Annotated in this window: 56 protein-coding genes, 4 tRNA genes and 1 rRNA gene (1 of these 61 running past the window's edge); 15 read left to right on the top strand and 46 right to left on the bottom strand. The window is 40.4% G+C overall.

Going from position 1 to position 57671, the window contains the following annotated elements; genetic code table 11:
- Window positions 1-980: the 5' portion of a GntP family permease gene (locus tag EV282_RS00305; RefSeq protein ID WP_130292761.1), read on the bottom strand. It extends 307 nt beyond the left edge of the window; only the first 980 of its 1287 coding nucleotides appear in the window; the start codon lies at window positions 978-980; its stop codon lies beyond the left edge, outside the window.
- Between the two features lie 165 nt (window positions 981-1145).
- Here EV282_RS00305 and EV282_RS00300 point away from each other — a divergent pair, with 165 nt between their 5' ends.
- A complete protein-coding gene (locus EV282_RS00300; protein WP_130292759.1) occupies window positions 1146-2027 on the top strand; it encodes a LysR family transcriptional regulator in 882 nt (293 codons plus the stop codon).
- Window positions 2028-2238: 211 nt separating this feature from the next.
- On the opposite strand, the gene EV282_RS00295 is transcribed toward EV282_RS00300, so the two are convergent.
- On the bottom strand, window positions 2239-2580 hold the full coding sequence (locus EV282_RS00295; RefSeq protein WP_130292757.1) for a zinc ribbon domain-containing protein YjdM: 342 nt from the start codon (window positions 2578-2580) through the stop codon (window positions 2239-2241).
- Window positions 2581-2619: 39 nt separating this feature from the next.
- Window positions 2620-3339, bottom strand: coding sequence for a sulfite exporter TauE/SafE family protein (locus EV282_RS00290; protein WP_130292755.1), 720 nt, complete (start codon window positions 3337-3339; stop codon window positions 2620-2622).
- Window positions 3340-3434: 95 nt separating this feature from the next.
- Here EV282_RS00290 and EV282_RS00285 point away from each other — a divergent pair, with 95 nt between their 5' ends.
- Window positions 3435-4343 carry a Gfo/Idh/MocA family protein gene (locus EV282_RS00285; RefSeq protein ID WP_130292754.1) on the top strand — a complete coding sequence of 303 codons (909 nt, stop codon included), beginning with the start codon at window positions 3435-3437 and terminating at the stop codon, window positions 4341-4343.
- 42 nt (window positions 4344-4385) lie between these two features.
- Here the strand turns inward: EV282_RS00285 and EV282_RS00280 are convergent, their stop codons facing one another.
- Together EV282_RS00280 and EV282_RS00275 are read right to left on the bottom strand one after the other, a co-directional pair.
- Window positions 4386-4976 (bottom strand): prolyl hydroxylase family protein, encoded by a 591-nt coding sequence (locus tag EV282_RS00280; RefSeq protein WP_130292752.1) that lies wholly within the window; start codon window positions 4974-4976, stop codon window positions 4386-4388.
- Window positions 4977-5162: 186 nt separating this feature from the next.
- Window positions 5163-5708 (bottom strand): histidine phosphatase family protein, encoded by a 546-nt coding sequence (locus EV282_RS00275; RefSeq protein ID WP_130292750.1) that lies wholly within the window; start codon window positions 5706-5708, stop codon window positions 5163-5165.
- A gap of 270 nt (window positions 5709-5978) precedes the next feature.
- Between EV282_RS00275 and EV282_RS00270 the strand changes: the two genes are divergently transcribed.
- A complete protein-coding gene (locus tag EV282_RS00270; RefSeq protein ID WP_130292748.1) occupies window positions 5979-7910 on the top strand; it encodes a DUF2075 domain-containing protein in 1932 nt (643 codons plus the stop codon).
- A 43-nt stretch (window positions 7911-7953) separates the two neighbouring features.
- The gene (locus EV282_RS00265; RefSeq protein ID WP_130292746.1) at window positions 7954-8265 is read left to right on the top strand and encodes a nucleotide pyrophosphohydrolase; all 312 of its coding nucleotides are present in this window, start codon (window positions 7954-7956) and stop codon (window positions 8263-8265) included.
- Window positions 8266-8439: 174 nt separating this feature from the next.
- On the opposite strand, the gene EV282_RS00260 is transcribed toward EV282_RS00265, so the two are convergent.
- The 16 genes from EV282_RS00260 to EV282_RS00185 all read right to left on the bottom strand — a co-directional run bounded on the left by EV282_RS00260 (window position 8440) and on the right by EV282_RS00185 (window position 21832).
- Window positions 8440-8994 (bottom strand): DUF488 family protein, encoded by a 555-nt coding sequence (locus EV282_RS00260; RefSeq protein WP_130292744.1) that lies wholly within the window; start codon window positions 8992-8994, stop codon window positions 8440-8442.
- 140 nt (window positions 8995-9134) lie between these two features.
- Window positions 9135-9614, bottom strand: coding sequence for a 23S rRNA (pseudouridine(1915)-N(3))-methyltransferase RlmH (rlmH, locus tag EV282_RS00255; RefSeq protein ID WP_130292742.1), 480 nt, complete (start codon window positions 9612-9614; stop codon window positions 9135-9137).
- Window positions 9615-9695: 81 nt separating this feature from the next.
- The gene (locus EV282_RS00250) at window positions 9696-9860 is read right to left on the bottom strand and encodes a CxxH/CxxC protein (protein WP_130292740.1); all 165 of its coding nucleotides are present in this window, start codon (window positions 9858-9860) and stop codon (window positions 9696-9698) included.
- 154 nt (window positions 9861-10014) lie between these two features.
- Window positions 10015-11214, bottom strand: coding sequence for a S1C family serine protease (locus EV282_RS00245; RefSeq protein WP_130292738.1), 1200 nt, complete (start codon window positions 11212-11214; stop codon window positions 10015-10017).
- 157 nt (window positions 11215-11371) lie between these two features.
- A complete protein-coding gene (locus tag EV282_RS00240; protein WP_130292736.1) occupies window positions 11372-12169 on the bottom strand; it encodes an MBL fold metallo-hydrolase in 798 nt (265 codons plus the stop codon).
- A 16-nt stretch (window positions 12170-12185) separates the two neighbouring features.
- Window positions 12186-13031 (bottom strand): two-component system regulatory protein YycI, encoded by an 846-nt coding sequence (locus EV282_RS00235; protein WP_130292734.1) that lies wholly within the window; start codon window positions 13029-13031, stop codon window positions 12186-12188.
- A complete protein-coding gene (locus EV282_RS00230; protein WP_130292732.1) occupies window positions 13032-14435 on the bottom strand; it encodes a YycH family regulatory protein in 1404 nt (467 codons plus the stop codon). It lies immediately after the preceding gene.
- The gene (gene walK / locus EV282_RS00225; RefSeq protein ID WP_130292730.1) at window positions 14432-16267 is read right to left on the bottom strand and encodes a cell wall metabolism sensor histidine kinase WalK; all 1836 of its coding nucleotides are present in this window, start codon (window positions 16265-16267) and stop codon (window positions 14432-14434) included. The genes EV282_RS00230 and walK overlap by 4 nt, the downstream gene beginning before the upstream one ends.
- A 5-nt stretch (window positions 16268-16272) precedes the next feature.
- Window positions 16273-16977, bottom strand: a complete 705-nt coding sequence (gene yycF / locus EV282_RS00220) for a response regulator YycF (RefSeq protein WP_077360970.1) — start codon at window positions 16975-16977, stop codon at window positions 16273-16275.
- 197 nt (window positions 16978-17174) lie between these two features.
- Window positions 17175-18626: a peptidoglycan DD-metalloendopeptidase family protein gene (locus EV282_RS00215; RefSeq protein WP_130292727.1), complete on the bottom strand. Its 1452-nt coding sequence runs from the start codon at window positions 18624-18626 to the stop codon at window positions 17175-17177.
- A gap of 240 nt (window positions 18627-18866) precedes the next feature.
- Window positions 18867-19442 (bottom strand): glycerol-3-phosphate acyltransferase, encoded by a 576-nt coding sequence (locus EV282_RS00210; RefSeq protein ID WP_165389304.1) that lies wholly within the window; start codon window positions 19440-19442, stop codon window positions 18867-18869.
- Window positions 19443-19629: 187 nt separating this feature from the next.
- Window positions 19630-19705 (bottom strand) — tRNA-Phe (locus EV282_RS00205).
- A 45-nt stretch (window positions 19706-19750) separates the two neighbouring features.
- A tRNA-Asp gene (locus EV282_RS00200) sits at window positions 19751-19826 on the bottom strand.
- 31 nt (window positions 19827-19857) lie between these two features.
- Window positions 19858-19932, bottom strand: a tRNA-Glu gene (locus tag EV282_RS00195).
- Window positions 19933-19947: 15 nt separating this feature from the next.
- Window positions 19948-20023, bottom strand: a tRNA-Lys gene (locus EV282_RS00190).
- 522 nt (window positions 20024-20545) lie between these two features.
- Window positions 20546-21832 carry an adenylosuccinate synthase gene (locus EV282_RS00185; RefSeq protein ID WP_066244244.1) on the bottom strand — a complete coding sequence of 429 codons (1287 nt, stop codon included), beginning with the start codon at window positions 21830-21832 and terminating at the stop codon, window positions 20546-20548.
- A gap of 218 nt (window positions 21833-22050) precedes the next feature.
- Here EV282_RS00185 and EV282_RS00180 point away from each other — a divergent pair, with 218 nt between their 5' ends.
- Window positions 22051-22455 (top strand): UPF0158 family protein, encoded by a 405-nt coding sequence (locus EV282_RS00180; protein ID WP_130292723.1) that lies wholly within the window; start codon window positions 22051-22053, stop codon window positions 22453-22455.
- A 16-nt stretch (window positions 22456-22471) separates the two neighbouring features.
- Here the strand turns inward: EV282_RS00180 and dnaB are convergent, their stop codons facing one another.
- The 12 genes from dnaB to EV282_RS00120 form a co-directional block, all read right to left on the bottom strand.
- On the bottom strand, window positions 22472-23836 hold the full coding sequence (dnaB, locus tag EV282_RS00175) for a replicative DNA helicase (RefSeq protein ID WP_130292721.1): 1365 nt from the start codon (window positions 23834-23836) through the stop codon (window positions 22472-22474).
- A 347-nt stretch (window positions 23837-24183) separates the two neighbouring features.
- Window positions 24184-24627 carry a 50S ribosomal protein L9 gene (rplI, locus tag EV282_RS00170; protein ID WP_066294393.1) on the bottom strand — a complete coding sequence of 148 codons (444 nt, stop codon included), beginning with the start codon at window positions 24625-24627 and terminating at the stop codon, window positions 24184-24186.
- A complete protein-coding gene (locus EV282_RS00165) occupies window positions 24624-26597 on the bottom strand; it encodes a DHH family phosphoesterase (RefSeq protein ID WP_130292719.1) in 1974 nt (657 codons plus the stop codon). The genes rplI and EV282_RS00165 overlap by 4 nt, the downstream gene beginning before the upstream one ends.
- Window positions 26598-26608: 11 nt before the next feature.
- Entirely contained in the window at window positions 26609-27553 is a 945-nt protein-coding gene (locus EV282_RS00160) for a YybS family protein (protein WP_130292717.1), read from the bottom strand.
- Window positions 27554-27935: 382 nt separating this feature from the next.
- The gene (locus EV282_RS00155; protein WP_130292715.1) at window positions 27936-28346 is read right to left on the bottom strand and encodes a VOC family protein; all 411 of its coding nucleotides are present in this window, start codon (window positions 28344-28346) and stop codon (window positions 27936-27938) included.
- A gap of 68 nt (window positions 28347-28414) precedes the next feature.
- The gene (locus EV282_RS00150; protein ID WP_130292713.1) at window positions 28415-29107 is read right to left on the bottom strand and encodes an RNA polymerase sigma factor; all 693 of its coding nucleotides are present in this window, start codon (window positions 29105-29107) and stop codon (window positions 28415-28417) included.
- 126 nt (window positions 29108-29233) lie between these two features.
- Window positions 29234-29467, bottom strand: coding sequence for a 30S ribosomal protein S18 (rpsR, locus tag EV282_RS00145; RefSeq protein ID WP_066294401.1), 234 nt, complete (start codon window positions 29465-29467; stop codon window positions 29234-29236).
- 63 nt (window positions 29468-29530) lie between these two features.
- Window positions 29531-30076 carry a single-stranded DNA-binding protein gene (gene ssb, locus EV282_RS00140; RefSeq protein ID WP_066294403.1) on the bottom strand — a complete coding sequence of 182 codons (546 nt, stop codon included), beginning with the start codon at window positions 30074-30076 and terminating at the stop codon, window positions 29531-29533.
- Between the two features lie 21 nt (window positions 30077-30097).
- The gene (gene rpsF, locus EV282_RS00135) at window positions 30098-30388 is read right to left on the bottom strand and encodes a 30S ribosomal protein S6 (RefSeq protein WP_066294406.1); all 291 of its coding nucleotides are present in this window, start codon (window positions 30386-30388) and stop codon (window positions 30098-30100) included.
- 381 nt (window positions 30389-30769) lie between these two features.
- Window positions 30770-31867, bottom strand: a complete 1098-nt coding sequence (ychF, locus tag EV282_RS00130) for a redox-regulated ATPase YchF (protein WP_130292711.1) — start codon at window positions 31865-31867, stop codon at window positions 30770-30772.
- A 197-nt stretch (window positions 31868-32064) separates the two neighbouring features.
- On the bottom strand, window positions 32065-32262 hold the full coding sequence (locus EV282_RS00125; RefSeq protein ID WP_077360990.1) for a DUF951 domain-containing protein: 198 nt from the start codon (window positions 32260-32262) through the stop codon (window positions 32065-32067).
- 2 nt (window positions 32263-32264) lie between these two features.
- Entirely contained in the window at window positions 32265-33161 is an 897-nt protein-coding gene (locus tag EV282_RS00120; RefSeq protein WP_226536827.1) for a mechanosensitive ion channel family protein, read from the bottom strand.
- 225 nt (window positions 33162-33386) lie between these two features.
- On the opposite strand from EV282_RS00120, the gene yyaC reads away from it, so the two are divergent.
- Window positions 33387-34019: a spore protease YyaC gene (gene yyaC / locus EV282_RS00115; RefSeq protein ID WP_130292707.1), complete on the top strand. Its 633-nt coding sequence runs from the start codon at window positions 33387-33389 to the stop codon at window positions 34017-34019.
- A gap of 42 nt (window positions 34020-34061) precedes the next feature.
- Here the strand turns inward: yyaC and EV282_RS00110 are convergent, their stop codons facing one another.
- From EV282_RS00110 to rpmH, 13 genes are all read right to left on the bottom strand, one after another.
- Window positions 34062-34796 carry a DUF554 domain-containing protein gene (locus EV282_RS00110; RefSeq protein ID WP_130292705.1) on the bottom strand — a complete coding sequence of 245 codons (735 nt, stop codon included), beginning with the start codon at window positions 34794-34796 and terminating at the stop codon, window positions 34062-34064.
- 12 nt (window positions 34797-34808) lie between these two features.
- Complete coding sequence (locus EV282_RS00105; RefSeq protein WP_130292703.1) at window positions 34809-35960, bottom strand: aminotransferase class V-fold PLP-dependent enzyme; 1152 nt, start codon at window positions 35958-35960, stop codon at window positions 34809-34811.
- Between the two features lie 83 nt (window positions 35961-36043).
- Window positions 36044-36874, bottom strand: coding sequence for a ParB/RepB/Spo0J family partition protein (locus tag EV282_RS00100; RefSeq protein ID WP_130292701.1), 831 nt, complete (start codon window positions 36872-36874; stop codon window positions 36044-36046).
- Window positions 36855-37628, bottom strand: a complete 774-nt coding sequence (locus EV282_RS00095; RefSeq protein ID WP_130292699.1) for a ParA family protein — start codon at window positions 37626-37628, stop codon at window positions 36855-36857. Before EV282_RS00095 ends, EV282_RS00100 begins: the two co-directional genes overlap by 20 nt.
- Window positions 37629-38065: 437 nt before the next feature.
- Entirely contained in the window at window positions 38066-38929 is an 864-nt protein-coding gene (gene noc / locus EV282_RS00090; protein ID WP_130292697.1) for a nucleoid occlusion protein, read from the bottom strand.
- 129 nt (window positions 38930-39058) lie between these two features.
- Complete coding sequence (gene rsmG / locus EV282_RS00085) at window positions 39059-39775, bottom strand: 16S rRNA (guanine(527)-N(7))-methyltransferase RsmG (RefSeq protein WP_130292695.1); 717 nt, start codon at window positions 39773-39775, stop codon at window positions 39059-39061.
- Window positions 39776-39941: 166 nt separating this feature from the next.
- Complete coding sequence (mnmG, locus tag EV282_RS00080; protein ID WP_130292693.1) at window positions 39942-41828, bottom strand: tRNA uridine-5-carboxymethylaminomethyl(34) synthesis enzyme MnmG; 1887 nt, start codon at window positions 41826-41828, stop codon at window positions 39942-39944.
- Between the two features lie 21 nt (window positions 41829-41849).
- Entirely contained in the window at window positions 41850-43226 is a 1377-nt protein-coding gene (gene mnmE, locus EV282_RS00075; RefSeq protein WP_130292691.1) for a tRNA uridine-5-carboxymethylaminomethyl(34) synthesis GTPase MnmE, read from the bottom strand.
- A 183-nt stretch (window positions 43227-43409) separates the two neighbouring features.
- The gene (jag, locus tag EV282_RS00070; protein WP_130292690.1) at window positions 43410-44042 is read right to left on the bottom strand and encodes an RNA-binding cell elongation regulator Jag/EloR; all 633 of its coding nucleotides are present in this window, start codon (window positions 44040-44042) and stop codon (window positions 43410-43412) included.
- Window positions 44039-44836 carry a YidC family membrane integrase SpoIIIJ gene (gene spoIIIJ / locus EV282_RS00065; protein WP_207224272.1) on the bottom strand — a complete coding sequence of 266 codons (798 nt, stop codon included), beginning with the start codon at window positions 44834-44836 and terminating at the stop codon, window positions 44039-44041. The genes jag and spoIIIJ overlap by 4 nt, the downstream gene beginning before the upstream one ends.
- 14 nt (window positions 44837-44850) lie before the next feature.
- Entirely contained in the window at window positions 44851-45078 is a 228-nt protein-coding gene (gene yidD, locus EV282_RS00060) for a membrane protein insertion efficiency factor YidD (RefSeq protein ID WP_077361018.1), read from the bottom strand.
- 3 nt (window positions 45079-45081) lie between these two features.
- Entirely contained in the window at window positions 45082-45429 is a 348-nt protein-coding gene (gene rnpA, locus EV282_RS00055; RefSeq protein ID WP_130292686.1) for a ribonuclease P protein component, read from the bottom strand.
- A gap of 187 nt (window positions 45430-45616) precedes the next feature.
- Complete coding sequence (gene rpmH, locus EV282_RS00050; RefSeq protein WP_007201576.1) at window positions 45617-45751, bottom strand: 50S ribosomal protein L34; 135 nt, start codon at window positions 45749-45751, stop codon at window positions 45617-45619.
- An 858-nt stretch (window positions 45752-46609) separates the two neighbouring features.
- Between rpmH and dnaA the strand changes: the two genes are divergently transcribed.
- From dnaA to EV282_RS00005, 9 genes are all read left to right on the top strand, one after another.
- The gene (gene dnaA / locus EV282_RS00045) at window positions 46610-47965 is read left to right on the top strand and encodes a chromosomal replication initiator protein DnaA (RefSeq protein WP_130292684.1); all 1356 of its coding nucleotides are present in this window, start codon (window positions 46610-46612) and stop codon (window positions 47963-47965) included.
- 171 nt (window positions 47966-48136) lie between these two features.
- Entirely contained in the window at window positions 48137-49279 is a 1143-nt protein-coding gene (dnaN, locus tag EV282_RS00040; RefSeq protein ID WP_130292682.1) for a DNA polymerase III subunit beta, read from the top strand.
- A gap of 308 nt (window positions 49280-49587) precedes the next feature.
- Window positions 49588-49803: a S4 domain-containing protein YaaA gene (yaaA, locus tag EV282_RS00035; RefSeq protein ID WP_077361026.1), complete on the top strand. Its 216-nt coding sequence runs from the start codon at window positions 49588-49590 to the stop codon at window positions 49801-49803.
- Window positions 49804-49814: 11 nt separating this feature from the next.
- Window positions 49815-50936 (top strand): DNA replication/repair protein RecF, encoded by a 1122-nt coding sequence (gene recF, locus EV282_RS00030; RefSeq protein WP_130292680.1) that lies wholly within the window; start codon window positions 49815-49817, stop codon window positions 50934-50936.
- A 10-nt stretch (window positions 50937-50946) separates the two neighbouring features.
- A complete protein-coding gene (remB, locus tag EV282_RS00025) occupies window positions 50947-51216 on the top strand; it encodes an extracellular matrix regulator RemB (protein ID WP_066294449.1) in 270 nt (89 codons plus the stop codon).
- 32 nt (window positions 51217-51248) lie between these two features.
- On the top strand, window positions 51249-53195 hold the full coding sequence (gene gyrB, locus EV282_RS00020; protein ID WP_130292678.1) for a DNA topoisomerase (ATP-hydrolyzing) subunit B: 1947 nt from the start codon (window positions 51249-51251) through the stop codon (window positions 53193-53195).
- 143 nt (window positions 53196-53338) lie between these two features.
- Window positions 53339-55882, top strand: coding sequence for a DNA gyrase subunit A (gene gyrA / locus EV282_RS00015; protein WP_130292676.1), 2544 nt, complete (start codon window positions 53339-53341; stop codon window positions 55880-55882).
- An 89-nt stretch (window positions 55883-55971) separates the two neighbouring features.
- Window positions 55972-57075 carry an HD-GYP domain-containing protein gene (locus EV282_RS00010; RefSeq protein WP_130292674.1) on the top strand — a complete coding sequence of 368 codons (1104 nt, stop codon included), beginning with the start codon at window positions 55972-55974 and terminating at the stop codon, window positions 57073-57075.
- Between the two features lie 275 nt (window positions 57076-57350).
- A 16S ribosomal RNA gene (locus EV282_RS00005) occupies window positions 57351-57671 on the top strand; the annotation flags it as partial.

Here is a 57671-nt window from a genome sequence, read left to right as displayed (position 1 = left end):
ACAAGGGATTCTGACACGAGCGGGTTGCTTGAGATACCTAGTAGCATGTCTGTGATGCGATCAAAATCAGGAACGCTCGTTACTACTGCACCAAATCCAACCGCTGCACTTGTGTTGATAATGGCCATTACTGACCCTTTTGCTCCTTCATTCATAGATGGAATGAAAGTTTTATATTGCCTTAAACTAATAAGTAATATCGCTAGAATCCCTGCTAATAATGATGGGATTGGAGCTATTTTTAAGAAGTTAAGTAAAATAACAACGACTAATAAAGGGATTAAAGAAAGAATCCAATTTGGAAGATTCTCTTCGTTTTCTTCTTCTTTTTCCTTCGATTTATCAGGTTCTGTATACTTTATACCAGCTGCCGTCATTCGTTTCTCTCTGAATTTCAGCCATAGGTAACCGCCTACTGCCATGATCAGCGTTGCCACGATACCGATGATAGTACCCGCCATAGGCGTTGTTTTAAACGTATTCATCGGGATTAAATTCTGAATCTGAGGCGTTCCTGGTACAGCTGTCATCGTAAATGTGAAAGCACCGAGAACAATCGTTGGAGCGATCAGTGTTCTGGAGATATCTGCTTTCTTAAATAGAGCAAGGGCTATCGGGTAAATCGCGAAAACGACTACGAATAAACTTACACCGCCATATGTCAAAACAGCCGATGCGACCAAAACTCCTAAAATGGCACGCTTTTCCCCTATAAACTTTGTAAACTGAATGGCAACTGATTTTGCAGCACCGGTGTCTTCCATCAGTTTTCCAAGTACAGCTCCTAATAAAAAGATCGGAAACCATTGCTTCGCAAAATTCACAAAGCCTGTCATATACGTGTTTGTATATGCATTCATTAGGTCTAATCCGCTCATTAAAGCGACAATACCTGCGACGATTGGAGCAACCCAAATGATTGACCATCCGAGGTAGGCAAAGAACATAAGCAGGGCAAGCCCTATTATGATACTTATCAAAATCTTTCCTCCTTTTGTATATGAAAAGAGTGCGCTTTCATCATTTGGCACTTCTTTTAAAATGGATTCATTGCACGAAGGACATTTTACTCTTGTGTATTTAATTAGTAAAATGAATTATAACTATAGATAATATGCACAAAAGTTATAGATCGGAGTTACAGAATGGATATACGCCAGCTCACATATTTCTATGAAGTTGCAAAATACAGAAGCTTCACCAAGGCTTCTGCCGTTTTGCATATATCACAGCCAAGCCTAAGCAAAATGGTTAAGAACCTAGAAGACGAACTTGAGATGGAACTAATAGACCGTTCCTCCAGACAGATCGAACTAACAGAAGCCGGTGAGATAGTCTTTGAACAAAGCAAGATGATCTTGGAGAATCTCGATAACCTTTCATCGAGCCTCTACGACCTGATGAACTTAAAAAAAGGAAAAATCACCATCGGAATACCGCCGCTAATCGGTTTCTTATTTTTCCCAAAAATCATTAAGAAATTCAAAACACTCTATCCGGACATACAGATCAGAATGGTCGAACACGGTGCGAATAAAGTGCAGCAAGAAGTGAGTGATGGTCTGCTGGATCTCGCTGTGGTTGTCTTGCCAATAAATAAAGAGAAATATGAAATCGTCTCATTCTTGACAGAGCGGCTGATGCTTTTCGTTCATGCCTCTCATCCTTTTTCCAAACGAAAAAGCATCGAAATGAAAGAGCTGCAGAATGAATCTTTTATTTTGTTTAAAGAAGGATTTACTTTGCATGACAGAGTCATTCAGGAGTGTTTAAACGCAGGCTTCCGGCCGAAAGTTGCCTATGAAAGCTCTCAGTGGGATTTTATAAGCGGTATGATCGGAGAAAATTTAGGAGTATCGATCTTTCCAGAGTCTATTGCGAAAAAGGTGGATCAGGATAAAGTGAAGGCGATCCCAATAACGAATCCATCTCTTCCATATGAGCTTGGAATTATTAAAAAGAAAGACAAATATGCAACATACGCGACAAAAGAGTTAATTAAAATGCTGCGTGAATTCAGTGAATAGAAGATTATGATCATTTTTTATGGGGATGCATCAACCAGAGGCGGAAAAGTACTATTTACAGGCGAAAAGTTAGATTGTATCGGCGAAAAAATATCGAATACAGGAAAAAACAGCGGTGGATGCGGCGAACGTGTAATATTTATAAGAAAACGTACCGTAAAATTTAAAAAATGACTCAAAGTTTTCCTTTGAGTCATTCCCTCTTTACTTTTTAGACCTTTTTAACAAATTCAGACTTTAACTTCATAGCTCCAAACCCATCAATTTTGCAATCAATATCATGATCGCCATCAACCAAACGAATACCTTTGACTTTCGTACCGATTTTTATGACAGATGACGTTCCTTTAACTTTCAGGTCTTTAATTACAGTGATGGTGTCTCCATCATTTAGTTCATTTCCATTTGAGTCTCTTATAATTTTTTTATCATCTGTGCCCTCAAACTCATTATCGAGCGACCACTCATGTGCACATTCTGGACAGACCAACAGGCTGCCATCTTCGTATGTATATTCAGAATTACATTTAGGACAATTCGGCAAGCTAGACATTTTTTCTCCTCCATTCGGTACATCGATTTTACCATAGCCTTATTTCATGATACTTTCAATTAACAAGTAACCACCTGTAAACAACAATATGATATACGTAAATATACGAAATATTCTTTGGCTCACCCTTTTAAATAAACGTTGTCCCACATACAAGCCTATTAAAACAAGCGGCAGAGCGTATAAACTAGAAATCCAGACAGTTCTATTTGTTCCAGCAAAAATTGTTTGAGTCACTATACTTATGGAATAGATAAATAAATAGAAGGCAAGCGTTGTTCCTCGTAATTTTTCTTTTTGCGTATCCGTACCTGAAAAATACAACAGCAATGGCGGTCCTGGCATTCCTATACTGGTTGTTAGAGAGCCTGAAAATACACCTGCTGCCAGGTCATTTTTATTATTCTGTTTAACCCGTAAATTTAGCATGAGCAAAAGGGTTAGTGCTAAGATGATCATACTGATTCCTATTTTTAATCTCGTTATGTCTGCCAACAAAAAGATATAAATCCCAATCGGCAGACCAAAAAGACTTCCAGCTATCAACCGTTTTAATATAGCAAAGTCTATATCTTTTTTAATTTTTGTTATTAAAGCTAACGATATAAACAAAGACAAAATCAAATTTATTTGTACAGCTTCCATCGGTTCAAAAATTAGCAGTAGAAATGGAGTAGCTAGAATCGAAAATCCAAACCCTGTGCTTGTTTGCAGGATAGAAGCAGTCAGTATGATTAGAAAATATAATGAAAATTCCAAACTTGCACCAACTTTAATAAGATAGAATCGACTTGTATAAAAGCTATTACTATTGTATCAAATGAAAATAATACTTCCTAAAATGGGGTGACATCATGAAGATTGGTATCATTGGATTAGGCGACATCGCAAAGAAAGCCTACTTGCCTGTGCTTTCTGAAAAAGCTGGCCTGGAACTTGTGCTTTGTACAAGAAATGAAGACACCTTAAACCAATTATCAAGAAAGTACAGAATACAGGAAAAAGTTAATACCGTTGACGAACTGGTAAGCAAGAATATTGATGCAGCATTTATCAGTACCGCTACAGAGGCACATTTTGAAATAGCAGAAAAACTACTAAAGAGCGGGATACATGTGTACATAGATAAACCAATATCCTTACATTTTCAAGAAACAGAAAGAATCGAACAACTCGCAAAAAAGACAGGTAAAATAGCCATGGTAGGCTTCAACAGAAGATTTATTCCAAGAGTAAGAGAACTAAAGGAACACGGTAAAGCCAGCCTGATTATCATGCAAAAAAATCGATTTTCTTCACCTGATTATCCTAGAAGATTTATTGTAGAGGATTTTATTCATGTGGTGGATACACTTAGGTTTTTGATGGATACACCAGTTAAGGATGTAAAAGTGGAGTTTCTTAAAGATGGAAAAATGCTGAATCAATTAGTTATACAGCTAATTGGCGACGGCTGTATAGCTATAGGCGTCATGAACAGAAATGGCGGAGTTACCGAAGAAATTATCGAATATAGTACTGGCCAGCATAAATATGTAGTCAACAGCCTTGTGGAAACGACTCATTTTCATGATAAAGAGATCAGCATATCTAAATTTGGAGACTGGGAGCCCACTCTGTATAAACGCGGATTCAACCAGATCACAGATCATTTTATAGATTGTGTAAAAAACGACAGGATTCCTGAGCCATCCATCCAAGATTCATTAATTACGCATGAAATATGCGAAAGAATCGTAAAATTTATAGATTCAAAACTATAAAAATAAAAGCCAGAGAGCTTCTTTCTGGCTTTTATCATTCGGTTAACTTCTAGGCTTTTCTCTAAACCATAAGGTGGCTATCCATTTTTCTCCCGCTCTTAAAGGATGTGAACCATGCAGTGAAAGTGGGTGTGGCTGGTTTGTATTTTTATAGCAATCCTCAAATACAAGCAAATTCCCTTGTGAAGGAGCTACCTCAAAATTAAGGGAAGGGAAAAAAGTTTCTCCTCCTGCACCTCGTACAGTATTTAAGTAAAGTAGTGCGGTTAAAATGCGCTGTCCCCCATTTTCCAAATATTTTCTTCCTAATGGAGTAGATGGACTAAACGTATCTAGATGGGCATCAAACCTCCCGCCAACCTGATACCTAACAATTTGTAACTGTTCGGCATGACTAAGCGGCTGCCCAGCTATAGATGCTATGCGATTTGTTATCAGTTGTACATGTTCATTCAAACTATGCGGCAGCCAAGCTGTATCCGACTTTCGTGTATTGGTTCCACCTACTACAGTAGATGGCTGCAGATTTGCTTTAGCGAGATCCATCATGATTTGACACTCTTCCTGACTTAAAACATTGTCATAACTCGCTATAAAAGGACTTTTACTGTAAACAATCGAAGGTTCCTTCATTACATCACCTTATTTATCATTTACAACTATCCTATGAACAGCTTTTTGTGGCTGTGAACCTAATTTATCAATAAAAAGCTTCCTCGGACAAATGAAAAAGAACAGCTCTTCGCTGTTCTCTGTTCTTAAACTATCGTGATAAACGGGTATTATAATACAACTTATATATATTTTTTATAAACTTTTTTAACTATCTACTGAACTCCAATCTGCTATAGACAATTGGCTAACTACTTTATAACCGTTTCCTTGTCCATCTGGTTTTATTATGACTGTTCCCATATTAGAAATATGACCTAAGCCAATCTCATTTGGAAAGCCGTGAGCAACAATAACTGTATTTCTTCCCCTTTCAGGTATTGTTTCCAACACGGACCTAAAATGGCTTAGGATCCTTTGTCTTTCAAAACTCGGTAAATTTCCACTTAACTTATAAATCTCTATCCAAAAAGGATCAACTTGAACATTAACGCTTCCAAAAGCTAACTGTGCTGTTTCGATGGTCCTACAAAAAGGACTCGCGGAAACAGGGTATTCAATTGGTATTTGCAGGTATCGAAGAATTTCCCCATAGTATTTAGCCTGTCTGCGTCCCTTTTCAGAAAGATTTCTTTGGGTTAAACAATTTTTAAAGTTTAAATAGGGTGAATCTCTTCCAACGGTCGCTTCTCCATGCCTTGTATAGAATATAAATCCTCCTTGTTTAAGGGAATTAAGTAATGCTCTATTCAAAGCAATTTCTCCTCCCATGTGAAAATCCTATTTATGCTAATGTATGACATTTCACATGGGTTATTAACCAATTAAAAAACAAACATGAATCAAAACCTTTCCTGTTTGTTATTGCTGATGCACAAGGTGCTATATTCGAATTAATAGAGAACGGGAAAACAGATTTTCTTGTCAAAAATCAAGTTTACATTATTTTGAATTCGTTCCTACAGCTGCTTACAATAAATGCTAGAATATATTTATTAGACTCCCCAAAGAGGTGACAGCGACTTGATTATTTACGAAGCGACAAAAACTGAATTTATTTCTGATGTTACGAACGAGCTACTCGTAGAACGTCTTTACGAGTCATATCAAAATAAAATAGGTAGGACTACTAAAAGTGAAATCAACTCATGGGAAAATTCACTCCATCGCATGTCTAATGTTATGCAGGATAACGGGATTCCTGATGATACATCTGTCGCAATAGAGTTTAAGATTCCAAATACATCTAAACGAGTAGATTTCTTAGTGGCTGGTCACGATGGTATCCAAGATCATGTTGTAATTGTTGAATTAAAGCAATGGTCCGAGGTTGAAAAGGTAACAACCAAAGATGCACTCGTGTCTACCTATCTTGGTGGGAGTAAGCGGACTGTGACACATCCTTCTTATCAGGCATGGTCATATGCTGCTTTAATTCAAGATTTTAACCAGAACGTGCAAGATATGGATATTGTGTTGAAACCATGTGCCTATCTACATAATTACCGAAAGACAGAAGATGATCCGTTAATGGATCCCCACTATTCTGCTCATTTGGCTAAAGCACCTGTGTTTGCAAAAGGTGAGATACAGAGATTAAGAGATTTTATTAAGAAGTACGTGCGTTACGGAGATCGTAACCAATTGATTTATCAGATAGAGCGCGGCAAAATCCGACCATCTAAGGCATTACAAGATTCTCTTGCAAGCTTGTTGAAAGGAAATCAGGAATTTGTGCTTATTGATGAACAAAAGGTTTTTTATGAAGATGCTTATCATTTAGCACTCGAGAGTATTAAAAATAACCAAAAGAGAGTAATGGTAATTGAGGGTGGACCTGGGACTGGTAAATCCGTAATGGCTGTAAACCTTCTTGTAAATCTTATTAATCAGGGTTTAACGGCGCTTTATGTATCAAAAAACTCAGCTCCTCGTAATGTTTATGCTTCTAAACTGAAAGGAACGATCAAGAAAACACAAATTGACAACTTATTTAAAGGGTCCGGCAGCTTTTATGAATCTGAAAAGAATGAATTTGACGTACTTATAATTGATGAAGCACACCGATTGAATGAAAAGTCAGGAATTTACAATAATTTAGGCGAAAATCAAATAAAGGAATTAATTCACTCTTCTAAATTCACGATTTTCTTTATCGATGAAAATCAAAGAGTTACCTTAAAAGACATTGGAAGTATGGACTTAATTAAAACGTATGCAGAAGAGTTAGATGCCGAACTGATTCAGGGCAAACTCATTTCACAATTTCGCTGCGATGGATCTGATGCATATATTGCTTGGTTGGATGACGTACTTCAAATCAGGGAAACTGCGAATTCTAACGACCGTGGCGTAGATTATGACTTCAGAGTATATGATGATCCCAGTGCTATGCTGAAGGAAATTGAAGAATTGAATAAGAAAAATAACAAGTCACGTATTCTTGCTGGCTACTGCTGGGAATGGCCCAAAAATGGCCGGACTAATACCCTCCATAAAGACATCGAAATAACCCAGCACAATTTTAGTATTAGCTGGAACCTGTCTGACAGCATCTGGGCAATTGAACAGGATTCTGTCTCTGAAGCAGGGTGCATTCATACTTCCCAAGGACTTGAATTTGATTATGTTGGTGTTATCATAGGACCAGACCTTGGTCTTAAGGATGATATGGTGATTACAGACTATACGAAACGTGCTAAAACTGATCAGTCTCTCAAAGGAATCAAAACAATGGCAAAAATAAACCCAGAAAAAGCTCATGCTATTGCGGACCAAATTATTAGGAATACTTACAGAACGCTTATGACTAGAGGACAGAAGGGATGCTTTATCTTCTGTACGGACCCAGAATTAAATGAGTATTTCAGAGAACGGCTAAAAAAATCTGTAGTTTATGATGATATGTCACCAAGACAAGTATATGTGGCTGCGGAAGACCAAAGGAAGTATTAAAGATTTTTCTTAGAAAAAGACAATTCTACAAAGGATGAGCAATTTGAATGAAATCAAGGAACTAATGAACTCAATCAATGAATTTAGAGAAGCTAGAGGATGGGGACAGTATCACAACCCAAAAGACCTTGCCATTTCACTTTCGATTGAAGCTGCTGAACTACTAGAAGATTTTCAGTGGAAAAGCAGTGAAGAAGCTGTAGACCAAAACATTGAAAACATTAAAGAAGAAATCGCTGATGTATTCATATACGGACTTATGCTCTGTAATGAATTAGATTTGGATGTTGAGACAATTATTAAAGATAAGATTAAAAAGAATGGGTTGAAGTACCCCATTACCAATAAATCGTAAAGGTAGATTGGACTTTTAGAAAAATAGAAAAGTACATCTTCTCTTTATGCATAAAGGAAGCACGAGACTCGTTCTCGTGCTTTTCTTAAACAATTTTCAGTTAAAGTAAGAATTTAATTAATTCCTATTCAAAGTTTCAAGAGACAGCGGGTAGGCACCTGTGCTTCTCATTTTTTATTTTGATAGTTTCGGATACACAACGGTCCCATCTTCTTCAATGATTGGCATGGCTCCCCACTTCCCCAATTCATGAGGCACTATCCTAGGGTTTCCCTTGGCATCAGGTATGAGATGGTTCACATCCCATCCATTTGCCTGCAGACAGTTGCTGATGAGAAGACGGTGGCACCTTGCCGGATGATGTTCTGAACACATATAGACGAGATTCCCTTCTTGGGCCTGTTCCTTGAGCAGGTCCAAAGCATCCTTAAAATCATCGGTCAGTGTATAATCCGCATAGTTTTGAAATGAGCGATTATTCCATCCTTCGTTTAATTTCTCGCCTACCTGTCCCGACATTTTCCTTCTCCCGCCAAGACCGGAAAAATGGTGATACTGAATCCCCGCTTCTTCCAGCCACTGTTCCATGTCTTCTTTTTTAAAGTGTGAACTCCTGCGACTTGCAGGAAATGCTCGAACATCTGCCACAAAGCTAATTTCAGCTGCTCCCAACAACTTCAAAAATTGTTCTTTCGAATGGTTATAATGTCCAATCGTATAGACTTTCATAATCATCTCCCTAACTAAAACGGTCAGTAACATAAATTACCCGTATTAGAGCAAAATGAACCAAATGAACAGTACTTATAGTGGGTACAGGGCGCCAATTTTCAGATCGACTTACATATATTTATTAATTCCTTAGCCATCTACTTGTGATAAGGCTCATTCCGATTAATGCGAAAAGCCCTATAGATCTGCTCAACTAAAACAAGCTTCATAAGCTGGTGCGGATAAGTAATTTTCCCGAAAGAAATCTTCTCATTAGCCCGCTTCATTACAGCTTCACTGAGTCCTAGAGAACCTCCAATAACAAATGCCACTTTGCTCTTCCCATAAGTCGCCAGCTTATCTAAGTTTTCAGCAAGATCTTCTGATGAAATCGCTTTTCCCTCAATGGCCATTGCGATGACATGAACATCTTGTCCGATTTTTGCTAGAATCCGTTCACCTTCTGCATTTTTCACCATGATCATTTCCTGGTCACTTAACGTTTCAGGTGCTTTTTCATCAGGAACCTCTATGATATCTATTTTTGCGTAAGGTCCGAGCCTTTTTAAGTATTCGTCTATACCTTGTTTCAAGTACTTTTCTTTTAGCTTCCCTACGGAAACAATTGATATATTCACTTGTTGAAAACTCCTTTTCGAAATAAGTTATCCCCAGAACTTATCCACATATGCACAATTAAGCCCATATATTGTAGGCGTTCATATGTTCGATACTTTATATACACCTGGTTCATTGCAGTATTCACATGTTGTTGATAACTCATCTTTTCCTGTTAGTAACTCTACAACCGGTGCTGTTTCAAACTCATCCACAATGATGTCAATCGCAAGCTCAGCATGCTCTTTGCAGCATATAATCTTCATTTTACAATTCTCCTTACTTATCCACAATTCTCTATCTTACACTACCGAATTCTTCGTCTTCTGTAAACGACATACATGCAAAAAAGTTGTCCACATATAGCGTTTTGTATATAAAATAAAAACAGGAGGTTGATCGCCCCCTGCTCTTACCATTTTATGTTTGTTTACCCAATTCAACTTTGGCTGTTTTCTTTTTACCATCTCGATAGAATACGACTTCGACTTCCTCACCGATCTTCGTCTTCGTATATAAAAATTTGCGAAGAGCGATAGGATCTTTAATTTTTTCTCCGCCCATCTCAACGATAACATCCATTTCCTTAATCCCCGCTCGTGCAGCTGGAGAGGTTGGCGTTATTTCCATTACCACGATCCCGTCTTTTACACTATTAGGAATCTTCAATGTCTGTTCACGCTGATAAGAATTTACCTGTGATAGGGGAATGATGTTAACCCCTAGGAAAGGTCTTCGTACTTCTCCATACTTTTCAAGATCTTCAATGATCGGTTTTGCTACATCGGATGGAATTGCAAAGCCTATCCCTTCGACTTCCTGTTGAGCGATTTTAGAAGAGTTGATTCCGATAACCTGCCCCGCAATGTTGATCAAAGCTCCACCGCTGTTTCCGGGGTTAATCGCTGCATCAGTCTGAATAACTTCTGCCTGCCAATCTGGGTTGCCATCTTGGTCAATATCTACAGGAATGGAGCGGTCCGCACTGGAAACAATCCCTTGCGTTACAGAGCCAGGAAAATTCCCGAGAGGGTTCCCGATCGCAATCGCAGGCTCTCCACGTTTTAAGTCACCAGAAACACCGAACTCTGCAACATCTTTCACTTTGCTGCCATCAATTTCAACCACAGCAAGGTCCATTAAAGGATCTGTACCGCGAAGTGTACCCTTTAGCTTTGTTCCGTTGCTTAATGTGATCTCGATCTGACTCGCATCTGCTACAACGTGATCGTTCGTAACAACGTAGGCTTTACCGCCTTCTTTTTTATAAATAACGCCTGATCCTGTTCCTGCTGGCTGCTGGCTCCAGAAATCGGTTTGCTGGATATTGATTACTTCCACTACAGCGTCAGAAGCTTTATCGACTGCTTCTGTAACGTTGGTAGCTAAATCAACATCAATCCTTCGTTCTTCTGCTTTTTCATCAGCACCTAAACCGTTTTCTTCCCCATTCGAAGGATACAGGTTATCCGGAAGCAAACCTGCGCCCCCTAGTGCTGGTACTGTAAATAATACAAGCAAACCGCCCAGAATCGCTCCTAGCAAAGCTGGTAGAAACTTACCTCCGCGGTTTCCTTTTTGTCGAGATGAGGATTCATGATCTCCATCATAATAACCCATGTAAGTCATCACCGTTCCTTTCAACAATGAAGTGTTCGAATTCATAACCCATTATAAGTAATAAGTCCTTAAATTATGGACATTTTGGGTTATTTTTCATAATTTCCCACACTTATTGTTATTTCCTGAAACGGTTTACTTTAAACAAGTAAGTTATTTAAACGACTGCCAGCTTTGTTGGCTGACTGGCATCCGTATCGTGTAAAATGACTTGATCCCCAGTCAAAATATCATGGGTTTTCAGTGTTTGTTCAACCGCAAGTCTAGCGATGTCTTTCATATTGTTATCTTTACTTAGATGGGCTAAATAGATATGCTTAGTCCCGTCGCCGATCACATCAGCAAGAGCATGTCCGCAATCTTCGTTCGAGATATGTCCATGGTCTCCTAGAATACGGCGCTTGATGTTCCATGGGTATCTCCCCATCATCAGCATATTGATATCATGGTTGGATTCAATAACAAGCGAATGACTGTCGCGGATGATGCCTTTCATACGGTCGCTCACATAGCCTGTATCAGTCATCAGAGCGAGTTTCCTGCCATTATGGTGAAACACATAGAACATCGGCTCTGCAGCGTCATGAGAAACGCCAAATGACTCTACCTCAAGGTCATTAAACGTTTTGACCGTTTCCATCTCAAACTCAAACTTCTGTTCCGTGTTTACTTCTCCAATCAATCCGTCCATCGCGTTCCACGTATTTTTATTTGCATAGATCGGAAGCTTAAACCTCCGGGCAAGTACACCCAGCCCTTTTATATGGTCGCTGTGTTCATGAGTGACTAAGATTCCGTCGATATCTCCCACTTCTCCACAAGCGGCTTTTTCAAAAAGAATCTGTATCTGCTTAGCACTTAGTCCAGCATCAACAAGCAATCTTGTTTTCTCTGTTTCTACGTAAATCGCATTCCCCGAGCTCCCGCTAGCGAGAACACTGAATTTTAAACTCATAACCGCATGTTCCTTTCTACTCCTCTTTTTCAGATAAAACTTGAATGGAACTGTCAGTTGCATTGACTAAATATTGTCCGTGCTCTGTTTCAATCAGCCAGGTCGGTGCATAAACCTGAAGATCCCCTACACCTACAAGACTGTAATATCCTAGTTTAATATCTTTGATTTTATGTCCTTTTTTCAGGTTGTTCGTATCTAATAAACGTCCTAATGCTTTTTTAGGAGTAATGATTTCTTGAAAGGCACCCTGACGCATAATAAGTAGATACGTTTGGGTAAATTGTGTTAGGTTTCCATTATCATCGAGTTTGAATTTAATCATTCCATTAGGTGCTTCATAATCCAGTTTTGAACTATTTGGAATTACAAAATTAGCAGTATTATAAAAGATCGGCTTTTCTAAGTAAACCTGATTAAACCAGATGATATTTTCTTCCTTATCCCATTCATAATACCTGTAATCTTTGCCGCGGGTAACATTCTCTTCTATAAATTTTTCTAAATCAGCGATAAGATCTTTTGTATCCTTTTCAGGGAGATCAATAGGTTCTTTCAGCTTATAGTGAAGAGTGATATCAGTGCTCGTATCCTCATCAAGTGAGATGTTTTTTGAACTTAGCTTTTGTTCTTCTTCTGTAAATTTATAGCGCTGGGCACTGATTAAGGTCTGTTCATCTTTGTATTTTGGAATTTTATCCTGATAAGAAATTTTATTGATCGCTAACCTTTCTTCTAAAGGCTGTTCTGATAGATAAGCAATATTGTTTATATCGTTCTTTTGATAGAGCTGGTATCCCAAAAACAAGTTTAAGACAAGAAAGGTAAGGATAAAAATGCTTTTTGTTTTCTTCCAATCCAATTAAAACCCTTCCTCTCCGTCTTCTTTAAATAATAGCTCCCAGCCTTTTATGTCATATTTGATAAACCACTGCGGCTCAAGCATATAGAGATGTGGTTCACGCTTCTTCATCGTATATCCGATACGAATATCTTTAATATAGTTCGTGTTGTAATCAGATTCTTTCAATTTTCTTAACACTGCATCTCCAGATTGTATCGTAATTTCTTCTGTTAACGATGAAGGAATGGACGTCTCGCTCAAATCCAATTGTACTAGGGACCGTTCATACTCCTGTAATTCATTTTCGTACCAAGTTAAACTCATTTGCATTTCTGGATCGAGTACAGGCAAGTTTTCAACAAACAGCCAAAAATCAGTAGAAGAACCAAGATTTGATAAGATATATGGATTTCCCCACCCTGCATGTGTATTGATATATTCGACCGATTGAAAGAGCGGTGAGATCTGGATCGTATCCGGATTAGGCGATCCAGCAAAGTTTGTATAGGCAAAACGATTTTGCAGGATTTTAACGACCATTGCAGCTGTTCCATCGGCATACGTTATTTCATTATCGCCTGTTGCACTCTTTACAGCTTGTGGATCTTTAAAGAGAGCTTTCTTATACATTTCATACGTGTCTTCAGTTGTTGGTCTGGAAATATAGTTGTACCTGTTTAATTTCAGCTTATTTTTCGGGAAGTAGAACCTTTGCTTAATTTCATTCATGCCATTCTCTTCCCGCTCTTCGATATCATAAGAAATATAAGGAACCATGCTTTCGTCCGTAACCATTTCATTCATGTTTTTTATTAATGGAAGCAGATTATTATTAGAAGCTTTAATCTTGTGCATCTTTTTTGTCTCATAGGAGACTAAATAGCCTTCAATGCTTTCTGTAGATGGATTTTGGAAGAGAAAGATCCTGTCTACATCATTTGGTTTGTTTGCAGTAATCTCAGATTCAATTGAAAATACTTCTTTATAGATTTCCTTTGTCATATCTACCGGATAAATGACTTCAATATGCGGGATGTCGTTTAAAAAGTTTTCTTCCGGATCAAATGTACGGTTGTTTTTTGTACCTGTTTCAAATATGAATTTCGTTTCGTTTAATAGGTTGTGAAACTTTTCAACTACCTCATTGGCTTCTGCACCATATAACTTATTTCCACTATGATAGATAACTTGCGTTGGATTGACTACGTCTTTAATTTCCGCAGGATCTTCTACTTCTTGTTTTTTTACCGTTCGCGCATCCTCTAATAATGGATGGCTTGGCTTAAACGTCCAAAGACTCCATGTAAGTACAAGACTTAATAAAATGAGCGCAGTCAGTGTAATCGATTTTATAAACTCATAGTTCTCGCGATAAAGAGTAATTATTTTTCTGGCATGTGTAATCCATTTTAACCAGTTCATCGCTGCCCCTCCTTAACTTTTCTTAAAGGAAGAGTAAAATGTATGGTCGTACCTTGTCCCCATTCACTTTCAGCCCAAATATCCCCGCCATGCGCAAGAACAATTTCTTTTGCAATCGCAAGGCCAAGCCCCGTACCTCCAAGATCTCTGGAACGTGCTCGGTCGACACGGAAAAAGCGGTCGAAAATTTTAGACACATTGTTTTTAGGTATTCCTACACCTTGATCAGAAATACTTACTTTTACTTTTCTTCCTGTGATTGAAACAGCAACGGTTATCGTACCGCCTTCAGGAGAGTATTTCATGGCATTGGAAATAATATTATCCAGCACCTGCGTCATTTTATCGGTATCTAACTGAACAGGTATCACACTGTCGGGAAGGGAGCGGGATAATACAATATTCTCTTTCTCAAGCATCTCAAAACGCTCAATGATGCCATCAAGGAATTCTACTAAATCTATTTCACGGAAATTAAAACGATAGTCTTTGCTGTCCATTTTTGATAATTGAAGCAAGTCTGTAACAAGACGGATCATCCGCTCTGTTTCGTTCTGTGTCACTTCTAAAAAACGCGGTGCGATGTTTTCATCCTGCCATGCACCATCGGCTAATGCTTCCAGATAGCTTCTCATCGTAGTTAAAGGTGTTCTTAATTCATGTGATACGTTAAAAACGAACTCTCTTCGTTCATTATCAATCTGCTCTTGTTCTGTAACATCATGCAATACACAGATCAGACCGTTAATCGGCCCGTCGTCTTTTTGAATCGTTGAAAAGTTAGCGCGCACGACATAATGAAGATCATCTGTACTGAAATCGAGCAGCATGGATTCATATTCGTTATAGAGCTCTTCCCACGTGTAATTTGTATTCAAACGCAATAGTTCCATCAATGATGTACCAAGTGCGTTCTGTCTTGAAATATTCAACATCTCTTCAGCCCGGTCATTCATCAGAATAATCGCTCCATCGCGGTCGGTTGCAATTACTCCATCTGTCATATAAGTTAAGACCGAACGAAGTTTTCTTCTCTCACTCTCTGTAATAGCTGTCGCTTCTTGAAGCTTTTTCGTCAGGTTATTAAACGTCATCGCAAGCTGGCCGATCTCGTCGTCACCATATAGCTGTACTTTACGTGAAAAGTCACCTCTAGCCATAACGAGAGCCTGTTTTCTCATATCTGCCATCGGCCGCGTTATCGTGCGTGCCAAAAAGACACCGAGAAGTCCTGTAATAAGCAGAGCTATTACAGTACCGGTTACTAAAATATTATTAATGCGCTGTATTTGTTTAAAAATACTTTCAATCGATGCTTCTAAATAAATCGCACCAATAGTTGGTCCGTTATTGTCAATTTTGATCGGTTTGGCAAGAACCATAACCCGTTCGCCTTCAGGTGTGAGCATGACCTCGTCATCCACTGTCCCCTCAAGCGCCAGTTTAATCTTTGAATTGAAGCTGACCTGGCCTAGTAATCTAGGATTGCTGCTTGCCAGGACAGTACCTTCTTTATTGAGTACTTGAACTTCTTTCTCTTCAAATTCCTCGTCAATTAACGCTTGAATATCACCTTCAAGCGTTTTTTCAGGTTTGGCACCATCTTCTGTTTTTTGATCTTTGTAGCTCTTTTCGTCCTTCATTTTCTGCTCAATATTAAACTCCAGCAAATTCACTCTGTCATAAAGTGATTTTGTGAAGTTCTGCCGCAGATCATTCTCTAGATTGTTGATAAAATAGACACTGATCACCTGCATCGCTATTAATATGAGCAAAACATAAATCAATACAAATTTCACATGTATTGATTTAAAAAAATTGACTTTATCCATGATGATTACTCCTGGTCAGGATTTCTTAGGTAATACCCCACTCCGCGTCTAGTAATGATCCATAAAGGATGACTCGGATTATCTTCCACTTTTTCACGCAAACGTCTAACCGTAACGTCGACTGTACGGACATCACCGAAGTAATCATAGCCCCAAACGGTCTGCAGCAAATGTTCTCGGGTCATTACTTGTCCGATATGTTTAGCTAAATAATGAAGCAGTTCAAACTCCCGATGTGTCAGTTCGATCGTTTCCCCGCGCTTTGTAACAATATAAGCGTCAGGATGAATCGTAAGAGAACCAATGGTAATTTCGTTGTTCTCATCTACCTCGCGCTCAGACTCCTGCTGATGGCGGCGCAGATTCGCTTTAACGCGTGCGATCAGCTCTCTTGTACTAAATGGCTTCGTCACGTAATCGTCTGCACCCAGCTCAAGTCCAAGGACCTTATCAATTTCCGAATCTTTAGCAGTCAGCATGATGATCGGCATATCATATTTTTTGCGTATCTCACGGCATACTTCCATACCATCTTTCAAGGGAAGCATGATATCGAGCAGAATCATGTCTGGCTTCTCTTTTTCAACCTTTTCCAGCGCATTGATGCCATCGTATGCACACATAACCGTGAAGCCTTCTTTTTCAAGATTAAACTGCAGAATATCTGCAATTGGTTTTTCATCATCCACAACGAGAATTTTCTTATCCATGGGAACGCTCCTTTTTTCGGAAACTCTATTTTAATGAAAGCCTGAATGAATTTTGAATTTTAGTATCGTGTAAAATGCTATATCTCTACTATTTTATCATAAGTGAAACTTTCTCCATAATACCGGGAAAACCTTTAAATTCAAATAAGAAAAACCTCCCAGGAAAAAAATCTTTCCCAGGAGGCATTGCGCTTATTTTACAGATAGTCTTCAGGGTTTTGCAGCACTCCGTTTTTGTATACCTCAAAGTGCAGATGAACACCTGTTGACTGGCCTGTTGTTCCCATAACACCAATCTTAGACCCTTTTTGCACAACATCCCCGGTTGAAACAGAAAGGGAGTTTAAATGTGCATAGACAGTTCTCATCCCATTGTTATGGTTGATGATGATTTTGTTTCCGTAATCTCCATCCCATCCTGCAAACGCAACGGTTCCGTTGTCTGCTGCAAGAATAGAACGGTTTGAAGGGCGGGCAATATCCATTCCTTTATGCTGGCGTCCCCAGCGTGAGCCCATATGACTGGAGATGTAACCTCCAACAGCTGGCCACGAAAGCTGTCCTGTTCCTTTAGAAGGAATTACTTTCGTTCCGATCTTTTGAATCTCTGTTACCGGCGCCTTCACTTGTTCTTGGTTCAAAATATCTTTTTGAAGCGTTTTACCGTTCGTTTTTCTAACGGTATACGTAATATCCTCTAATCCTTTTTGACCTTTTTGAACGGTTTTCGTTTCGCCTTTTTCAAGCGTACTATCATCTTGTTTTTCTATTTTAAAAGGGATCTCATTTTGAGTTCGAGTTGCTTCATATACAAGTACTTGTGTAAAAGGTTTCTTCTCTGTAACCGTTACTTTCTCTCCGATACGGATAACAGGAGCCAATACAAGACGCGGGTTCAACGTAAAAAACTGATCCATTGTAAGGTGATACTTTTCCGTAATGGATTCTACCGTTTCGCCTTCTTGGATGATATGGTCCTTTTTCTGAAGCGTACCTTCCTTAATACGAGAAATTGCTTCATCAACTGAAACCAATTCACTTAAAGAGGTTTGTGCTTTTCTAACTAAAATCGGCGATGAAAAGTCTATATCAATTACTTTACTTTCACCTGGCTGCAGTTCAGGAATTTCAACTTCCTTATCTTCAGCTTTATTTTTTTCAATTGCGTCCAGTTCCTCTTTTGAAACATGTTCCAGCTTCATTTTAAGTAGAATATCTTCTGCTTCTTTCTCACTGGATACATAAGCTACAGTTTGTCCATCTATCACGAGACGGTAAGCTTCTAATGAAACTGACAGCGTTTTCGATAACGCTTCTCTTACAGCTTCATTATCAAACTGTGGTCTGAACATCTTTTCTGGCTTCAGTTCAATAGATTCGTTTAATGTAAAAGCAAAATCTCCTTTTTTGCCTTTTGCATTTTGAATGTATTGTTCGACTGCGCGATCCACGACGCTTTTTTCACGAACTGTACCGATTTTCTTCCCATCTACATAGACATGAAAAACGGTCTTGATTAATTGGTTATCGTCATGATGTGCATATATTACCGATGAATTCATCGTAAAAGTTGTTAGTAATAGGATAACCGCCACAAAAAATGGCATTGTCTTTTTTATAAATCTTTCAGTGGTTTTTCGATTTTGCACCTTTTCGTTCCCCCTAAAGATCCTCTGCTATATCTCAGCTAAGTCTATTGTCCTATGACAAAATTCTCCTTAATCCCTTTTGTATCCTATCATAATGAAATTCCATTTGTCAGAATTTCGCGGATTTTGTAATGCAACTGTAAAAAACCGGATGTTTCAGGAAGGGGGAAATCGGGTAAACAATTTGATTAAAAAAAGAGAGCAATAGTAATTTTCTCCTATTGCTCTCAACTATTTTATTTATTCTCTTAACATGAGCCGATCTTTAATATCATCCTTTTGTACATATACAACTAATAGACTGATTGGAATGAGGATAAGTGTTTCCAGCCATTGCTTTTCTAACAGCCAATAAAAAAACGGAGCAAGTGCAAATGCGAAAAGACCCGCTACTGTAAGACTTCTTTTTATGGAATAGAAAAGCAGGAACGCAGCGCCCACCAGTACGGCAGAAAGCCAATTAAAAACCAGCAATCCTCCTATAAACGAAGCTACTCCTTTTCCCCCTTTAAATCTAAGGAATATTGGATACAGGTGTCCTATAATTACTGCTAAAAACCCTAGCAGCTGAATATGGGATGGAAAACCTAATTCAATCCCTGCCCAAACTACCGCAGCCGCCTTAAGAATGTCACCGGCTAATGTAAGCACGAAACCAGATGGTCCAAGAACACGGCCAGCATTTCTTGCACCTATATTGCCGCTTCCCATCACTCTTAGATCGTGCCCTCTTAATACCTTTGCTACCAGGAATCCTGTCATCAAACCACCGACAAGATAACTTGCGATTAAATACAATACCCATTGGAATTCCATTGAATGATCATCTGCCTTCCTCATCCCAGTTTGATAACACTATATTCGAAGCAATACGTGTCTAACCCTGTTGATAAAAGAAAAAGTCCTGTTTCATATGTATGCTTTTCAAACAAGCTTTAGTATATAAAAAAAGCATGCCTCTAAAGGCATGCCGCATGATTTAGGATATAAAGTAAAAGTAAAATGGTGGCTCGAGACGGAATCGAACCGCCGACACGAGGATTTTCAGTCCTCTGCTCTACCGACTGAGCTATCGAGCCAAAAATAGAAATTTTGGATTCTATTTAATTACTGTGAAAATAAAATGGCGGACCCGACCGGGGTCGAACCGGCGATCTCCTGCGTGACAGGCAGGCATGTTAACCACTACACCACGAGTCCATTTGAAGCTGAAAAATATTTATATAAAAAATGGTGACCCGTACGGGATTCGAACCCGTGTTACCGCCGTGAAAGGGCGGTGTCTTAACCGCTTGACCAACGGGCCACTTTTTGAAAAAAGTGGTGAGCCATGAAGGACTCGAACCTTCGACCCTCTGATTAAAAGTCAGATGCTCTACCGACTGAGCTAATGGCTCTTGCTAATGGTGTCTATCGGTACCCTGTATCTTCCTCTAAAAGTAAGATATGTATGGGTATCCGTCGAGACAACTCGTAGTTCAATCACGTTGTAATGCTCGTGACTGAGCTAATGGCTCTTGCTCAAAAACAAACGATGTCGTTTTTTCACGACAAGTGTTACTTTATCACGATATTGAGGGTTTGACAATATGTTTTTGTTTTATTTTTCATAAAAACTTTTAAGGTTGCTGTTTTTATAAAAAAACAGCTATAGGGAATCACTATTTAATGTCTATTTACCGCATAATGTCGAAAATCGTGTTTATTGAAAATAACGTGTGATTATTGGATTTAACGTGAGAATAAACGGGATTAACGTGCGATTTTCCTATTTATCGTGCGATTAATTTCCAGTGTCCTCTCCACAAGGTCATTATCTAAAATTATCCTTTCCGTATATACATTCACAAAGAAAAATGCCTCTGTTAAACAAAAAAAGAAGCTCCTTGCGAACAAGGAGCCTTCAATAAATAATTTATTTAAGCAAACACGCCTCTAACCATGTTTGTTTGTGCACGGTCAGGTCCAACGGAGAAGATGGAAAGCGGTATACCGGTTACTTGTGAGATGCGTTCTACATAATGACGCGCATTTTCAGGAAGTTCTCCAAGATCTTTTACGCCTGTAATGTCTTCCGTCCAGCCTGGCATTTCTTCGAATACAGGCTCACATTCAGCAAGTACTTTAAGACTAGCAGGGAACTCATAAGTTAGTTCACCTTTGTACTTGTAGGCTACACAGATTTTCAATGTTTCAATACCTGTTAAAACGTCGATTGAGTTTAGAGAAAGGTCTGTAATACCTGATACACGGCGAGCATGACGTACTACAACAGCGTCGAACCAGCCGACACGGCGCGGACGTCCAGTTGTTGTACCGTACTCACGTCCAACTTCACGGATTTGATTTCCGATTTCATCGTGAAGTTCAGTAGGGAATGGACCATCACCGACACGAGTTGTGTATGCTTTTGAAACTCCTACAACATGGTTGATCTTAGATGGACCTACACCAGAACCGATCGTTACTCCACCTGCGATTGGGTTAGAAGATGTAACGAAAGGATATGTTCCTTGGTCGATATCAAGCATTACACCTTGAGCGCCTTCGAAAAGAACGCGGCGGCCGTCATCTAGAGCATCATTTAATACGACAGATGTATCTACAACATACTTTTCGATCTGCTGGCCGTATTCAAAGTACTCGTCCAGGATTTCTTCTTTCGTAAAGCCTTCTGATTCATAAATGCGCTCGAATAAACGGTTCTTTTCAGCCAAGTTGCGCTCTAGCTTTTCTTCAAACACTTCACGGTCTAAAAGGTCAGCGATACGAATTCCGATACGCGCTGCTTTATCCATATAAGCAGGTCCGATGCCTTTTTTCGTTGTCCCGATCTTGTTAGCACCCTTGCTTTCTTCTTCTAGAATATCTTGGCGAAGATGATAAGGAAGGATAACGTGAGCACGGTTTGAAATACGAAGGTTATCTGTACTTACTCCGTGGCTGTGAAGATATGCAAGCTCTTCAAGAACAGCTTTTGGATCAACAACCATACCGTTTCCGATTACACAAATTTTGTCCTTATAAAAGATTCCAGATGGAATTAAGTGAAGCTTATATTTTTTACCTTCAAAAACAATTGTATGCCCAGCGTTGTTTCCGCCTTGATATCTTGCTACTACTTCTGCTTTTTCTGAGAGATAATCGGTAATCTTACCTTTTCCTTCATCTCCCCATTGTGTTCCCACTACGACTACTGATGACATGGTTGCACCTCCATCAAATTAACGACTGGCGATATTATCGCCTAATCTTGAAAACCATGCTTAGTTTAGCAATATCTTTTGCGAAAGTCAACGAAAAACACGAACATTAAATCAATAATTTATATATTTGTTCGTAAAAATTTTACATTCCCATAGTCAAAAGATTAAAAACTCTAACGTATCCTGTAGTATTCACCTTGTTTAGGAGGTATGATTCTTTGTTTATTGAAAAATTAATGGTTGCTTACATGGATAACGCGGCTAACCACATATATTATTTGGATAAAAATGAACAAGTTATTCTTCTTGATGCGATTGAACCAGGAGGATTGCCTAATCTCGAGTTTTTAGATGTTGATGAACCAGAACGTTTTATTGAGATCCCAAAAGTGATGAACGTTGAGTCCTTTAGCTGGATGGTCGAATTTGAAAATCAAAATCAGCATAATGAATTGTTGCATGCACTTAATGAAAATAATCCATTTGAACGTTTTAATGAAACAATCGAGCAACTAAATTTAACGGAAAAATGGCATGCCTTTCAAAAAGAAAAAGTAAAAAGCCGCATCGAAAGTTGGCTTTCCGAAAAACAGATTATAGAATTGGAAAAGCAGCTGGACTAAAATCCAGCTGCTTTCTTTATGCGCCAGGCGGTATGGCACTCTCATCGTGCCGCCTGTCCAGGTTAACGAATTTATTATATTCTTTTACGAATGCTAGCTCTACGGTTCCAGTAGGACCATTACGCTGCTTCGCAATAATGATTTCAATAATGTTCTTGCTCTCGGATTCTTTATCATAATAATCATCACGGTACAGGAAGGCTACGATATCGGCATCCTGCTCAATGGAACCTGATTCACGAATATCAGACATCATCGGACGCTTGTCCTGACGGGATTCAACACCACGGGATAGCTGAGACAATGCGATAACAGGCACTTCCAGCTCACGTGCAAGAGCTTTTAATGAACGGGAGATCTCAGAAACTTCCTGCTGACGGTTCTCACCCGATTTCCCGCTCCCCATAATAAGCTGCAAGTAATCGATAAGAATCATACCTAAGCCTTTTTCCTGCTTTAAGCGGCGGCATTTTGCACGGATGTCATTGATTCTGATCCCCGGCGTATCGTCGATATAGATACCAGCCGCTGAAAGACTTCCCATCGCCATCGTAAGCTTCTGCCAATCCTCCGGAATCAGTGCACCTGTACGCAGACGCTGTGCATCGATATTTCCTTCCGCACAAAGCATACGCATGACAAGCTGCTCAGCACCCATCTCGAGACTAAATATCGCAACGTTTTCTTCCGTTTTAGTAGCAACATTTTGAGCTATGTTCAAGGCAAATGCCGTTTTACCAACGGAAGGACGTGCGGCTACGATAATCAGATCGTTTCTCTGGAAACCAGCTGTCATCCTGTCCAGATCATTAAAGCCTGTCGGAACCCCAGTGATATCCCCTTTACGGTTATGAAGAGCTTCAATGTTGTCATAGGCATGTACTAAAACATCCTTGATCTGAGTAAACGCGCTCGTATTCTTTCGGTTCGCCACCTCTAGAATAGATTTCTCAGCTTCATTCAAGATCGCTTCTACTTCTTCTTCACGGGCATAACTGTTCGCTGTAATGTCAGTAGCAGTTCGAATCAAACGGCGCAGCAGTGACTTCTCTTCTACAATTTTGCTGTAGTACTCAATGTTTGCTGCTGTAGGAGCACTGTCGGCAAGTTCCGTTAAAAAGGATAAACCGCCTACTTCATCCAGCTGATTATTATCGGCAAGCTCAGAAGTTACGGTAATGAGGTCTACCGGTTCACCTTTTGCGTTTAAATCCAGCATGACACGATATATTCTTTGATGTGTCGCTCGGTAAAAATCTTCGGGCAGCAAAATTTCTGAAGCAGTAATCAAAGCTTCCGGCTCCAGAAAGATAGCGCCAAGCACCGCCTGTTCCGCTTCAATATTCTGCGGCGGTATGCGATCAGCAAACAAATCACTCATTCTATTTTCCTCCTCTCCTCATTTTTTATCGTTTTCGTTTACACTGCTGCTATAAGAAGATGTTGATTTCCGCTCCAGGTGCTCCCTTTCCGCGGGGCGTGCGGTGAGCCCCCTAGGCTCATCAAGCCTGCCGTGGTCTCACCTGTCCCGCTGATCCCGCAGGACAAGGAAGGCTTCGGCAGCGTTACATCGCACGAAGAAAATGTGATTTGTCATTTTCGAGGAGTCTCGCACCTTGCGCTCCAATCAAGGTCTAAGAAGCGTACTCAACAAAAAAAGTTAAGCAAGATTCGTTTAGAAAAAAGCTTATTTATAAACACCGAAAAAACCGGGAAAGCCCGGCTTTTTTATTCTTCCGTTACGTGTACCTTCACTGTTCCTGTTACCTGCGAGTGAATCTTGATAGGTACATTCGTGTAGCCTAGTGATTTAATCGGATCAGCAAGCTCGATTTTACGCTTGTCGATTTTAATGCCTTGTTCCTTTAGTCCATCAGCAATCTGTTTGCTTGTGACAGAACCAAATACTCGGCCGCCTTCACCCGTTTTTGTTTTAATCGTGATGGTCATTTCAGCTAGCTTCGCTTTAAGTGCCTCGGCTTCTTCCAGCTGTGCCTGCTGCTTTTTCTCTTCGCTCTTCTGCTGACCTTGAAGTGCTGCCATCGCACCTGCAGTTGCTTCAGAAGCTAAGTTTTTAGGAAAAAGAAAGTTGCGTGCGTACCCCTCAGAAACGTTCTTTACTTCGCCTTTTTTACCTTTGCCTTTTACATCTTGAAGAAAAATTACTTTCATTCCTCTTCTCCCCCTTCGATATACTCATCAATGATCTGCTTTAAATGTCTTTCAGCTTCGTCAATCGTGCTGTTTTCGATCTGGCAGGCGGCATTTGTCAGATGGCCTCCGCCTTCTAATCGTTCCATGATCATCTGCACGTTGATATCCCCAAGTGAGCGTGCACTGATGCTTACCTTGCCATCAATGCGGTTTGAAATAACAAAGGACGCCTGAATACCGTTCATCGATAATAAAATATCAGCGGCCTGTGCGATAACTACCTGATTATAAGCATCCTCATGTGTACTTTTCGCGATAACAATACCTTTTTTATAAACTTCAGCACTCTCGATCAGCTTTGAGCGTCTTGTGTACGTATTTAAATCTTCTTTTAAAAACTTTTGAACAAGAATCGTATCCGCACCGTGCGCCCTTAAATAAGAAGCAGCATCAAACGTACGAGAACCGGTTCTAAGGGTAAAACTCTTCGTATCTACAATAATCCCTGCAAGAAGAGCCGTCGCCTCAAGCATACGCATTTTCAGCCTCTTAGGCTGATATTCTAAAAGCTCTGTTACAAGCTCTGCGGTAGAAGATGCATAAGGCTCCATATAAACGAGTACAGGGTCTTTAATAAACTCTTCACCACGGCGGTGATGGTCGATCACAACAACATGGTCGAGCTTGGTTAAGAGTTTCTCTTCAATAACCATCGATGGCTTGTGTGTATCGACGACAACAAGAAGGGTATCCCTTGAAGCAATCTCTAATGCCTCTTCAGGCGTAATAAAGAACTTCCACACGGATTCGGTTTCTTTGATCTCATCCATAAGTCGCTGAACACCAATATCGATATCTGATTGATCCAGCACAACATAACCGTCTTTTCCGTTGACTTGAGCTACTTTTAAAATACCGATAGCAGACCCGATAGAATCCATATCCGGGTTCTTATGCCCCATGATCATCACCTTATCGCTGTCAGCTACAAGTTCGCTCAGTGCATGTGAGATAACCCTAGCACGTACACGAGTCCGTTTTTCTACAGGATTCGTTTTACCGCCGTAGAAACGCACTTTTCCGTTCGTCTGCTTGATGGCAACCTGGTCGCCTCCGCGTCCGAGAGCAAGATCAAGACTGGATTGGGAAAGCTGGCCGAGTTCAGGCAGCGAAGAAGTTCCGGCTGCGACACCGATACTCAACGTAAGAGAAACATTCTGCTTTGCCGTTGATTCTCTGACTTCATCTAGAACACTAAACTTATTCTTTTCTAATTCATATAAAATGCGCTGGTTAAAAACAGCTAAAAAACGCTCTGAAGACGTTCGTTTAAGGAAGATACCATTGTCGTTCGCCCACGCATTTAGGACAGATGTTACTTTTGAGTTGATCGTCGAACGGAATTGATCGTCCAGCCCTTGTGTGACTTCATCATAGTTATCTAGATAGATAATCGCCATAACCGTTTGTTCTTCATCATATAAACGCTCAAGATCAAGCTGCTCGGTTACGTCAAAAAAGTACAGAAGCCGGTCTTCCTTCTTAAAATTCACTTGGAATTTATGTGTATTAATCTTTATAACTTCTTCCTTAGCATCACTTTTCAAATAAGGAATAAGTTCTTCTGAAACATGGTTTAGAGAATGCCCGATAAAGGATTCTTCTTCAATCAATGCGCCCATATACGGATTGGCCCACTCAATCTTGAAATCCTCATCATACAAAATAATCCCGATCGGCATTTCCATCAATGCTTCTTCGCCCACTTTCTTTAAGCGATGCGAAAGCGTAGAAATATAGTCACCTAGTTCCTCCTGAAAACTTGCTTCGGCTTTCATGGCATAATAAAATAAGCCGCCTAATAACACAAAGCCTGCCATTCCGATCATCCATTGGAAATATGTGATGATGCTGACCAGCACAACAGAAGTAACGAATAAGGCGATGACGGGATAACCATGCCACCGTTTTAACAAAAACTTTGGCATATTTTCAGCTCCTACTGTTTTGGTTTCAACCGTTTTTTAATCATAAAACCTAAATCAATTATACCTAAGAATTTCACGACTTCCAGAGGAATTGGCAGGAAAGAGTTCAGCAAAAATAATAGTATAATCAACAATATGATTCTTTTTCTCTTCCAATTCTTTATCCAGGCATAATAAAAAATTACTGTAAAACCTTGTATGATTAGTACAAACGATAATATCATATACAAATTTATCGTTACAATATATAAAGCAGTACCTTTGTCAGGCGTACTAAAAGTTAAAACAATCGCTACAATATAATACCACAAAAATGATTTCGGCAGGTTCCACTCCCTGAATGGAGGAAACGAAGGGATATCATACCGGAGTCTTTTCATCAGCATTCTTGCGGCGAGATGTGTTAAAAAGGCAAGAATGACTGCTCCCCCTATAATATAAGTAGGCAGCATCATTGGAATCATTTCCGCTTGCTCTTTGAACTTTTCAATTTGAGCTGGATCTTGACCGCTCGATCTATAAAACTCTTCTGCAGTCCCTATGGCAGTTTGAAACTGAGTCTCTAGCTCTTTAACAAAGTTGATGCCCATCACAACTTGGGCGATCACAATTGTACCCAGCATGTTTAATAGGTTCGCTAAACTGGCGCCAAGCAGAACTGCAAAAGCAGATTTTTTTCTTCTATAAAGTTCCCCCATCACAATTCCGGTCAATCCAGAAAACAGGGTAATAATAATACCGCTGAGTCCCCCGAATGCAAGGGATACCCCAAATGTTACTGCCCAAAGAAGCAACCCGGCTTTCAGGTTGTGCCGGTAGAGATAGATAATAAACGGCAGCGGCAGAATAAACAAAGAGAAAATACTAAAAAACGGTATGTACATACTCATTAAAAAAAGAAGAGTGTATATGCCTGAAACGACAGCACCCTCAACCAACACTTTAGTATTGCGCATGATTCACCTCATAAAAATTCTTCATATGCTTTAATTGTAGTAACATAACCGCAGTAATTCAACTTTAACGATAATTCTAGCATAGACGTACTTCATTAGATGTAAACAAAAAGTGACATTGTACTTATATTAGAAGACTCTTTTCGAAATCTTTGTTGTATTTGGAAGTTGTTGATTTCCGCTCCAGGATGCCCGCTTTCCGCGGGGCGTGCGGTGAGCCCCCTAGGCTTAATAAGCCTGCCGGGGTCTCACCTGTCCCGCTAATCCCGCAGGAGTCTCGCACCTTGCGCTCCAATCAACTATTCAGTGATGACCGTAAAGTAACAATTTTTGAAAACAGCCTACATAAGAAAAAACAGCTATAAGCTGTTTTTCTGGGTAATTATACGACTTCCTCTGGCCATCCGCTCCATACGTGTGAAGCATGCCCATCCGGGTCTCTGACGATAAAGTTATAACCCCCGTCAGGCTTAAATGTCATTTCTTCCGTTTCAATTCCCTGTGTTTGAAGTTCTTTATAAAATGTGTGAATATCATTTATCTCAAACGTAAGAACTGCTTGACGCTCCCCTTTTTTATTCACAAAATCAAAGCTTGGAATTTCCTCGCATTCGATCAAGCCAACAGCGACATTATCACGGTACATCATATACGCTGCACCATCTTCGGGATTATAAGGAAAGGAAAACTCCATCCCGAATATAGTTTGATAAAATTCGGCAGATCGAACTGGATCTTTTACCGGCAATTGAAGATATGGAATTTGAAAAGGCGTTACTTTCGTTTTTTGCATAGAAATATCGCTCCTTTATGAGTTTTCTTTTATATAACGATTTGGATCACAAAAAAGATACGGGTAGGTTAAAAAACAGAAAATATTTTTACCAAATATCCATCAGGGTCACGAAAATGAAAAGAAAAGCCACCCATTTTCCGTTCGATTTCAACAAAGGAAAAACCAATCTTCAAAAAATCTACGTAGGCTTCAGCAATTCCTAAAGCTTCTCCGTTAATAATGGCTTGAGAAAGATTATGTATATAAAGGGTATGTTTTTTCTCCAATCCTCCATTAGTTCTTTGCTCTAGACTCTCAATAGAAATCTTCTTCAAATTTTGTTTTGCTCTAGATAGTAAGGCTTTCACAGATCCCTCTGATGTTCTTAGAACCGCGGCAGTTTCTTTATTGGACAGGCCCATCTCTTTAACTAAAATAAAAGCTGCCAGCTGTTGAGGCGTTAAAACTTCTAAAAGCTTATTTAATAATGATTCAACATTAAAAATGTTTTCTTCTGGATGATCATAATTCATCGGTTGTGGGTGCAAGATGTTTTGCCTATTCTCTTTTCTTTTCATATCAATAAAGATGGATTGCGCCATCTGATAGAGATACCTTCTAGAGAATGTTTTTGCAGACTGCTTCAAAATTTGACTATGAATTTTCAGCATACCTTCCTGATATATTTCTTCAGCTTCCTTAGTATCAGGAGCGATTTTCAAGCAATATTGCATAAAAACTTCTGAATATGGAGCTGTTAGTTCAAATTTAGGTGACATAAAAAAAGCTCCTTCTCACACTCTTTCATTCATTTTCCATTCATACTTCTAACAAATAGTGCATTTATCCTTCAAATAGCCAAAAAAAGAAGCAGCGAGAAATCTCGCTGCTCCTTTTATTCAATCTTATTCAGATACATATGGTAACAAAGCCATGTAACGCGAGCGTTTGATCGCACGAGTCAATTGACGTTGATATTTAGCAGATGTACCAGTTACACGACGAGGAAGAATCTTACCGCGCTCAGAAATGAAACGCTTCAAAAGATCAGTGTCCTTGTAGTCGATGTAAGTGATCTTGTTTACAGTGAAGAAACAAACCTTACGACGCTTTTGGCGTCCACCACGACGTCCAGCCATTGATGGTCCCCTCCTTTAATTTTTTTATTTTATATATACCGATTCATAGTTTACGTTAGTTGTTTAGAATGGCAGATCGTCATCAGAAATGTCGATCGGCGTGCCATCATTTGCAAACGGGTCATCGTTGAAGTTATTACGTTTTGGGTTCTGCTGCTGTTGCTGCTGTCCGCCAAATCCGTTGTCACTTCCATAGCTGCGGTTCTGATTTTGCTGCCCAAATCCGCGGTCATTTGATGGTCCACCAAAGTTGCTGCCGCCTTGATATTGCTGGCCGCCTGCGTTAGCGTTTTTAGGTTCAAGGAATTGAACACTTTCTGCCATTACTTCAGTAACATAGACTCTCTGACCCTGCTGGTTATCGTAAGAACGTGTTTGGACACGTCCATCCACTCCGGCAAGAGAACCTTTTTTCAGGTAGTTTGCCACGTTTTCAGCGGGCTTTCGCCAAACGACACAGTTAATAAAATCTGCTTCACGCTCACCCTGCTGATTCGAGAAAGGACGATTTACAGCAAGTGTGAAATTAGCTACCGCCACACCGTTTGGAGTGTACTTTAATTCTGGGTCTTTCGTTAAACGTCCCACCAGTACTACACGATTTAGCATTCAGAACCACTCCTTAAAGGATTAATTTCTTTCGTCTACGATTGTCATAAAACGAAGAACATCTTCGTTGATCTTCATAAGACGGTCAAATTCATTAATCGCTTCGTTTGGAGCTACAACGTCTAATAGTGTGTAGTATCCATCGCGGAAGTCATTGATTTCGTAAGCTAAACGCTTCTTACCCATTTCCTTTTCGTTCGCGATTTCCGCACCGTTATCAGTTAGGATACTTTTCGCACGCTCTTTTGTTGCTTTAAGAGCTTCCTCTTCAATATTCGGACGGACGATGTACATGATTTCGTACTTTTTCATTCCGTTCACCTCCTTTTGGTCTAAGCGGCCCAAAACATTCATTCCGGGCAAGGAGAAAATCATCAAAAACAATATTTGTTGACAATTAACTCACAATAAAGAATTATATCAAAACATGTTGCATAAAACAAGCTTACTTTGAAATAAAGCATAAAAAAGAGAAAAAGCGATCGCTTTTCCTCCGTTTTTCACTATTCAAGCTTTTAAATAGGTTCTTATAAAAAACTTCATTGAGTTGATTGGAGCGGAAGGTGCGAGACTCCTGCGGGACGAGCGGTCAGGTGAGACTTCTAATGGCGCTTTGCGCCAAGAAGGCTCACCGCACGCCCCGCGGAAAGGGAGCACCTGGAGCGGAAATCAACACTTTCTAAATCTTTTTTATTAAACGTTAAAACGGAAATGAACAACATCTCCATCTTTCATCTCATATTCTTTACCTTCTAGACGAACTTTCCCTTTTTCCTTAGCAGCTGCCATATTGCCTGCAGCCATAAGTTCATCATAAGCAACAACCTCTGCACGGATAAATCCTCTTTCAAAGTCAGTATGGATGATACCAGCACATGCAGGAGCTTTCATTCCTTTACGGAACGTCCACGCGCGAACTTCCTGTACACCTGCTGTAAAGTAAGTTGCAAGACCTAAAAGTGAATAAGAAGCACGAATCAGCTTATCAAGACCCGCTTCTTCAATCCCAAGTTCACCTAGGAATGCCATCTTTTCGTCTCCATCAAGCTCTGCGATCTCTTCTTCAACTTTTGCACAGATTACGATAACTTCTGCATTCTCACGAGCAGCATACTCTTTTACCGCTTCAACGTGCTCGTTTGTTCCTTCAAGAAGCTCTTCTTCACTTACGTTTGCTACATAGAGGATCGGCTTCATTGTCAGCAAGTGCATCGCATGAACAATTTTTCTCTCTTCAGGTGTTAAGTCAACACTTCTTGCAGGAAGCTCTTGCATGAGTGCTTCTTTAATTTTTGAAAGTACAGCAAATTCAGCTACCGCTTCTTTGTCCTTGGATTTTGCCAGTTTCTCAACACGTGCAACGCGCTTATCGATAGACTCTAAATCAGCAAAGATTAACTCAAGATTGATTACTTCGATATCATCGATCGGATTTACTTTTCCGTGAACGTGTGTGATATTTTCATCATCAAAACAGCGAACAACTTGTAAGATTGCATCAGTTTGACGGATGTGAGATAAGAACTTGTTACCAAGTCCTTCCCCTTTGCTTGCCCCTTTTACAATTCCTGCGATATCAGTAAATTCAAAAGTTGTCGGAACAACTTTTTTAGGCTGTACAAGCTCAGTTAATTTTTGAAGTCTGTGATCAGGCACTTCTACGATCCCTACGTTAGGATCGATCGTACAGAACGGATAGTTGGCAGATTCAGCACCTGCTTGAGTAATAGCATTAAACAATGTTGATTTACCTACGTTCGGCAAACCAACGATTCCAGTTGTAAGAGCCACTGTTATTTCACTCCTCTGTTTTATATGAAGCTCGGAAAGCCGAGACTTTTCAGTTAAAAAAATATCCTTCCCAATTATAGGTTTTATCACTTTAAAAAACAAGAAGAACCGGGTCATGATATACCCGGTTCACCTTCTGCATATTTTTTTAATTCGATCATACAGTCATAAAATGCACTTACTGCCAGAAGCAATTCTTACTCTCCTGGCGATGCTAATACTTTCTTGATTTTCTTGGCAAATTCGGACCTGGGCAGCATGACACTGTGCTGACAACCCATACATTTAATCCGGATATCTGCACCCATGCGAATAACCTTCCAACGGTTCGTTCCACAAGGGTGCTGTTTCTTCATTTCCACCTCATCATGAAGGTGAAATTCTTTTTGCTGCATTGTCAGCCCTCCATCTTGTTCTTATTTTCTTTCGAATTGCCTTCTTTATGATACGTGACCATTTTCGGATACGGAATTTCAATACCCGCTTTTTCAAGTTCAAGTTTCAATGTTTTTCTTAGTTCTCTGGCTATCTTAAAATGAGTCATCGGGAGCACTTCAGATGTTACACGAATGACCACTTCAGAAGCACCCAGCATTTGAACACCAAGTACTTCTGGATCCTTCACCATTTCAGGATAATCAGGCTTTACTCGTTTCACAACATCTTCAATGATTCTTTGTGCTTTATCGATATCTTCTTCGTACGCAATGCTTAAATCCACTACGGCAATGCTGTTATGGACAGAAAAGTTTGTTACTTCTGTGATAGACGAATTCGGCAGGATATGCAATTCTCCTGTCCAGCTTTTAATTTTAGTTGTCCGCAGACCGATTTCTTCTACCGTTCCTTCAAAACTAGCAATCCGTACCGTATCTCCGACAGAAAACTGATTTTCAAAAATAATGAAAAAGCCTGTAATGATGTCCCTTACGAGGTTCTGAGCACCAAAACCGATTGCGAGCCCTAAGACTCCTGCCCCTGCCAGTATCCCTCTTACATCCATGAATTCACCTAATATGGCTATGATGACTATAGAATAAATTACATAAGTCGCTACATTATTTAAGAGCCTGAATAACGTGTTTTCTCTTTTTTCACTAAGCCGAAGGGGTGATTTTAATCTCACCTTAAAAATATTGGCGATTGCCGCTTTAATAACATATTTAAAGATGACTGCAATAATAATGATTGCTGTAATTTTCAGTCCAGTAGCACCAATTCCGGCCCACCAATCTTTATCTGAGAATATCGTAACGGCTTGTTCTGCTTTTTTAGGTAGATCTGTACCTGCCAATGAAGTCTCCATCCTCTCACAAGAATATGAAATTATTTAATCAGCTTTTACATAGAATTACAATGTCATTCAATGAAAAACAGTATGAAAAATTTATTCGGTTACGAGCATGGTTTAAACGGGTATAGTCCTTAAATAAAAGTCTGTGTTTATTCTATTCTACCATGTATAGGAAAAGGAATTCTTCCGTATACTAAGTAGTACCATAATAAAGGAGAGGATGTCATGTTCCTCAAACGGAAGCTAGGACTAGGGAAATCCATTCAATATAAATTGCACCACGAAGAAAAGGAAGCCACTCTACGAATTACAGAACAAATCTTACCTATGCTTCCGGAATCGAGCCGCCAGCCAGTCGTTATCGTATGTATAGGGACAGACAGATCAACTGGCGATGCACTCGGCCCCCTCGTTGGCACCAAGCTATACAATAAAGATACGTTTCCCTTTCATGTGTATGGAACCCTTGATGACCCCGTTCATGCGGTGAATCTAGAAGAAAAACTAAAAATGATTGAAACTGAACATCCAGGAGCATTTATTATCGGTATTGATGCTTGTCTGGGCCGGTTAAATCATGTTGGAATGGTATCCATTAATGATGGTCCAGTTAAACCCGGAGCAGGAGTGAACAAACAGCTTCCGCCTGTCGGGGACATGCATATCACTGGTATTGTAAACGTGAGCGGGTTTATGGAATATTTCGTTCTTCAGAATACGAGGCTCAGCATTGTAATGAAAATGGCTGATTTAATTGCAGACTCTCTTCACATGGCTTGCCTGAGAAAAAAGATTCAGCAAAAAAACATGATGCATCAAACAGAATCTCGCTCACAAGACATATATAAAATCCAATAATAAATCAAAGCCGCTTGTATCAATGGATACAAGCGGCTTTTCTTATAGAATTCCCTGTGAAAATGCAAGGATGTTATCCCATTTTTCTACAATAAAAACAAGTATCACTGCGATTAAAAGTCCTGGCAGCAAATTAGCAACGCGAATTTTAGCTACTCCGAGCAAATTAAGACCTATTGCGACGATCATGATCCCGCCAGTGCCTGTAATTTCTACAATTAGGGCATCCATGAGCTCTTGAGGAACAAACCGGTCGATCTGTGTTGCTAATAGCGTGATGGCACCCTGATATAAAACAACCGGAACAGCAGAGAACATCACACCAATTCCAAGTGCTGAAGTAAATAAAATGGCACAGAATCCGTCGATCAAAGCCTTTGTGTAAAGGACATCATGCTCTTGTCTCAAGCCACTGTCTAAAGCACCGACAATCGACATAGCACCCACTACGAAAACGAGAGTAGCGGTAACAAATCCTGTTGCAACTGATCCTTTATCTTGTTTGCCTACTTTTGTCTCAAGCCATTTTCCTACTGAGTTCAGTTTTTCTTCAAGGTTCCACCACTCGCCTAGACCTCCTCCGATAGCCAGGCTGGCGATTACGATAAGAAATTGTTCGCTCTTTAGCCCCATGCCTATTCCTAAAATAGTAACTGCCAGTGCCATTGCCTGAAGAATGGTGTCTTTTATCCGATCGGGTATCGCTGTCCAAAACAGACCTAAAAAGCTGCCAGAGATGATCGCGATCCCGTTAACAAATGTTCCTAAAAGTGACATGTCATTTATCTCCTATCCTAGTAGACCATTGATGATTTCCTTTAAAGCCCTGATTAAAGTGTTTACTTCATCTTTTGTAGTGGTATAACCGAAGCTGATTCGCAAAGCTCCTTCATTATTTCTTCCTGTCCGACTGTGAGCAAGCGGTGCACAATGCAGTCCGGCTCTTACAGCAATATTGTAATGTTCATCTAAAATCACAGCGATTTCATGAACATCCAGCCCTTTCACTCTTAACGAGATAACCGGTAGCCGATCCGGAAATGAAGCAGGTTTCGTTATGCTTACTTCAGGTATAGATTCGATTTGCTTCAGAAAATCAAAAAGTATCTCTTCTTCATGCTTTTGAATGTTCTTTAATCCTCTATCTATGACCTCTTTAACACCTGCATGAACTCCTGCTATTCCAGAAACATTCAATGTCCCGCTCTCCAGCCTGTAAGGCAGTTCTTCTGGCTGATCAGGAAGTTCAGAGAATGTTCCTGTGCCGCCGTAAATCAATGGAGAAAGCAGCGTTTCTTTATTGTTTATGAGCAGCATTCCTATGCCTTGCGGACCTAATAACCCTTTATGACCTGGTACCGCTAAATAATCAATATGATCATCTTCCATATGAATGGGATGAACACCAGCTGTCTGAGCAGCATCCACGAGTAATTTTAATTTATATTCTTTTGAAACACCGCCCCATATATCTGCCGGTAAGAGTGTTCCATCCACATTCGATCCGTGTGTACATACCAATAACCTGGTGTTCTCTTTGATGTTAGAGATGATGTTCTCTTTATGGAGTGCTTCATCGCCTTGTAGATAAGTGACGCTGATGCCTAGTGTTTTTTCAAGAAAATGGAGAGTCCGATAGACAGCGTTATGCTCAAAGCCAGAAGCAATAATGTGATCCCCTGTTTGCCAAGGATACCCTTTTAATACAAGATTGACTGCTTCAGTCGCACTCTTCGTAAAAATGACCGATTTTGCAGACTCACAGCCAAAGAAGGAAGCGATCTCATCTCTTGCATCTGTAACAACTCTTGAGGCTTCTTTAGACAAGAAATGGCCGCCGCGGCCAGGATTTCCTAAGTTAACAGCTTGTCCAACAGCTTCGATAACTCCCTTGGGTTTTGGATATGAGGTTGCCGCATGGTCAAAATAGATGATAGACAAATACTCTTCCTCCTTGCATGTTGAGAACTACTTTACAAATAACCTATAGTGTAAAAAAGAAACCACCTTATCGATGGTTTCAACTACTTTTCTAAAAGATCTAAAATTCGTTCTAAATCATCCTGAGAAAAGAACTCGATTTCTATTTTCCCTTTGCGTTTTGACTTTTTGATAGAAACGCTTGTACCAAAACGATCTCGCAATGATGATTCCTTCTCTTTAAAAAACACGTTCGTTTGAACTGTTTTCTTTTTTGTTCCACGTGAAACATTCATATTGATGTCTTGAATGAGCTTCTCGAGCTGCCTTACATTTAACCCGTCATCGGTAATCCGCTGAACGACCTGCTGCATTTTTGATTTTTTCTTAAGTCCAAGTAATGCGCGGCCGTGTCCCATCGTAATCAAGCCATTGGATAAAAGCTCTAGAACGGGTTTCGGCAGCTGCAAGAGGCGGATGTGGTTCGCAATGTGCGGACGGCTTTTTCCGACTCTAGAGGCCAATTCTTCTTGCGTAAGTTTAAGATGGTCTATTAGCTTCTGGTAAGCTTGAGCCTCTTCCACAGGGTTTAAATCTTCCCGCTGAAGGTTCTCGATCAGCGCTACTTCCATCATTTTTTCTTCTGAATAGTCTTTTATGATAACAGGAACAGTCTTAAGACCCACTTCTGATGCAGCTCGGAACCTTCGCTCTCCAAGGATGATCTCATAGCCCTTTATGCTTTTCCTAGCCAAGATCGGCTGCAATATTCCATGTTCTTGAATGGATTCCTTCAGCTCGTCAATCGCTTTTTGATCGAAAACTTTTCGGGGCTGATACGGATTCGGTCTTAGTTCTTTTACACTGACTTCTTGGACGTGTTCTTCTTCATTTTTTATTAACGCTCCAAGCCCTTTACCTAACCCTTTCGCCAATGCCAATCACTTCCTTCGCAAAATCTAAATAAACATCTGCACCCCGGGATTTAGGATCATAAATAATAATCGGTTTTCCATGACTTGGCGCTTCTGATAGTCTAACATTTCTTGGTATGATCGTTTCATACACTTTATCTTGAAAATATTTTTTCACTTCTTCAATGACTTGAATCCCTAGGTTCGTTCGGGCGTCAAGCATTGTTAGCAGTACACCATCAATCATAAGATCGGTATTTAAATGCTTTTGCACAAGACGTACTGTGTTTAACAGCTGGCTAAGCCCTTCAAGTGCGTAATATTCACATTGCACCGGTATTATGACAGAATCTGATGCTGTTAAAGAGTTGATCGTTAGCAGACCAAGAGATGGCGGGCAATCGATAATAATAAAATCATAATTTGAGCTTACCTGATCAAGTGCTCTTTTTAATCGTACTTCCCTTGAAATCGTCGGTACAAGCTCGATCTCCGCTCCTGCTAACTGAATAGTAGAAGGGAGAATATGTAGTCCTTCACAGATCGTTTCGACAATTACATCTTTAACTTCCACATCCTCAACTAAGACATTGTAGATACATTGATCAATATCTCCTTTGTCTACTCCTACACCGCTTGTCGCGTTACCTTGAGGATCTATATCTACTAGCAATACCTTTTTACCGAAATACGCTAAGCATGCACCAAGGTTGACTGACGTAGTCGTTTTTCCGACTCCGCCTTTCTGGTTGGCTACTGCAATGATCTTCGCCACGTTGTCACCTACCTCACTTTATGAACAATCAATTATCTATTATTCTATCATGAAGATTTTAAAATAACTTATTGAAATAATGAAAAATAAAGATTTTTTCTGAGGTGTTTTTTATAAAAAACAAAAAGCTTCTAGAAATTATGTTTGTACAAAATTCGCTGCTCTTGGAAGTGGTTGATTTCCGCTCCAGGTGCTCGCTTTCCGCGGGGCGTGCGGTGAGCCTCCCTATCGATTCGCGCTTAAGGGATCTCACCTGTCCCGCTGATCCCGCAGGAGTCTCGCACCTTGCACTCCAATCAACTTGTCGAAGAAGTGGGGATCCAAAAAAAATATTAAAAAGCAAAAACACTTTAAGGATGAGCATTTATAAAAGAGCAATTTTTTCGAGGAAATAATACAAAAAACCATCAGCTATAAAAAGCTGATGGTCTTAACTCTTAATTTTTAGGGATTCGAATGGTGAATTGATAGAACTCTTCGTGCTCTTCTTCTTCAGTATCAATAGAAAGTCCGCTTTGAACGACCATATCTACTGATTGTCTTACTGTATTGATCGCAAGGCGCATGTCCTTACTGTAAGACTTGCGGCGCGCCTGAGGTTTTTTCTCTGCGGTTTCAGACTCGATCATTCTTTTCACTCGGTCTTCCGTCTGTTTAACATTTAATTGTTTTTCAAGAATCTCTCCTAGGACCAATTCCATTTTCTCTGGTGTCTTTAAGACGATCAAAGCTCTTGCGTGACGTTCTGTAATCTTCTTTTGCAAGAGAGCATCTTGAATGGATTGAGGGAGCTTTAATAATCTAAGTTTATTTGCAATCGTTGACTGGCCTTTGCCTAGCTTTTGCGCCAGTCCTTCTTGTGTAAGTCCATGTAATTCCAGCAGCTTGGCGTAGGCCATTGCTTCTTCAATCGCTGTTAATTCTTCCCGCTGAAGGTTTTCAATAAGAGCTACAGACGCTGTTTGTGAATCGTCCATTTCCTTTACGATAGCAGGAATCTTCTCCCAGCCAAGTTTTTGGACAGCTCTCCATCTGCGTTCTCCCGCAATCAGTTCATACTGGTCTTCTCCAATAACGCGAACAACAATAGGCTGAATGATGCCGTGAGCTTCGATGGTTTGTGACAATTCTTCAATTCGTTCATCTATAAAAACCGTTCTGGGCTGAAACCGGTTTGGAATAATATACTGAACCGGAATTTGAAGTACTTCTTCGTTGTCGTTTTTTTCAGCTGGTTCTGGATCTAATGTCTGCTGGCTCTTTTCGCCGATGCCGAATAAACGTGAAAAAGGATGCTTCATGCGAATACACCACCTTTTGTAATCTGCCTGTTAATCTATTTCTTCCCACTAGTCCTAAAATCCTGCAAGTCTGTAAAAATCTTTCTTTTATGTAACACCTGTGTTTCACGTGAAACACAGACAGTTTTTTTATTGAATCGGTGACTTGTTAGGAGTTCCAGGTTTGCGCGGGAACTTTTTAGGCGTCTCATTAACTTTTTCGATAATGACAATATTTCTTTCGCTTTCTTCGATTGGAAGCAAGAAAGAATGAACATCTTCAATCTTTCCTCCTAAAAGCTTTACCGCTTTTTCGCCTTCTTTCACTTCTTCAGGAAGATTTGCACCTTTCATCCCAAGGAAATGACCGCCTTTTTTCACAAGCGGCAAGCATAACTCGGATAAAACTGATAGTCGGGCAACTGCTCTTGCCATAACAAGATCAAACTGCTGCCTGAATTCTGGTCTGTGAGCAAATGTTTCTGCTCGATCATGGTACATTGAAACATCCTCTAATCCAAGTTCTTTTACAACATGCTCTAAGAAACCAATTCGTTTATTCAAAGAGTCCACAACAGTTAACTTGATCTCAGGAAAACAGATCTTGAGCGGTATAGCAGGGAAACCAGCTCCTGCTCCAACATCACACACCGTAATGTCCTGATTAAAATTAAAATAAAACGCTGCTGTAACAGAATCATAAAAGTGCTTTAAATACACTTCTTCTTTTTCTGTAATCCCCGTTAAATTCATTTTTTCATTCCATTCAACAAGCAAATGAAAATAGTTTTCGAATTGTGACAGCTGTTTTTCTGATAACTCGATTCCCTTTTCCTTCAGGGAAGTTTGAAACATCTCGATATTCATTTTTGTTGCGTCCCCCTTTTTTGAAGACCCTTCGTTGATCAGAGTTGATTGAGCGCAAGGCGCAAGACTCCAGCGGGAACAGCGTGCATGTGAGACCCCGCTGATAGGGAGGCTCACCTCACGCCCCTACGGAAAGCGAGCATCCTCGAACAGAAACCAACTACTTCTAACGTGCAATCTTAGCCAGTTTGCCTTGTTCTAGGTAAATCAGCAGAATCGAAATGTCCGCTGGGTTTACCCCGGATACTCGTGATGCCTGTCCTACAGAAAGCGGACGTACTTCATGCAGCTTTTGCTTCGCTTCTGTTGCGAGACCGTTAATCGCCATATAATCAAGGTCAACAGGCAGTTTCTTGTTCTCCATCTTGCGCATTCTTTCTACCTGTGCAAGCTGTTTATCAATGTAACCTGCATACTTCACTTGGATTTCGACCTGCTCTGAAACCGTTTCGCTTAGAGGTGTTTCGGCAGGTGCTAATCGTTGGATCACAGGATAAGTTACTTCAGGACGTTTAAGCAGATTTGCAGCTGTCATCGGTTCTTTCAGCGCTGAAGAATGGGCCTCTGCAAGAACTTGCTGAACCTCTTCAGATGGCTTGATTGAAACATGCTCTAAACGCTCAATTTCCATCGATATCTGTGCTTTTTTCTCCTCAAAGCGTTCGTAACGTTCTTGCGGTATCAGTCCGATTTCAAAACCTTTTTTCGTTAATCGCAGATCAGCGTTGTCGTGTCTTAATAAAAGACGGTATTCCGCTCTCGATGTTAAAAGTCTGTATGGTTCATTCGTTCCTTTTGTGATCAGGTCATCGATCAGCACACCAATATAAGCCTCAGAACGATCAAGAATAAGCGGTTCTTTCCCCTTTACCTTTAACGCAGCATTGATACCTGCCATAAGCCCTTGTCCAGCTGCCTCTTCATAGCCGCTCGTACCGTTCAGCTGTCCTGCAGTGAATAAGCCGCTCACTTTTTTAGTTTCAAGAGATGGCCATAATTGAGTTGGCACGATTGCATCATATTCAATGGCATAGCCTGCACGCATAAGTTCCGCTTTTTCAAGACCAGGAATCGTAGCAAGGATTTTCTTCTGCACATCTTCAGGAAGACTTGTAGATAAGCCCTGCACATACACTTCCTCTGTGTTTTTCCCTTCAGGCTCTAAGAAAATCTGATGGCGCGGCTTGTCATTGAAACGTACAATTTTATCTTCGATCGACGGACAATATCTAGGACCAGTTCCTTCGATCATTCCAGAATACATCGGTGAACGGTGAAGGTTGCCGTTGATCAGCTGGTGCGTTTCATCCCCCGTGTAAGTCAGCCAGCAAGGAAGCTGGTCTGTAATAAATTCAGTCGTTTCGTATGAAAAAGCTCTTGGAACATCGTCTCCAGGCTGTATTTCCGTTTTCGAATAATCAATGGTTTTGCTGTTAACACGCGGTGGAGTACCGGTTTTAAAGCGAACCATATCAAATCCAAGTTCCTGCAGGTGATAGGATAAATTAATGGACGGTGCCATATTGTTCGGACCGCTCTCATAAGCAAGTTCACCGATTATAATTTTTCCTCTTAAATACGTGCCCGTTGTTAATACAACGGCTTTTGCCTCGTATTCTGCCCCCGTCTTCGTAATAACACCTTTACATACATCGCCTTCCATAATAAGACGTTCTACCATCCCTTGACGCAATGTAAGGTTTTCAGTATTTTCCATCGTTTTCTTCATTTCATGCTGATACAAATATTTATCCGCTTGAGCACGCAGTGCACGTACCGCAGGGCCTTTACCAGTATTCAGCATCCGCATTTGAATATGCGTCTTATCAATGTTCCGCGCCATTTCTCCGCCAAGTGCATCCACTTCACGCACTACGATCCCTTTTGCCGGTCCTCCGACAGACGGATTACAAGGCATATAGGCTACGGCATCTAAATTTAACGTAAGACAAAGTGTTTTTGCACCCATGCGAGCTGACGCTAGAGCCGCTTCAACACCCGCATGCCCGGCACCAACAACAATAACGTCAAAAATGTCAGCTTTATATCCCATGTGTTCTTACCTCCTTCTTTATTATTTTCCTAAACAAAATTGTGAGAAGAGCTGATCGATTAAGCTTTCTGAAACAGTGTCTCCTACAATTTCACCGAGTATCTCCCATGCTCTCGTAATATCGATCTGAACCATATCTATTGGAAGATCAGCTTCAATCCCGCCTAACGCTTCGTCAATATGGTGAATAGTCTGCTGCAGCAATGCGATGTGTCTTGAGTTTGATACGTAAGTAAGATCTTGTGCTTCGATTCCGCCTGCAAAAAATAGATTCGCTATCGCTTGTTCTAGTTCATCTATTCCCTCTTCTTTAACTAATGATGTAGCAATAACAGGTGAACCTTCCGCTAGACCTTTCACTTGGTCTATATCCAGATTTGTTTCTAAATCAGTTTTGTTTATGATCACAATCTTATCCAGCCCTGCAGCTGCACGGAATAAATTCTCATCCTCATGGGACAGCGGTTCATTTCCGTTTAAAACGAGCAGAATCAAATCCGCTTCTTTTAATACTTTTCGTGATTTTTCAACACCGATTTTCTCAACAATATCTTCTGTTTCTCGGATGCCTGCCGTATCCACAAGCCTTAGAGGGACACCTCTTACATTGACATACTCCTCGATAACGTCCCTTGTAGTCCCAGCTATATCTGTAACAATGGCTTTGTTTTCATGAACTAAAGCGTTCATTAACGAAGACTTCCCTACGTTCGGACGTCCGATAATAGCCGTAGATAATCCTTCGCGAAGAATCTTCCCTTGCTGAGCCGTCTGCAAAATGGACCCTACCTCTTTTTTAACCGTTAAAAGATTATGATTTAATAATGAATGCGTCATTTCTTCAGCATCGTATTCTGGGTAATCTATATTAACTTCGACGTGGGCAATGGTTTCTAAAAGTGTCTGTCTTAGTCTGCTGACTAAAGATGAAAGGCGGCCTTCCATCTGATTAAGCGCAACGTTCATGGCCCGGTCTGTCTTCGCTCTGATCAAGTCCATAACTGCTTCCGCTTGTGACAAATCGATTCGTCCGTTTAAAAAAGCACGCTTCGTAAATTCTCCTGGTTCGGCTAAACGTGCTCCCTGCTGCAGAATGAGTTGAAGAACCCTATTAACAGAAACTAATCCGCCGTGACAGTTGATCTCCACAACATCTTCACGTGTAAAAGTTCGCGGAGCTCTCATTACACTTACCATGACTTCCTCTACAGCTTGATTCGTTTTCGGATCAACCAGTTTTCCATAGTGAATCGTGTGTGTGTCAGCTTCTTCAAGCACTTTTGAACCTTTATAAACACGGTCAGCGATCGATACCGCTTCCGGACCGCTAAGACGCACGATTGCAATTGCTCCTTCACCCATCGGCGTAGAAATAGCCGTAATCGTATCGTATTCCATTTTTTTCACCTCAACTTCCCTTATAAAACGCTCTATCTATTTATCAATTAGTATGACCTTAAATGGCAGCTGTGATAATTGTTACGTAAAAAAGGACATAAATATCCACAATAAAAAATAGTGTACCGTATTATGAGCCCGCAGTAAATAAAAAGCCCCAGAGGAATACCCTCTGAAGCTTCATTATCTCTTGATCGTATTCTTGGGACGGATAACCACTTTTCGGAATGGCTCTACCCCTTCGGACGTCGTTTCAACATCCCGGTTTTCTTTGAGTGCTAAGTGAATCACTTTACGTTCATTAGCAGGCATCGGTTCAAGCGCGAAGCTCTTTTTCGTGATGAACACCTTTTGAGCGGAATGCTCAGCAAGACGTTCCAGCGATTCCTGCCGTCTGGTACGATAATTTTCAGCATCTAGAACAATTTTCACATGCTTAGTTTCTGGATCTGAGTTTGCAACCATATTTGTTAAAAGCTGAAGCGCATTTAGCGTTTGTCCGCGTTTTCCAATTAAAATCGCAATTTTTTCACCGGTTAAATCAAGCACTAGGTGATCGTTTTCCTGCCGCTGAGAAATGGTAACGGGTACCCCCATCTTGGATGTTACATCCTGAAGGTATTCGATCGCAGTTTTAACAGGATCAGCTTTTACTGTTACTTCAACAACTGCCGGCTTCCCGCCGAGTCCAAAAAAGCCTTTTTTGGAATCCTCAAGAATTTTCACTTCTACTTGATCTTTTGAAGTCTGAAGTTGTTCTAGTGCTGCTTCTACTGCTTCTTCAACCGTTTTCCCTGTTACCTGTACCTTTTTCACTTTTTAGCTCCCCCATCAACTTGATTTTCTTTCTTTTTCATTGGGGTCGTAATGAAATATGTTTGTGCAATCATGAAGATGTTACCGATCACCCAATATAAAGATAATGCAGCTGGGAAATTAATCGCAAATACAACGATCATGACTGGCATGATGTATAAAAGCATCTTCATTTGCGGATTTGGATTGTCCATTCCGCCCATCATAATTTTTTGCTGCAAGAATGTTGTAAGACCTGCAACTAGCGGCAAAATAAAGAAAGGATCTGGTTCCCCTAGATCGAACCAAAGGAAATTGTGGTTAGCAATTTCTCCCGTACGCATGATTGCATGGTAGAAACCTAAAAGAATAGGCATCTGAATAAGTAATGGTAAACAACCTGCAAGCGGATTTACACCATTCTTTTGGAAAAGTGCCATTGTTTCCTGCTGCAGTTTTTGCTGTGAGTTAGCATCTTTTGATTTGTACTTTTCACGCAGTTTTTGAATTTCAGGTTGAATTTCCTGCATCGCTTTAGAACTTTTCGTTTGCTTGATCATTAATGGAAGCAAAGCCGTTCTAATCAATAAAGTTACAATAATGATAGCTAGTCCATAATTTTCACCAGTCAGATCTGCAAAATATGTGATCAGCCATGATAATGGATAAACAAAATATGTGTCCCAAATTCCCGTGCTGTCTTTTGTGATAGGATCATTCATCGATCCACATCCTGACAGGACAGCCATGAGTGCGAAAAGGGCGATCATTAAACCTATTTTCTTACGCACACTCTTATCCTCCTTAAAAATCATAAATCTCATCTCAATTATTTATTGTCTCTTTTTTCAGGCACGAGGTCAACGCCCCCGGGATGAAAAGGATGGCACTTTAAAATCCGGATAACCGTCAGCCAAAGTCCTTTTATTGCACCGTGCTGCCTGAAAGCTTCTATACCGTAATGCGAACAAGTCGGATAAAAGCGGCATGAAGGCGGAGTCATCGGTGAGATCCACCGCTGGTAAAAACGTATAATCCCTATAAATAAGGATTTCACTTCTTACACCCTCTTTTTAAAAACATTCGCTCGGTTTAATACGTGAAGCAAGCTTTTTTCAATCTCATGAAAATCCATATTCGCTGTCGGTATTCTCGCAATAACAACATAATCCCTGCCTGGCAGCAATTGTTCGCTGTATTTATGAAAAATCTCTTTAACCGAGCGCTTGATGCGATTACGCGTAACAGCTTTTCCTACCTTTTTACTGACAGACAGACCAATGCGAAAAACGTCTTGATCCTCTTTTTTTAAGCTGTATATAACAAATTGGCGATTAGCCGTTGATTTTCCTTTTTTGAAGACTTCTTGAAATTCCTCATTTTTTTTGATGCGCTGCTCTTTCTTCATTCCATTTAACACTCCATCAATTTAAGCAATCTCATTCCATTGTCCTGCGATCTCTTCCAGTATCGGTTTAATTTAGTTTTGTAAAACATGGTTTAGACAAAAACTGAATGATTCTTTACTAAAAAATTCAAAACGGAATGAGCGGATAGGTCTATAAAAGTAAAAAAAGACCACTGATGTCAGTGGCCTATGCGGATAACACTTTTCTTCCCTTTTGACGACGGCGAGCTAGAACTTTACGTCCGTTCTTTGTAGCCATACGTGCACGGAAACCATGTACCTTCTTACGCTTACGGTTGTTCGGTTGAAATGTAGGTTTCATGTATATTACACCTCCCTGAGGATATCTCTTATAAAAGACAGTCTAATAAAGTATAATGACTGACCTATTCATTTGTCAAGGTAGTTTTTGTTTTAGGTTGTTTTTGTGTTTCCTATGCTTCGTTGTTCTTGAATGTGGTTGACCTCCGTTCCAAGTGCTTCGCTTTCCGCGGGGCAGGCGGTGAGCCACATTCTTAACGTTTCACTTTTAAGTGTCTCACCTGCCCGCCTGTCCCGCAGGAGTCTCGCACCTTCCACTCCAATCAACTTGCCAATGAAGGTAAATGATAAAAAAATCCCAGTCTGCATTAATTTTTTAGAACAGATCCTCGCTTAGTTAAATCGCCAAAACTATGTAAAAGAAAACTTCAAAAGCAATTCATGTCATTCTACAACGCTCTCCAAATTCTTTATCCTCTTGCCTGTGGACATCTTTTTCGACACGTTTTTCATTATCCACACCAATTATCGACATCTTTTACACAAAATCTTGTGTTGTGGACAACTTCTTTACACAAGGTATGGGCGTTGTGGATAAGTAACAATAATCCGTTGCCAAGCTTGCTTTTTTTTGATATGCTTGTTGTGTTTTAACTCGTTAATAACATCTCAGTTGTACAAAGTTATTCACATGCTGTGGATAAAGTTGTGGACAGTTTGAATTCACTGTTAAAAAGGTTGTCCACAAACACTGTATGGCTGTTTATAATCCTATTATCTACTATATTAATTATCATTCACATATCATGTGGACTTTTATTTTTATGCATAGGTATTCACTGCATGTACAAACCTTAAACAACAGGGAAAACGACTGCTAAAATAGGATGACTTAAAAGAGATAAGGGGGGTAAATTGGTTGGAAAACATTAATGACCTATGGTCCAAAGCACTTGCGGCTATAGAAACAAAAGTTAGTAAGCCCAGCTTTGAAACCTGGTTAAAATCAACAACAGCTCATGCTTTGCAAAATGATACGCTTGTTATAACAGCACCTAATGAATTTGCACGCGATTGGCTGGAATCAAGGTATGCTGGCATTATTTCAGAAACCTTGCTGGACGTTACTGGGGCGGCATTGGATGTAAAGTTCATCATTCCACAAAATCAGTCAGAAATAGATTTAGACTTAGAGCTGGCGATGAAAAAGGCACCTAAAACGCCAAATGAACCTCATGAAGAAGTATCACAAAGTATGCTAAACCCAAAGTATACGTTCGACCGGTTTGTAATCGGTTCTGGAAACCGCTTCGCGCATGCTGCATCACTAGCTGTAGCAGAAGCACCGGCGAAAGCTTACAATCCGCTATTTATCTATGGTGGAGTTGGGTTAGGAAAAACGCATTTGATGCATGCGATCGGACATTATGTACTGGAACATAATCCAGGGGCAAAAGTTGTTTATTTGTCATCAGAAAAATTTACAAATGAATTTATAAATTCTATTCGAGATAATAAAACCGTTGAATTTCGCAATAAGTTCCGTAGTGTGGACGTGCTTCTTATAGATGATATTCAATTCCTTGCGGGAAAAGAACAGACTCAAGAGGAATTTTTCCATACATTCAATGCACTGCATGAAGAAAGCAAACAGATCGTGATCTCGAGTGATAGGCCTCCAAAGGAGATCCCAACATTAGAGGACAGACTCCGTTCACGTTTTGAATGGGGGTTGATCACGGATATTACGCCGCCAGATCTGGAAACAAGGATCGCAATTCTGCGGAAAAAGGCGAAAGCTGAAGGCCTTGATATTCCAAATGAAGTGATGCTTTATATCGCGAATCAAATTGATACAAACATACGTGAACTTGAAGGTGCACTTATACGAGTTGTAGCTTATTCTTCCTTAATTAATCAAGATATGAACGCAGATTTGGCTGCAGAAGCACTGCGTGATATTATACCGTCAGCAAAACCAAGAACTCTTACCATTCATCATATACAAGAAGTAGTCGGCAAACATTACAACGTTAAGCTCGAAGATTTCACGGCGAAAAAAAGAACAAAATCCGTTGCTTTTCCAAGACAGATCGCTATGTACCTCTCACGTGAGCTAACGGATAACTCACTTCCTAAAATCGGGGAAGAATTTGGAGGCCGTGATCATACAACGGTTCTTCATGCACATGAAAAGATTTCAACATTGCTTATTACAGATCAAGTGCTGCAAAAGAAAGTACAAGAAATTCATGATCAGTTAAAATCGATCTAAATAGCAACCTTGAATACTGTGAATAACTACTGTTGCTTTATACACAGTCTGTCCACATGTGGATAGGCTGTTCTATCTTTGTTTGAGCGGGTTATCCACACATTCACAGCGCCTAGTACTATTACTACTATTTTTTTAAAAGATTTTAATTAATATTAGGGGGGTAAAACAATGAAAGTTAAGATTCAATTAAACCAATTGATTGAAGCAGTTCAAGATGTCATGAAGGCAGTCTCTTCACGTACAACAATTCCGATTTTGACAGGAATAAAAATGGAAGTGACTTATGAAGGTGTGCACTTAACTGGTAGTGATTCTGATATTTCCATTGAAAGATTGATACCGATTGAAGAAGGAGATCTTGTACATATTGAGGTAAAACAAGAAGGTAGTGTTGTTCTTCCAGCACGCTATTTCTCAGAAATCGTTAAAAAACTTCCTAATGATTCAGTAGAGATCGAAGTTGGAGAGCGTTTTGAAACAACGCTGCGATCAGGTGCATCTGAATTCAGCTTATTGGGACTTGATCCAGAAGAATACCCGCGTCTGCCACAGATTGAAGAGAATCTTGTTTTTGAAATCCAAAGCGATCTCCTTAAAACAATGATCCGCCAAACTGTCTTCGCGGTGTCCACCTCAGAAACACGCCCTATCTTAACAGGTGTGAATTGGACATTATCTGATGGTTTACTTAACTGTATTGCAACAGATAGCCACAGATTAGCAGAACGTAAGATGCCAATTGATTCACAAGCGGAAGAGTTATCTTTTCAAAACGTAGTGATTCCAGGAAAGAGCTTAAACGAACTTTCCAAGATTCTGGATGAATCTGCAGAGAAAGTACAAATTGTTGTTACGAACAATCAAATCTTGTTTAAAGCAAAGAACATTTTGCTGTTCTCACGATTATTGGATGGAAACTACCCTGACACATCAAAATTAATTCCATCTGAGAGCAAGACAACATTTGTTTTAAAAACAAAAGAGTTCTTGCAAGCAATCGACCGAGCTTCTCTATTAGCAAGAGAAGGAAGAAACAACGTAGTTAAACTGGCAACGCTCGACAACAAAACGATTGAACTTTCATCGAATTCACCTGAGATCGGTAAAGTTTTTGAACATATGATCGCTGAAGACATCGAAGGGGAAGAACTTAAGATCTCTTTTAATGCAAAATATGTAATGGAGGCACTTAAGGTTATGGATTGTTCTGAAATAAGCATTCTTTTCACAGGTGCTATGAGACCGTTCCTTATCCAGCCTGTTTCAGATGACACGATCCGCCAGTTAATCCTGCCGGTAAGAACTTACTAAAATATAAAGCTGCCGGATGACCGGCGGCTTTCTTTTCTTTTTCTAAGAGTCTCGTTTTTTGGAGAAACTAGTAAGAAAAGATTTTTTCTAAAAGATTGTGGTCTGAAATCTTGTTTATTCATTTTCATCATTGACCGGTTGATTGGAGTGCAAGGTGCGAGACTCCTGCGGGATCAGCGGGACAGGTGAGACCCCGTATGCGCGAAGCGATAGGGAGGCTCACCGCCCGCCCCGCGGAAAGCGAGTGCCTGGAACGGAAATCAACCACTTTCAAAGGCAGCACAGAAAATGTCCAGGAGGTTTTTGAAATGGAAAACGTAAAGATTAATACAGAATTTATTACGCTTCAGCAGCTGCTGAAAACAACCGATGTCATCCAGTCGGGCGGCATGGTAAAATGGTATTTAGCAGAACATGAAGTTCTTGTGAACGGAGAACATGAAACACGCCGAGGGAAGAAATTATATGCGGGTGATGTCGTGTCCATTCCAGATATAGGAGAGTTCAAGGTAACAACGGAATAGGGGGTATCCCTTTGCATATTGAAGAGCTTTATCTGAGGAACTACCGCAACTATAAAGACCAGTCTTTAAGCTTTGAAAATAAGGTCAATGTTTTCCTTGGCGAAAATGCGCAGGGTAAAACGAATGTCATGGAATCGATCTATGTTTTGGCCATGGCGAGATCTTATCGGACGTCAAAAGATAAAGAGTTAATAACTTGGGACGAAGAATATGCTAAAATAGAGGGTAGCATCAAAAAGAAAAACAGTTCTTTTGATTTGAGCCTCGTCATTTCACAAAAAGGAAAAAAAGCGAAAATCAGCCGCATTGAACAGCGACGTTTAACAGATTATGTCGGTCATTTTAATGTGGTCATGTTTGCACCTGAGGATTTAAATCTTGTAAAAGGCAGTCCGCAGGTGCGTCGTCGTTTTATTGACATGGAAATCGGACAGGTAAACGCAGTTTATTTGAACGATCTATCGGTGTACCAGAAGATCCTGTCTCAGCGAAATTCTCTTTTGAGAGACATGTATCGCAATAAGAGCACGGAAAATATGACGATGCTTGAGATATTAACAGAACAGCTTATAGATAAAGCGGCAAGGATTACATTGAAACGCATGAAGTACATGGAGAAGCTGCAAGGATGGGCAGAACCGATCCATCATGGCATATCGAGAGGGCTAGAAAGCTTAAAAATTCATTACAAACCTGCCGTAGAGGTATGCGAAGAGCCCGATTTGTCGAAAATGATAGAAGCGTTTCATTCGAAATTTGGTAAAATAAAAGAAAAAGAGATTGAACGGGGTACATCATTGTTTGGACCCCATCGGGATGATCTGCTGTTTTCGGTAAATGGGAAAGATGTACAAACATTTGGTTCTCAAGGACAGCAGCGCACGACAGCACTTTCACTGAAGCTCGCTGAGATTGATTTAATTCATTCAGAAGTTGGAGAGTATCCTGTTCTGCTGCTGGATGATGTACTTTCTGAATTAGACGACTTCAGGCAATCTCATCTGTTAAATACCATCCAAGGTAAAGTTCAAACCTTTGTTACTACGACCAGTGTTGAAGGAATTCATCATGAAACATTGATCAAGGCAGCAACCTATCAAGTTCATTCAGGCTCCATAGAACGTTTGAAATGAGGTGAGGGATTTGCTTTTGCATTTAGGTGATGAAGAAGTTATTCATTCTAAAGATGTACTAGCTATATTGGATATTAATGCGTTAAAGACTTCTGAGCTTGCGAAGGAATTTCTTAAAAAGCATGAAAAGAATCAGACATTAACCGATCTGAGCGGGAATGCTGCAAAATCCGTAATTATTACTGACAAAACGATTTATTTGTCTCCCCTTTCTGCCTCAACGTTAAAAAAGAGAGCCTCTGATCGCCTCGAACTTGAAAATGGCTGGAATATAAAATAAAGGTTTTATAAATAAAGCGTTTTTAAACCGGAATGAAGGTGAACCAATTGACGACTGAACAAAAGTTAGAACATCAGCAAAATTATGATGAAAGCAATATCCAGGTACTCGAAGGACTTGAAGCTGTACGTAAACGTCCTGGGATGTATATTGGTGCAACAAATGTACGCGGTCTGCACCATCTTGTATGGGAGATTGTCGATAACTCAATCGATGAAGCGTTAGCAGGATACTGTGATACGATCCGCATTACGATTGAAGAGGATAACAGCATCACTGTAGAAGACAATGGACGTGGTATTCCTGTTGGTATGCATGAAAAAATGGGAAGACCTGCACTGGAAGTTATCATGACTGTGCTCCATGCCGGCGGTAAATTCGGCGGCGGCGGATATAAAGTATCAGGCGGTCTTCATGGTGTTGGTGCATCCGTAGTTAACGCGCTGTCCACAATGCTTGAAGTTACCGTATCCCGTGATGGGAAGCTTCATTATCAATCATATGAGCGTGGTATACCGACTGCCGATTTGAAAATCATCGGTGAAACAGATAAGACAGGTACGCGCACACACTTTAAGCCAGACCCAGAAATTTTTACTGAATCATTAGAATATGATTTCCCTACTCTCTCTAATCGTATTCGTGAACTTGCATACTTGAACCGTGGTCTTCGGATTATTGCAGAAGATAAACGCGGCGAAGAGCCTGAAGTGAAGGAATATCACTATGAGGGCGGCATTAAGTCCTACGTTGAACATATTAACCGTACACGTGAAGTCCTTCATGAAGAGCCGATTTTTGTCGAAGGTGAAAAAGACGGCATCTCTGTTGAAATCGCGTTCCAATACAATGACAGCTATGCAAGCAATATTTATTCTTTTGCAAACAACATCAACACTCACGAAGGCGGAACGCACGAATCTGGTTTCAAAACAGCTCTGACTCGTGTGATCAATGATTATGGGCGAAAGAATAACTTGTTTAAAGACAACGACACGAATCTTACAGGTGAAGATGTCCGTGAAGGGTTAACAGCGATTATTTCGATTAAGCACCCTGATCCGCAGTTTGAAGGACAGACGAAAACGAAGCTAGGAAACTCTGAGGCAAGACAGATCACTGAGTCTATTTTCTCTGAGACGTTCTCATCGTTCATGCTTGAGAATCCAGTTGTAGCGAAGTCGATTGTTGAAAAAGGAATGATGGCGCTGCGTGCCCGTGTCGCTGCTAAAAAAGCGCGTGAACTTACACGCCGCAAGAGTGCATTAGAAGTTTCTTCATTACCGGGGAAATTAGCAGACTGCTCTTCTAAAGATGCAAGTATATCTGAACTGTACGTAGTTGAGGGTGACTCTGCCGGCGGATCAGCTAAACAGGGACGAGACCGTCATTTCCAAGCGATCTTGCCTCTTCGCGGTAAAATTATTAACGTTGAAAAAGCAAGGCTGGACAAAATTCTATCAAATAACGAAGTCCGTGCTATCATTACGGCTTTAGGTACAGGGATCGGCGACGAGTTTGATATTACAAAAGCCCGTTACCATAAGATCATCATTATGACAGATGCCGATGTCGATGGAGCACACATCCGTACGCTGCTACTGACATTCTTTTTCCGCTACATGCGTCCGATCATTGAGCATGGCTACATCTATATCGCTCAGCCGCCGCTTTATAAAGTGCAGCAAGGAAAGCGTATCGAGTATGCTTACAATGATAAAGAACTTGAAAAATTATTGGCTGAACTTCCGCAAGTTCCAAAGCCGCAGCTGCAGCGCTATAAGGGTCTTGGTGAGATGAATCCAACCCAGCTGTGGGAAACGACAATGGATCCGGAAACACGTACATTGCTTCAAGTGGAAATGAAAGATGCAATGGCTGCTGACGAAACGTTTGAGATCTTGATGGGAGATAAAGTAGAACCACGCCGTGATTTCATTCAAGAAAACGCACAGTACGTTAAGAATTTAGATATCTAATTAAGTTTCAGCATTTACATTAAGGTGCTGAAGCTGAACATAGAAAATGCTGAAGCTGGACAAGGTCCAGTTTCGGTTCGTTTAAAAGCCGAATTAGTGGCTTTAAAAACCTGTTTTTCTAGAGGTTATGGAGGTAAAAATGAATGTCTGAAATGGAACGTTCCCGGGTTAAAGAAATAAATATTAGTACGGAAATGAAAACATCGTTCATGGACTATGCCATGAGCGTTATCGTCAGCCGTGCACTGCCAGATGTACGTGATGGATTAAAGCCTGTTCACCGGCGTATTCTTTATGCCATGAACGATCTTGGTATGACAGCGGACAAAGCTTATAAAAAGTCTGCGCGTATCGTGGGTGAAGTAATCGGTAAGTATCACCCTCACGGCGACTCTGCTGTATATGATACGATGGTTCGTATGGCACAGGATTTCAACTTCCGCCATATGCTCATCGACGGCCACGGCAACTTCGGTTCTGTCGACGGTGATGCAGCAGCAGCGATGCGTTATACAGAGGCGCGTATGTCCAAGATTGCCATGGAAATGGTTCGAGACATCAACAAAGACACGATCGGCTACAAAGATAACTATGATGGATCAGAACAAGAGCCAGTTGTATTGCCTGCGCGTTTTCCTAACTTGCTCGTTAATGGTGCAGCTGGAATCGCGGTTGGTATGGCAACGAACATCCCTCCGCATCACCTTGGTGAAGTAATCGATGGAATTTTAGCATTAAGTGAAAATCCGGATATCACGATTCCCGAGTTAATGGAAATCATACCTGGTCCAGATTTTCCTACTGCCGGTGAAATCTTAGGACGTGAAGGAATCCGCAAGGCTTACCAAAACGGAAGAGGATCGATTATCATCCGTGCAAAAGCTGAAATTGAGGAAATGGCCAGCGGAAAGCAAGCGATCATCGTAACGGAGCTTCCTTACCAAGTAAACAAAGCTCGTCTTATTGAAAAAATTGCTGAACTCGTTCGTGATAAAAAGATTGAAGGTATCACAGACCTGCGTGATGAATCTGACCGAAACGGTATGCGTATCGTGATGGAGATCCGCCGTGATGCGAATGCAAATGTTATTTTAAATAATTTATATAAACAGACTGCTCTTCAGACAAGCTTTGGTATCAACATGCTTGCCCTTGTTGATGGGCATCCAAAAGTGCTTAACATTAAGGAATGTCTTTACCATTACCTGAAGCATCAGCAAGTAATCATTCGTCGCCGTACGGAATTTGATCTTAAAAAAGCTGAAGCGAGAGCTCATATTTTAGAAGGTCTGCGTATCGCGCTTGATCACTTGGATGAAGTCATCGCATTGATCCGTGGTTCCAGAACGACTGACGTTGCTCGTGAAGGGTTAATGGAGAAGTTCGAATTAAGTTATGAACAGTCTCAAGCGATTCTAGACATGCGCTTGCAGCGTCTAACAGGTTTAGAGCGTGACAAGATCGAGAACGAATATAGTGAATTGGTTGCTTTGATCGCTGAATTAAAAGCGATTTTAGCGGATGAAGAAAAAATTCTTGAAATTATCCGCACGGAACTTACTGAGATTAAAGAAAAATACGATAACCCAAGACGTACTGTTATTTCTGTCGGATTCAACAGTATTGAGGACGAAGATTTGATTCCGCGTTCCAATATTGTAATTACGCTTACGAATAAAGGCTATATTAAGCGCCTTCCAATCTCTACTTACCGTTCACAGCGACGCGGTGGTAAAGGGATTCAAGGAATGGGAACGAGTGAAGATGATTTTGTTGAACAGCTGTTTACAACCAATACTCATAATTACATCCTGTTCTTTACGAATAAGGGGAAAGCATACCGCTTAAAAGGTTACGAGATTCCTGAGTACGGAAGAACAGCAAAAGGGATTCCGATCATCAACCTGCTGCAGATCGAGCAGGGGGAAACAATTTCAGCTGTTATCCCTGTTGAGGATATGGAAAGTGATGAAATTTACCTTAACTTTATGACGAAACAGGGAATAACAAAGCGTTCTCCATTATCTGCATACAGCAACATCCGCAAAGGCGGTCTGTTTGCTATTAATCTTCGAGATGAAGATGAACTGATGGGAGTACGTTTAACTGACGGTACGAAGGACATTATCGTTGGTACAAAACAAGGAATGTCCATACGTTATCAGGAAACTGACGTAAGATCGATGGGACGAACAGCTACAGGTGTTAAAGCTATTACTCTAGGTGAAGATGATGCAGTTGTTGGAATGGAAGTATTGGATGAGTCACAAGATATCCTGATCGTTACAACAAGAGGTTACGGCAAACGGACACCGATGAGTGAATACCGTCTGCAGTCACGCGGTGGTAAAGGGATCAAAACGGTTAATATCACTGAAAAGAACGGTCCTGTCGTCACCTTAAAGACTGTTACGGATGAAGAAGACTTGATGATTATTACTGCAAAAGGGATCATCATCAGAATGAACATCTCTGGTATTTCGACAATGGGCCGAAATACGCAAGGTGTAAGATTGATGTCAATGAATGAAAGCAATCATGTTGCTACGGTTGCCGTTGTAGAACGAGAAGAAGAAACAGAAGACGAACTGTTAGATGAAAATGGTGAGCCTATCGTAACTGAAGGCGAAGAATCATCAGCTTCTGAGATTGATTCTGAACAAAACAATGAAGAGAATAACGAATAATTTCTTAAAAGAGGAAAATGAGTATACATTTTCCTCTTTTTTATATGTACAATTAAACTATGAATTTTCCGACAAAAGGAGTTTATTGTATGAAAGTTAAAACGAGTCAGGCGAAGATTGGCCAAATGCTAGTTCAAGATGTTTTCTCGATGACGAATCAGCCGATCGTTAATAAAAACACTGTATTAAATTCAGAACACTTAAGAGTACTTACTCGTTTTAATATAGAGGAGATTGATATCCTTCATGATTCAGGGCTCAACCCAAACAGCATGAAGGAAAATACAGCAGCTCCTGCAGCGAAACAAGAAGAGAAAACGTCTGTGCAGCTTAATAAAGAAGATATCCCTTCATTTCCGAGCATGTATTTGCAGACGGTCAAGCGCTATAAGCAATTGTTTACGAATTGGCAGTCAGGAAGCCCATTAGATATGCTGGAAGTTCGCCAGGCTGTTTTACAAGTACTTGAAGAAGGTTCAAATTTCCCTCGAGAAATTTTATTGCTGCATCACTATGCCACTAGCACGGATTATATTTATCATCATGCCATTTCTGTTGGGATCTTGAGCACATTTTTAGCAAAGAAGCTTAATTATTCAAACGGGGACTGTATTCAAATAGGTCTTGCTGGCGTTTTATCTGATTGCGGAATGGCAAAAGTTCAGCCGACTCTTTTGAAAAAAAGCGGCGCGCTTTCTCCTGCAGAGTTTGATGAGATAAAGCAACACACCATACACGGATATAACATGCTGAAAAAGATCCCCTCTATAAAAGAAGGTGTTTTACTCGGTGTTCTTCAGCATCACGAGCGGGAAGACGGTTCAGGGTACCCGTTAAAAGTTCTAGGAAGCAAACTGCATCCATTCAGTAAAATACTTGCTGTAGCAGATGTGTACCTAGCGATGACAGCTGAGCGTCCGTATCGAAGCAAGCAATCTCCATTCAAAGTACTCGAAATGATGATGAAGGATCAATTCGGCAAGTTCGATCATCAAGTCATTCGTGCACTGTTATCAGGATTATCAACCTTCTCTACAGGCAGCCGTGTAAAACTTACGAATCAAGAAGTAGGTGAAATCGTCTTTATAGAAGAAAGCCAGCCTACACGTCCGATGGTCAAATTAGACTCCAGTGGTGAATTCATCGCTTTAAAAACAAGGAATGATCTCTTTATAGAAGAGCTTTTATCTTAGGATAGAAGCTTTTTTGTTTTTAGGTATTGTAACCTGGCTCCATCCATGGTAGACTAATCAAGCTGTCTTAGGAACAGCGCTGCAACACTTTAAGTTGATAACGAGTTAAATTGAAAAAGTTTTAAAAAGTTATTGACTCTGACAGTTTAGCGTGGTATATTATTAAAGTCGCTAAAACAAGTGACGCAAACAAGTTCTTTGAAAACTGAACAAAAGCAAAGGTAAGGAATTAAGAATTAATTCCGTCAGTAACAAATGAGAGCAAGTCAAACACTTTTATGGAGAGTTTGATCCTGGCTCAGGATGAACGCTGGCGGCGTGCCTAATACATGCAAGTCGAGCGAATGATGAGGAGCTTGCTCCTCTGATTTAGCGGCGGACGGGTGAGTAACACGTGGGTAATCTGCCTGTAAGACGGGGATAACTCCGGGAAACCGGGGCTAATACCGGATAATAAGAAGAAGCGCATGTTTCTTCTTTGAAAGTCGGTTTCGGCTGACACTTACAGATGAGCCCGCGGCGCATTAGCTAGTTGGTGAGGTAACGGCTCACCAAGGCGACGATGCGTAGCCGACCTGAGAGGGTGATCGGCCACA

It is taken from the genome of Fictibacillus sp. BK138 (genome assembly GCF_004216955.1).
In the GTDB taxonomy this organism is placed as follows: domain Bacteria; phylum Bacillota; class Bacilli; order Bacillales; family Fictibacillaceae; genus Fictibacillus.
The sequence above is the reverse complement of the archived record's forward strand: the minus strand, read 5'-3'. Positions and strand labels throughout refer to the sequence as shown.

Bases quoted from the DNA above. Each gene is read 5' to 3' on its own strand.
- EV282_RS00285 (WP_130292754.1), top strand. From the start codon at position 3,435: ATGAAGATTGGTATCATTGGATTAGGCGACATCGCAAAGAAAGCCTAC.
- EV282_RS00245 (WP_130292738.1), bottom strand. From the start codon at position 11,214: ATGGGTTATTATGATGGAGATCATGAATCCTCATCTCGACAAAAAGGA.
- EV282_RS00230 (WP_130292732.1), bottom strand. From the start codon at position 14,435: ATGAACTGGTTAAAATGGATTACACATGCCAGAAAAATAATTACTCTT.
- gyrB (WP_130292678.1), top strand. From the start codon at position 51,249: ATGAAGGTGAACCAATTGACGACTGAACAAAAGTTAGAACATCAGCAA.
- EV282_RS00110 (WP_130292705.1), bottom strand. From the start codon at position 34,796: ATGTCACTTTTAGGAACATTTGTTAACGGGATCGCGATCATCTCTGGC.
- walK (WP_130292730.1), bottom strand. From the start codon at position 16,267: ATGGATAAAGTCAATTTTTTTAAATCAATACATGTGAAATTTGTATTG.
- dnaB (WP_130292721.1), bottom strand. From the start codon at position 23,836: ATGAGTGATTTGTTTGCTGATCGCATACCGCCGCAGAATATTGAAGCG.
- dnaN (WP_130292682.1), top strand. From the start codon at position 48,137: ATGAAAGTTAAGATTCAATTAAACCAATTGATTGAAGCAGTTCAAGAT.
- EV282_RS00210 (WP_165389304.1), bottom strand. From the start codon at position 19,442: ATGGAATTCCAATGGGTATTGTATTTAATCGCAAGTTATCTTGTCGGT.
- spoIIIJ (WP_207224272.1), bottom strand. From the start codon at position 44,836: ATGATTTTTAAGGAGGATAAGAGTGTGCGTAAGAAAATAGGTTTAATG.
- rplI (WP_066294393.1), bottom strand. From the start codon at position 24,627: ATGAAAGTAATTTTTCTTCAAGATGTAAAAGGCAAAGGTAAAAAAGGC.
- ssb (WP_066294403.1), bottom strand. From the start codon at position 30,076: ATGCTAAATCGTGTAGTACTGGTGGGACGTTTAACGAAAGACCCAGAA.
- EV282_RS00155 (WP_130292715.1), bottom strand. From the start codon at position 28,346: ATGCAAAAAACGAAAGTAACGCCTTTTCAAATTCCATATCTTCAATTG.
- EV282_RS00165 (WP_130292719.1), bottom strand. From the start codon at position 26,597: ATGCCAAAGTTTTTGTTAAAACGGTGGCATGGTTATCCCGTCATCGCC.
- EV282_RS00295 (WP_130292757.1), bottom strand. From the start codon at position 2,580: ATGTCTAGCTTGCCGAATTGTCCTAAATGTAATTCTGAATATACATAC.
- EV282_RS00240 (WP_130292736.1), bottom strand. From the start codon at position 12,169: ATGAGTTTAAAATTCAGTGTTCTCGCTAGCGGGAGCTCGGGGAATGCG.
- rsmG (WP_130292695.1), bottom strand. From the start codon at position 39,775: ATGAATATCGAGATGTTTCAAACTTCCCTGAAGGAAAAGGGAATCGAG.
- yaaA (WP_077361026.1), top strand. From the start codon at position 49,588: ATGGAAAACGTAAAGATTAATACAGAATTTATTACGCTTCAGCAGCTG.
- EV282_RS00010 (WP_130292674.1), top strand. From the start codon at position 55,972: ATGAAAGTTAAAACGAGTCAGGCGAAGATTGGCCAAATGCTAGTTCAA.
- EV282_RS00125 (WP_077360990.1), bottom strand. From the start codon at position 32,262: ATGCAGCAAAAAGAATTTCACCTTCATGATGAGGTGGAAATGAAGAAA.
- noc (WP_130292697.1), bottom strand. From the start codon at position 38,929: ATGAAGCATCCTTTTTCACGTTTATTCGGCATCGGCGAAAAGAGCCAG.
- EV282_RS00260 (WP_130292744.1), bottom strand. From the start codon at position 8,994: ATGAAAGTCTATACGATTGGACATTATAACCATTCGAAAGAACAATTT.
- EV282_RS00150 (WP_130292713.1), bottom strand. From the start codon at position 29,107: ATGTCACCTAAATTTGAACTAACAGCTCCATATTCAGAAGTTTTTATG.
- mnmE (WP_130292691.1), bottom strand. From the start codon at position 43,226: ATGGAATACGATACGATTACGGCTATTTCTACGCCGATGGGTGAAGGA.
- rpsR (WP_066294401.1), bottom strand. From the start codon at position 29,467: ATGGCTGGACGTCGTGGTGGACGCCAAAAGCGTCGTAAGGTTTGTTTC.
- EV282_RS00280 (WP_130292752.1), bottom strand. From the start codon at position 4,976: ATGAAGGAACCTTCGATTGTTTACAGTAAAAGTCCTTTTATAGCGAGT.
- EV282_RS00160 (WP_130292717.1), bottom strand. From the start codon at position 27,553: ATGCGCAATACTAAAGTGTTGGTTGAGGGTGCTGTCGTTTCAGGCATA.
- EV282_RS00300 (WP_130292759.1), top strand. From the start codon at position 1,146: ATGGATATACGCCAGCTCACATATTTCTATGAAGTTGCAAAATACAGA.
- yycF (WP_077360970.1), bottom strand. From the start codon at position 16,977: ATGGATAAGAAAATTCTCGTTGTGGATGATGAAAAACCAATTGCAGAT.
- mnmG (WP_130292693.1), bottom strand. From the start codon at position 41,828: ATGGGATATAAAGCTGACATTTTTGACGTTATTGTTGTTGGTGCCGGG.
- EV282_RS00250 (WP_130292740.1), bottom strand. From the start codon at position 9,860: ATGAAGATTATATGCTGCAAAGAGCATGCTGAGCTTGCGATTGACATC.
- rpsF (WP_066294406.1), bottom strand. From the start codon at position 30,388: ATGAAAAAGTACGAAATCATGTACATCGTCCGTCCGAATATTGAAGAG.
- rnpA (WP_130292686.1), bottom strand. From the start codon at position 45,429: ATGAAGAAAGAGCAGCGCATCAAAAAAAATGAGGAATTTCAAGAAGTC.
- rpmH (WP_007201576.1), bottom strand. From the start codon at position 45,751: ATGAAACCTACATTTCAACCGAACAACCGTAAGCGTAAGAAGGTACAT.
- yyaC (WP_130292707.1), top strand. From the start codon at position 33,387: ATGTTCCTCAAACGGAAGCTAGGACTAGGGAAATCCATTCAATATAAA.
- EV282_RS00185 (WP_066244244.1), bottom strand. From the start codon at position 21,832: ATGTCATCAGTAGTCGTAGTGGGAACACAATGGGGAGATGAAGGAAAA.
- gyrA (WP_130292676.1), top strand. From the start codon at position 53,339: ATGTCTGAAATGGAACGTTCCCGGGTTAAAGAAATAAATATTAGTACG.